We start from the raw sequence: 57,671 nt of genomic DNA, 5'->3' as shown, positions 1-57,671 counted from the left end.
ATCTGTGAGCCAATCGCCGGGCTGTCGGTAAAACCCAGAGGCTAGTCTAAATGCTAAATCTACAGGTGAGTCAAACTGCTCTTTTACAGGATCAAGTAACACTTGCTGTCCGTTAGGCGTGCGGATCATAAACCCAGCATGCCCCAGCCAGCGTAAGCTAAAGCCTGTATTTAAATTCATAGGCTGTTGCTCACCAATAAATTGGCAGTTTTCGCTGTCTTTTTCGCATTGTAATTTAGGGCTAGTTGGGTAGCAGTTGCTTTTACAGGTAGCCGGGTAAGTTTTTTTACCCGGGTAAAGATTATGAAACCGTCCTTCTCGCTCGCCATTTTGATGTAGCGGGGTAATGGTTTGCTCCCCTGCAATAACTTCAACATGGTTAGCTGTTTGGCAGGCGCTTAGCATTGTGCATGCAAGTATTAGGGTAATGGCTTTGAACTTCATTTTACTATTCTAATTATTATCATTTTGTAAAAGTATAACAACAATAGCGGATTATCGAAGAGCTTAAAGGTAACAAAAAGTAACAATAAAAAAGCCTACAATTTAGTAGGCTTAGTAAACGAGCTTATAGTAATTAGCCTGTGGTATTCATTTGCTCAATAAATTTATTTGAGTCTTCAATCGACTTATTCATGTCATTCATGAGTAACTGAATATCACGCTTTAAGTTAGTAAACTCGCCTTTTATAGCGGCTACCGCTTGTGCGTTTAAGTTATGTTTTAAGTAAAGCACGTTATCTTGTAAAGACGATAATACTGGCTCCATTTTGCTCTCAGCGCTGCGCATTGAGCGAAGTAATTGGCTAAACTGGCGCTGAGTTGCAGCTAGTTTTTTACTGCTTTGACGCTTAAGTGAGGCGCTTTTGTATTGCTCTAGCTCATCGCTCCACTCATCAAACAACGCATCGGCAACATCTTCTACTTTATTTATGTTATTTGATACTTCGTTTGCCGCCGCTAAGCTCGACTCGTAATCGTCATTAAGTTGATTGTAAGCATCTTGCAACTCACCGCCATCGAAATTAATTAAGGTAGTTAGGCGCTCGAGTGCTGATTGAAATTCTTCTTGCGACTCTTGTTGTGAGTCTTTCGTTTCTTCAACGCGATCAATAAGAATGTCACGTTTATGAACACCTACTTTTTCCATTGCCGAATAATAAGCCGACTGACAACCTGAAAGCATCAGCATTAACGAGAGTATGGCTGTCCCTAATAATGTTTGTTTTTTCATCTGAATTCCTATTTACGAGTGTTAATGCTGTAAATTATGGCCTTGATTGTTATTATAATCAAAAGCCCACTAACAAAGTTAATTGTATGAATGATAAGCTCTCCCATTATAAACAGCAAGTTAAGGTGTTTCTAAAACAGCAACCAGGCTGGTGGATGCAATATTTCAATCGCTGTATAGACGATCAAATAACCATTAATGCAGGGTATTTAGCATACGTTACCTTGTTGTCGTTGGTTCCGCTGATAGCGGTGGGTGTGGCAATCTTCTCTGCTTTTCCAGGGTTTGAATCGACCCGTTTAGCCATTGAAAGTTTTTTATTTACTAACTTTGTGCCGACTTCTTCCGATGTTATTAAAGAACATATTAGCTCGTTTGCTGGTAATGCTAATCAAATGACGGCGGTAGGTATTGGCTTTTTGGCAGCCATTGCCTTGCTACTTATTCGTAATGTAGATGCCACGCTAAACCGTATTTGGCGAGTAAAGAAAAAACGCCCAATGATGATATCCTTTGCTGTATATTGGATGGTACTGAGTTTGGGACCTGTATTACTGGGGGCGAGTATTGGTGTCACCTCTTATATTGTGTCGTTAGTGTCGTTCGCTGATCAGGGGATCCCTGGGTTTAGTGGTTTTTTATTAAAACTACTCCCTTATGCTATTTCTATGGCAGGTTTTATTATGCTGTATACCTTAGTGCCGAATACGCGGGTTTCATTTAGGGCCGCTATTCCTGGTGCACTGTTTGCTGCAATGTTATTTGAGTTAACCAAAAAAGGCTTTGCTTTGTACATTAGCCATTTTCCATCATACGAAGTGATTTATGGTGCGGTAGCAACCATTCCTATTTTGTTTGTATGGGTATACTTGTCGTGGGTAGTAGTGCTACTAGGTGCTGAATTTACTGTGTGTATTAACATGCAACATTACAATAAAAAAGAGCAACGAGCAGAGGATAGTGAATAAATGCAAGGACTAATTCAACGGGTAACACACGCCAACGTAGCAATAGAAAAACAGATTGTTGGTGAAATAAAACAAGGTATTGTATTACTGCTTGGTGTTGAAAAAGAAGATGATGAGCGTGTTGCTGATAAACTATTACACAAGGTCAGTAATTATCGAATTTTTAGCGATGAAAATGATAAAATGAACCTCAGTCTCAAAGATATACAAGGCGAACTATTAGTCATATCGCAATTTACACTTGCAGCTAATACCAAAAAAGGCATGCGTCCTAGTTTTTCATCGGCAGCCACACCAGACCAAGCGCAAGCATTATATAATTACTTTGTTGAGCAGGCTAAATTACTCGGTATTAAGGTAGCGACCGGTGTATTTGCAGCCGATATGCAGGTTAGTTTATGTAACGACGGTCCGGTTACCTTTAACTTAACCGCTTAAAGTGTTTTTTCAACAACCACAATGTGATTCACAAACTCGGTGATCTTTTTAATACTAACGGCTTCCCCAAACACGCGCTTAAGCACAAGTTGTAGCTGTGTAAGTTGGGAGGCATGTTGCGATAAAAAGTTAATAAATAAGATGCCCCGCTGAGCAAGCGCATCATAAATTGTTTGATAAAAACATTGATCAAATAAGAACCTAGGGGCATCGAGTTCACTAAATAAATCTAAAATAATCCAATCTATATTCACCACTGACTTCAAAACTGTTTGTGCGTCTTCACAATAAATTTGGCCCTTTTCATTAAGGGCAAAAAAATCTTGGTAACAGTCAATTATATGAGGGTTTTTTTCTACTGAAGTTAGCTGCGCTTGAGGGTACTGTTTTAATAAGTAGTTACGTATAGCACCACCACCTAAACCGAGCTCAAGTATTTTTTTAGGCGCTGGTCGTTGCTGCCAAACCGTTGCTAAATAAGCAAGGTGAGGAAACAGTAATACTTGTGGACTCCGGGTTAAAATAACTGATTGCAAGGTGTTGTTAATAAGTAGCCAGCGCAGCTGTTGATGCTCTCGAACTTGTATATTTATGCCATGTTGATTATGCCAATAAAGTAACTGGCCTAGCGATGAACTATGCTCAATAAAGTGCCTGCTTATCAGGCCACTGCTACCATGGATATATTTATTCATGGTATTGAGCATAAACCAGCAGGGGTAAAGCGCAATCGATTTTGTCATTAATTTTTTACAGTCATTTATAGGAAACCAAAGTCGTATTTGCAGTTTTACCCAGATCGAGTATGGTGTTTTTCACAAAATGCACAGCGTAATATTTTTACATTTTTAATTTATGGAGTCTGTATGTTTCAAGTGAGCACCCCTCAAAGTAGTGAAGACTGGCAAGCCTATTACCAATTACGCTGGCAAGTTTTACGTGCACCATGGGGCGAACCTCGTGGTTCTGAGCAAGACGATTTAGAGCAAGAAGCTGAACACCGCTTTATTAAAAATAAAGCAGGTGAAGTACTGGGTGTGGCGCGTTTGCACTTTAATAATCAGCAACAAGCTCAAGTACGTTATATGGCGGTTGCAGAGGGTAACCGTAATCAACATATTGGCAGTCGCTTATTACATGAGCTAGAAAAAATAGCGTGGAATCAAGATGCTGATGAATTAGTGCTGTTTGCTCGCGAACGTGCTCTGGAATTTTATCAGCGCCATGGCTACGAAAATAAAGAAAAAGCGCATTTAGCCTATGGTGATGTTCAACATTATAAAATGGTTAAGCTCAAGCCGAGTGAGCCAGGTTGGTTTCGTCACCCTAATTGGACTCAAGTACTGCAAAATACATGGCGTGAATCAATCCCTATTAGTGATGCAATGGGGATAAAAGTAGAAAGCTACACTGATTGGCAATTTACTACTCGTGCAGATTTAAATGCTAACTTAAACTTACACAACACCATGTTTGCAGGCTCTATTTACAGCCTAGCTACACTAACGGGTTGGGGAGCAACGTACTTAGCATTAAAAGAAGCCGGACTTGAGGGTAATATAGTGTTAGCCGATGCTAATATTAAATATTTAAAACCACTGAATACCGACCCTAAAGGCTGTGTTGATATTCAAACCTGTAAAGGTAACTTAATAGAGTTACAAGAGGCGGGTAAGGCGAGCTATTTAGTGCCAGTAACCATTTTTGATGGTGATCAAGTAGTTGCTCAGTTTGAAGGGCAGTTTGTGGTTAAAAAGTAATAAGAATAAACGAAAAAGCCAAGCGAGTTGCTTGGCTTTTTTATTAGCGGTTATTACAGTAAATCAGTCAGTAATATACCCACACCAAAGCGTTCAATATCGGCGTTATAGTCTATTAAACTCTCACCATAGCCATTAAAATACTGCGCATAGCCGCGTACTCTTCCCCATAGAGGGAATGACCAATCAAGCTGAATTGCCCCGCGGTTATCTGAATTTAAATTATTACGAGTCATAAAACTAAATTCATGATCGTGAAAGCGATACGCGCCACCAAATTCAAAGTAACCCATGTATTTATAGATATCAGGGTTATCGTCACCTCGTGCATCTAACGGCGCAGGCTTTTTGTTTTCAGGAATGCGGTACCAAGGCTTAAAGCTGAATACAAAGCCGTCATTTTCCCAAATGAAATCGGCATAAATACGGTTCCAAGAACGCGAGTTTGGCTGACTTCGGCCATTAGATTGGTGCGAAATACCAATGGCTATTGCCATTTCATCGCCCCATAAAACGTTTTCAGGGTCTAAGTAATTAATCCAGAAAATTTCTGGCTCGTAATTAGTTTCTCGAAAGGGAGAAGAAATATCGTCGTTGTATACTTGCCAGTATGACTGCAGAGTAAAGCCAAAAAATATAGCTTGGTCTGGGTCGGCAAACTCATCATACAAAGGTACTTTAATTGATAACTGATATTTAGCTTCTAGGTTATCGAGAGGGTCGCCATCTTTTTTATCGGTTAATTCTGCAAATCCATCAAACGGGCGAGTGTTTGGGTTCGACATATATGAAACCGGTAAAATATAATTACGTTTATGCGGCGTAATTACATTACGATTCTTTTTGCCAACCGCTTCACGGGCTTGGCGTTTATCGATAGCTGTTAGCTGCTTGCTTTCTTCAACTGCAGAGCATTTTTCGCGCAATTGATCGAGGGTTTGCTTACCGTCTCCACCTATCACTTCATTTAATATACATTGTTTAACCAGCTCAAGTTCATTGTTTTGCTCGTTTTTTGCTGTTTCTTCAGCAATAACAGCAGTACTTAGTAATGTTGAGAGTAGTATCCAGTGGCGCCAACTCATTATAATTCCTTTGTAAGTGAGGGAAGTAACAGATTTGTAGTGATTATAACGCATTTTTAACACGTATGCGGTGAACTTGTCCTGAACTTTAATAAAGCAAAAAGAAAAGCGACCTAAGTCGCTTTTACTGGATAACTAGCTAATAGCTCGCTAGTTAGACTCTCACGCAATGAGAAGGGGTGAGCTAGAGCTCAAAAACGTTTGTAAAAAACTTATAAAGTTCAGTGCCTTGGTTCACACTCGCTGAGGCAAAATGCAATATCGCAATCGCATCGAGATCGAAGCTTAGAGTTTGCAGCGGTTGTTCGCTTAAATAGCGCTCCATTCGCAGTATTTTAGCTATAGGTTCGCCCGCTTTAATGTGCCCACCAAGGGGGGCTAAGTATTCAACCATGCCACCCATAGGTGCATAGTAAGCAATATAATCATTTAGTTGGCAGCCATACCTTGTCATCACTTTTGGCTTGTAGGGCGCATCAACAAATACTTGCTTATGATTTAAATAACTTAAAATACTTTGAGCATCATCAAACGCCGCGCTTAAATCTATTTTTTCTTGGCTTCCCAGCTCTACCGTAAAGGCTTCAACTTGTACGTTAAATTCACGCCTTTGCTGAGCAAGTTGCTCGCTAAGTTGCCACCATGGACAAAAGCTCGCTTCATCCATTGCGCCATCAAAGTCATTAGGGATCACTAGCACATGGGGAATATTAAAGTAACTGGCACTTTCTGAGGCATATTCAGGACAATATAAGTGCTGACTAGAAATAGGGCCAGTGTGTAAATCTAAAACAATATCAGCTTGATGCGCTAGTCTTTGTAAGTTTAGCGCTATGCGTTTACCCGTTGTTAAACGATAGTCTGGGCCATTAAGTTGCTGCTCAACATCATTAATTAACGCGGTTTTAAACGCTGTTTTTAGAGCTGTATCGTCAGCGTCGCAGTATTGCTGTGCAAACTGTGATGCAAGTTGATTATTACAGTGATACATACGATTCCAATTAGTCCCCGTAATAGGATCGAATCGGCCAAGCGTAAATTCGCCCGATTTTTGATTACAGCCAATGGGGTTAGCGTAGGGGACTAAGGTAATATCACCTTTTAAACTAAGGTTTTTTAGCTGTTCAAGTAGCTGATAAATAACCGCGTTACCTTGTACTTCGGCGCCATGCATATTAGCCTGTATATACACACTTGGGCCTGTGCCATCGCCCTTTAAACGATAGACAGGAATGGTCAGTGGTAGGCCATTTGCCACTTCACCAACTACAATATTTTCCTGGCTTATAGCTGTGGTGTTATTCATCTTTATTACCTCAGGTAGTGGCTTGCATCTTCTGCTTGGCGAATACAGTTGATTTCGCCATGGTGTATAACATATTCACCGGCCAGTTCATGGCACAAAAAATATGGCATGCTTTCGGTAAAGCCATAAGCACCGCATTGACTAAACACCAGCCAGTCGTGTTCATCTAAATCGCCCGGTAATTGGTGCTCCCCTAAGCAATCCAGCGCGGTACATAATGGCCCATATAGGCTCATTGCTTGGTTTGCTGCGTTTGAATCACGTAATAAACGCGCAGGAAAGTCTTGATTAGTAACCGCAGGGCGCAATAAGTGATTAATACCGCCGCTCATAATAACCTGCTGTTGGCCGTAGTTTAATTTGCGCTCAACCACCGGTGTGGCGTAGTGGCCGCATTTGCCTACAGCATAGCGACCTAGTTCCATCCACAGCTCTTTAACACCCGCATCGCGTTTAATCTTTGCAAGGGCTGCTATTAATGTATCCCAGCTCAAAGTCGGGTCATTAAGGGTGTAAGGAATACCTAAACCGCCACCTAAATCTAAAATATTCAGGTTTATATTTAAGTTATTAGCAAGGACTGTAAGTGGTGCAATCATTTGCGACCACAGATCTGCAAGTTTGTCGCTGCTGAGCATGTTACCCCACTGAAAAATATGTAGGCCATCAAAGCTCAATGCTGTGTAGTCTTTAGTATTTAGCGATTGCCATTCATCGCAGCCAAGCCCAAATGGGGTAAGGCTGTCGCCACCTAGTGGGTTTTTATCACCCTCGGGCCAGCGTAATTGAACACGCAGCAAAACCTGTAACTGACATTGCTGGGCAGTCGCTTGTTCGTTTAACCAACGCACCTGATTAAGACTTTCTGCCACAAAGGTGCGTACGCCACGTGCAATAAAATGTTTAATTTGTTTTGGGCTTTTAGCAGGGCCCGTGTTGAGCACGCGCTCGCTGTTAATTCCTTGGGCAAGTACTTGCTCAAGCTCGCCTTTACTGGCGACATCAAAGTTAAAACCAGCGCTATCTAAGCGTTGGATCACGCTAGATAACGGGTTCGCTTTAACCGCATACCAAAGTTTTACCTCGGTTTGTGCTACTAAACGCGTTAAATGTGTGTTCAATGAATCAAGATCATAAACAAAAAAGGGCGTATCAAGTTGGCTTGCTAGCTTATCAATAGCGCTTTTAACGGGCGTGCTCAAAAAGGTCATTAACGTAAAACCTCTTCAAGCAATAATGACGCGTCACTTTGCTCGTCCCTGTATTTAACAATTAAGGCACACGACATACTCAAGCCTTGAGCACGGGCCCAGTCGTTTGACGCAGGGCGAGAGCCCGGGATCACAATCGCGTATTCAGGGATTGCTTCGCCTTTATCGAGCTGACGCTCATTAACGCAGTCATAAACAGGGATGGTTGCAGATAAGCGAACACCTGGGGCAAGTACCGCGCCTTTTTTAACTACCACGCCTTCAACAATCACACAGCCTGCACCAATGAATGCATCGTCTTCTATGACCACAGGGCTTGCGCCAATGGGCTCAAGTACCCCGCCTAATTGTACCGCGGCGCTCAAATGAACATTTTTACCCACTTGCGCACATGAGCCAACCAATGCGTGGCTATCTACCATAGTCCCCTCGTCAATAAAGGCGCCAATGTTTACGTACGCAGGTGGCATAATAATAGTGCCTTTGGCAACATGTGCACCACGACGCACACTTGAACCACCTGGCACCATGCGAACGCCTGCTGTGGCTTCAAAGCATTGCGGCGCTAGATTATGTTTATCTACAAAGCCACCAGGAAACTCCATGTTAGTGCCGTTTTTAAATGCCTCTAAAATGCCTTGCTTTACTTCTACGTTAGCGTGCCATTGGCCGTTTTCGTCTTGTGTTGCTGCGCGAACTGCGCCCGTTTCTAAATTATTTAATAGTTCTAACCAGCTCATTATAAAAACCTGTATTTAATGCCAAGATAAAATGGTGTTGTTTGCCGATGAAATGTCATCTGTGTGTGTCAGCTCAAGGTGTGTTAAAGGTGGACGTAAATGCGGACTGCTAATACGCCCTTGTAAATGCATTAACACTTTGACTGGAATAGGGTTTGCTACTGAAAATAAGCTATTGATAGCGCTAGACCACTGAACAAAAAGATTAGGGTGTTGGCCGCTTAAACTGCGCTTTACAAACTCATGGGTTTGCACTGGCCATGCATTGGCTGCAACCGACACTAAACCTTTTGCACCTGCTTGGGCAAAATAAGGCATGAGGGCATCGTCACCACTAAAAATGGCTAGTTCAGGCGCTGCTTGTCGATAGGCTTCAAATTGAGAAATACAGCCACTGGCTTCTTTGAGTGCCCATAAATTTTTATGTTGTTTGAGGTTTTCAATGGTTGCAATGGGAATGCTAACCGCACTACGTCCTGGTACGTTATAAAGCATACAAGGATGAGAACTGGCATTGAGCAGGCTTTCAAACCAATGCGTTTGCCCCACTGCACCGGGTTTGGCGTACAAAGGCGAGCCAAGTAAAAAACCATGAATAGGCAGTTGGTTGCAGTAGTTAACCCATTCAAGCTGCTGCTTTAAGTTACTACCACCGACTGCGACCATAAGCGGGACGCTCGGCTGTAATTGGCAAACATGCTCTACGATGGCTTGCTGCTCTTTTAGGGTCAGGGCTAACCCTTCGCCAGTGCTACCAAGTAATAAAATGCCGTTGTTAGCGGCTTCTTGTTCGGCCACCAAGGTGTCTAAGGTTGCGTAATCAACTAGGCCATTTTGATCAAATGGGGTGATCAGCGCAGTCCATAAATGGAAATTGTTAATATTGAAGTTGTTGATCATCTCTCACGAACTTATAGGGCATTCGTCGAGTTATTGGCGGGTATTTAGGGTGCCTGACTCTTTGAATGTATTTATAATTCGAAGAGCGAATGGGCTTAAATAATAGGGCGCACGGCCTTATTATACTAAGACCAGAAGCTCTCCACCAAATATGTTATTGGTGACAGTCGCTAGGATTCAACCTAGTCGCCCGAAGTAATCTTTCACAAAAAAGTGTTACCTCTCGGCGTTAATTCCCCTCACGTATGCTCAATGGAGTTTGCGCTCCTAACATACGCTACCTGAATAACGCACCTCTTCCAGCCCTTTGCATTTGCTATTGAAAAATCAATTAGCAAATACAATGTAATAGGGTAAGTGTGGCGATTAAACCACTTTAGCCGTCTAGGTGTCAAGTGACTAAATACAGAATAGTTCATCGATAATAGCAACGGTTACGTATTGGCTGCTTTTCTCGTAAACTAGTTTCATGGTCGAAGTAAGGTATTAAGTAGATGGAAAAATTTAGTGATATTTATAAGCGTGCAGTGGAGCGAAAGGGCTCTGAAAAAATGCTTAAATTGTTACTCGCAAAACCTTTATCAACAAAGCAACTCGTCACATTAAGTGATGATGATTGGCTAGAAGAATTTACTCGGAAGGTTTTTCAAAGTGGCTTTTATTGGTCGGTGATCAACAGTAAGTGGGCCGGATTTAGAGAGGTTTTTTGGGACTTTAGTGTTGAAAAGCTATTGATGATGCCACCAGACATGTTAGAACAAAAAGCCAGTGACGAACGAATTGTGCGCAATTATAAAAAAGTAAAAACCATTACTGATAATGCGTATATGATCCATGAAGTTGCAGAGCAGCACGGCAGTTTTAGTCAGTTTATTGCTAACTGGCCAAGTGAAGATATTATTGGTTTGTGGGCGTATTTAAAAAAACATGGTGCAAGGCTGGGTGGTAATACTGGTCCTTATGCACTGCGTGCATTAGGGAAAGACACCTTTTTATTATCCCGAGACGTAGAGAGCTATTTACGTGCGCACAAAATTATAGATGGCGGCTTACAAACCAAAAAATCATTAAATGCCGCGCAAGCTTTTTTTAATGAACTGCAGCAGCAAAGCGGTTTAAGTATGCAAGAGCTAAGCTTAATTGTCGCTTATGGTGTCGGCGACAACCGAGTAGGAATAAGCCAACAACAATAGGATTAATCATGAAATTAGTGCCAAGGTATACCAATATTGGTGACGGCTTTGCTATTAGCGATCATCCGGCTAAAGTGGCAGCGCCACAGTTATTGTTATGGAATGAGCCCCTAGCTAAGCAATTTAATATACAGGTGAGTGCCGATTCACGAGCAAATATATTCAGCGGTAATGAACCCCAAGCGATTTCTGCAGTGGCACTGGGATATTCTGGTCATCAGTTTGGTCACTTTTCACCGCGACTAGGGGATGGTAGGGCGCATTTGCTCGGTGCGATTAGCGATGATAAAAATCAGCTTTGGGATCTTCAATTAAAAGGCGCTGGTGCTACGCCATTCTCGCGTGGTGGAGATGGCCGCTGTGCATTAGGTCCAGCTATTCGTGAGTACGTAATGAGCGAAGCTATGCACGCGCTTGGCATTCCAACAACGCGTTGTTTAGCCGTGGTTGGCAGTGGCGAAACCGTTTATCGCAACCCACCTCAACCAGGTGCTATTGTAACCCGACTCGCCAGCAGTCATATACGGGTGGGCTCGTTTCAATATTTAGCCACTCAAGGTGACGTTACTAGCCTAAAAAACTTAGCCGACTTAGCCATTCAAAGACACTATCCCGAGATTAACAGCACTGGTGCTCAGCGTTATTTAGATTTTTTAGCTGCAGTGATCGCCAACCAAGTCAAATTAGTCGTAAGTTGGATGAGGGTGGGGTTTATTCATGGTGTTATGAACACCGATAACACCTTAATTAGTGGTGAAACCATAGATTACGGCCCATGTGCCATGATGAACCAGTTTGATTTTGATACCGTGTTTAGCTCTATTGATAAACAAGGGCGTTATGCGTTTGGTAATCAGCCAAACATAGCAAGTTGGAACTGTGCCCGCTTAGCAGAGAGTCTAATGGCGCTGATCAGTGATGATGACGAGCAAGCGGTGGCATTGATGACGCCTTTAATTGAGGGCTTTTCAACGCAATTTAACCAACAATTTAGCGCTATGTGGGCGCAAAAGTTAGGGTTAACAGTCGCGGATGATAAAGATAATAAGTTGGTGGGAGAGTTACTAGGGTTATTAAAACAACACCAGCTTGATTATACCAATACTTTTAATGCGTTAACTGAATCGTTAACTGGACAAGCGCAAATACCATCAGCACTCGTATCGTGGGCACAGCAATGGCAAACACGAACTAACGAGCATAGTTATAATATAATGCGACAGGCAAATCCAAGTGTGATTCCCCGTAATCATATTATTGAAGATATTATTACTCAGTACACTACGCATGGGGATAGTGAGCTACTCAGTCGTTTTAGCAAAGTGATGGTGAGCCCTTACACAAGCAATATGCAAGCTACGGAGTTTCAACAGCCGCCTGAAGATGATAAGAATTATCGTACTTTTTGTGGTACTTAAGTATTGTTTGTTGCATCTTAAAATGAATATAAAAGGTCATTTTTTACTCCTGCAATGTTCATTCATAGAGTAAACTATGAACGAGTGATACCATAACTCCATAAAGGCCAGTGATCGTGTGGGGTTTAAAGCGATTGTTTGCTTTTTGAGCTAGCCTGTGTTCATCGACATTTTTTATGAGCTAGTTTTATTATCCTAGATATTGAAAAAATATATTTGCGTTAAGCATTGATTAACAAAGACTCAGTTACTATATAAGTAAGTTAGAAGAGCTAGCAATGCTTAGCTATATTTTTAGTTGTTAAAATGGGAAGAAAACAATGAAATTAAAATCACTTACAATGGCTATTGCGTTAGCTGCAACTAGCGCATCTACTTTCGCAGCCGAGCAAGAAGGCTTTTACATCGGTGCATTCGGCGATTATTACGATGCTTCGTGGAAAAACATGCGTGAGCAAGCTGGCCTTGACGTTAATGAGTCAACAGGCTGGGGTGCTGAATTAGGCTACCGCTTTAATGATTACTGGAGTGCGCGTTTAGAGTACGCAGACCTAGACTTTAATGCTCACGACAAAGTATTGAACAACCGCAACGATATTGACGGCGAACGTTACGGTATCGATGCACTTTACCACTTTGGTGGCGGTCCTTTCTACGGTTTATTTGGTCTGAAAGATATTGATGTTGTTGATGACAACACGTTTGTAAACGCAGGTGTAGGTTACCGACACTTTGTTACAGACAACTTCTTTGTTAATGCTGAAACCAGTGTTTACCAAGGTTTAGACAAAGGCTACACAGATGTTGGCGCTAAATTAGGTATAAACTACTTCTTTGGTCAAAAATCGGCGCCAGTAGCACCAGTTGAGCCTGCTCCTGAGCCTGTAGTTGAAGCTGCAGTAGTTGCTCCTTTAGATAGTGACAACGACGGCGTGATTGATGCTAATGACAAATGCGCCAATACACCAGTAACAGATGCAGTAGGTAGTGACGGGTGTACTTTATACGAAGAGTCTAAAGTAACTACTAAGCTATTAGTCACTTTCCCACATGACTCAGCCATTGTTAAACAAAGATATTTTGATGATATAGCTGCAGTATCAAAATTCATGAAAGAGTATACAGATACAACTGTATTACTTGAGGGTCATGCTTCAGCAGTGGGTGATGCTGGCTACAATAAAAAGCTTTCTCAAAAGCGTGCAGACGATGTTGCCGATGAGTTAGTAAAAGATGGTATTTCAAGAGAGCGTATCAGTACGATAGGTTATGGTGAGGAGCGTCTTGTAAATAAAGCGAATACGGCAGAAGCGCATGCAGAAAACCGCCGCGTTGAAGCGCATATATCAACCGTTGAACGCGTAAAAGTTAAACGTAAATAGTACTACTACTTTACAAACAACCCAGCTTAGGCTGGGTTTTTTTATGGCTGTTAATAAGTATTCATGAAAGTTTACTTTATGAAAATCACTATTCATATTATTAATAGTCGGTATAACTAGCTGCCTAAGTGGATGGATTTTAATCTATGCATAAAAGCTTTATAATCGGCAGATAGAATACTATAAGTATTGGGTTATGGTGTGTTTAGTAAACACCACCGAATACTTTAACGTCACCAAGAGGGCAATACTGTGCTACAAGAATATCGAAAACACGTAGAAGAACGTGCCGCGTTAGGTATCGTACCAGCGCCATTAGATGCTCAGCAGACGGCTGATCTTATTGAGCTAATTAAAACGCCACCGGCAGGTGAAGAAGAGTTCATCCTAGAACTACTGATCAACCGCGTACCACCAGGTGTTGATGATGCAGCCTACATTAAAGCAGGATTTTTAGCGGCTGTTGCTAAAGGTGAAGCTGTTTCTCCGTTGATTTCTAAAGAAAAAGCAGCTGAGTTACTAGGTACTATGCTCGGTGGCTACAATATTGCGCCAATGGTTGAACTACTTGATGACGAAGCGTTAGCGCCAATTGTAGTAAAAGGCCTTTCGAACACATTATTAATGTTTGATGCGTTCTACGATGTAGAAGAAAAAGCAAAAGCAGGTAATGCATACGCCAAGCAAATTATAGAGTCTTGGGCTGCTGCAGAATGGTTTATCAATAAGCCAGCCGTTGCTGAAAAAATCTCTGTTACGGTATTTAAAGTCACTGGCGAGACAAACACCGATGATTTATCACCAGCACCAGATGCATGGTCACGTCCTGATATTCCGCTTCATGCATTAGCCATGCTTAAAAATGAGCGTGATGGTATTAACCCTGACAAAGACGGTGAAGTAGGTCCAATCACTCAGCTTGAAGAATTAAAAACTAAAGGCTTACCACTTGCTTACGTAGGTGACGTTGTTGGTACAGGCTCTTCGCGTAAGTCTGCAACAAACTCTGTGCTTTGGTTTATGGGGGATGATATCCCATTCGTACCAAACAAGCGCGTGGGTGGTGTCTGTTTAGGTAACAAGATTGCGCCTATCTTCTTCAACACAATGGAGGACTCGGGTGCGTTACCAATCGAATTAAATGTTGATGAATTCAATATGGGTGACCAAATCGACATCTATCCTTATGAAGGTGTTGTGAAACGTCATGGTACTGATGATGTGATCTCTACATTTGAACTTAAATCTGAGGTAATTTTAGACGAAGTTCGTGCTGGTGGTCGTATTCCATTGATCATTGGTCGTGGTCTTACAGATAAAGCGCGTACATCATTAGGTTTAGGCGCAACTGACGTATTTAAAGTACCAGCAGTGACTGAAGTATCAGACAAAGGCTTTACGCTTGCGCAAAAAATGGTTGGTAAAGCATGTAACGTTGCCGGTATTCGCCCTGGCCAATACTGTGAACCTAAAATGACCACGGTTGGCTCGCAAGATACAACAGGTCCTATGACGCGTGATGAGCTTAAAGACTTAGCCTGTTTAGGTTTCTCTGCAGATTTAACAATGCAGTCTTTTTGTCATACATCCGCTTACCCTAAGCCAATCGATGTAAACACGCACCATACGCTTCCTGATTTTATTATGAATCGTGGCGGTGTATCGCTTCGCCCTGGTGATGGTGTAATTCACTCATGGTTAAACCGTATGTTATTACCAGATACCGTAGGTACGGGTGGTGATTCACATACACGTTTCCCATTAGGTATTTCATTCCCAGCAGGTTCGGGGGCGGTAGCGTTCGCAGCTGCAACGGGTGTAATGCCACTAGATATGCCTGAATCAATTTTGGTTCGTTTTAAAGGTGAAATGCAACCGGGTATCACTTTACGTGACCTTGTACATGCTATCCCTTATTTCGGTATTAAAGAAGGCCTATTAACGGTTGAGAAGAAAGGTAAAATCAATGAATTCTCTGGTCGCATACTAGAAATTGAAGGGGTTGAGCACTTAACGGTTGAGCAAGCGTTTGAGCTATCCGATGCATCAGCAGAGCGTTCAGCTGCAGGTTGTACTGTTAAGCTTTCTAAAGAGTCTATCAGCGAATACCTTGAGTCTAATATTGTTATGCTTAAGTGGATGATTTCTGAAGGTTACGGCGATGTACGTACGATTGAACGTCGTGTTACTGCAATGCAAGACTGGTTAGCAAACCCAGAACTGATGGAAGCTGATAAAGACGCAGAGTACAAACACGTACTTGAAATCGACCTTGCTGAGATTAAAGAGCCAGTACTGTGTGCGCCAAATGATCCTGATGATGCACGCCTACTTTCTGATGTGACGGGCGAGAAAATCGATGAAGTATTTATCGGTTCTTGTATGACTAATATTGGTCACTTCCGTGCTGCAGGTAAATTACTCGATGGCTTTAAAGGGCGTATTCCAACACAGCTTTGGGTTGCTCCACCAACGAAAATGGATAAAGACCAACTTACAGACGAAGGTTACTACGGTATTTTTGGTCGTGTTGGTGCACGTATTGAAACGCCAGGGTGTTCACTGTGTATGGGTAACCAAGCACGTGTTGCGGACAAAGCAACGGTTGTGTCTACTTCTACACGTAACTTCCCTAACCGTTTAGGTACAGGGGCAAACGTATTCTTAGCATCAGCAGAGCTGGCAGCAGTAGCAGCAATTTTAGGTAAATTACCTACACCCGCTGAGTACCAAGAATACGCAGCGAAGATCAATGCAACGGCAGCAGATACCTACCGTTACTTGAACTTCCACCGTATGCCTCAGTACACTAAAAAGGCAGACAACGTAATTATTCAGCAAGCTGTATAATTTATAGAGTGTGTTTAAAAACCCCGCTTTGGCGGGTTTTTTATTGTTCAAATAAAATATTAGATAGATAATGCTTAATTTGTTGCATGATTGTATTAACTTTCGTTAAATGTCGTCATTGATATGATTAATAAAGCAAAAAATCCTCTCTATATGCATTAAAATCCTCGACAATATTATCATCATTATAAGCAGGATTTTATGACCGCATTAAACAACCAGAATTTACTGCAACTTCGTTTTATTAACCAAGCCAATATTGATTTGGTTAAGCCTTCTTTTGATAACTTACCTGCAAATCCTTATGCAGATGGTGCGTTTCGTAAACGCCGTTATTCAGTGGTTAAATTACAAAATGGTGAGCTTAATCTTCAAGCGACCAAAGCGTTTGTGCAAGACGATTCAATTAATACCTTTCAAGGTAATGTTGAGCGTACTTACGAAAACTTAGAGCAAAGCTTGCTTGAGTCTGAGGGTATGAAAAGTATTGTTAGCGAATTTTGTGCGATTACCGGTATTGATGCAGAGCGTGATATTGAAATTCACCAATTTAGAATGCTTGCCATTGATAGCGATACGCCAGCAGCTCCAGAAGGTGTGCATCAAGATGGGTTTGACAATGTGTGTGTATGTGGTGTTTCTCATGAAAATTTAGAAGGTGGTGAGCTATTGGTTTATGAAAACCAACAAGCAGAACCTTGTTTTAAAATGGAAATAAAAGACGGCATGTTTGCACTAATTAATGACCGTCAGGTATGGCATAACGCCACGCCAATGAACAAAATTGATGTTAACAAACCAGGTTACCTGGATTGCTTTGTACTAACTGCTTAAGAGAAATAAAATGAATTTAATGCAATTGCGCGCGCAATTTCCTGCTTTAATGCAAACGGTTGATGGCAAGTCACCGGTGTTTTTAGATGGGCCAGGTGGCTCACAAGTACCCCAGTCGGTACTCAGTGCCATGACCGCTTATCTAGGGCATTACAATTCAAACTTGGGCGGTGCGTTTTTCTCAAGTGACAAAACGGTTGAGCTGATGGCGAATGCGCGTCAAGCGGCGGCTGATTTGTTAAATGCGCCCAGTGCACAAAATATTGTGTTTGGCCCTAATATGACTAGCCTAACATTTAGCTTTAGCCGAGCAATTTCACGCAATTGGCAAGCAGGCGATGAAATTATAGTGACCAATGCTGATCATTTTTCAAATGTATCGTCTTGGCAGCAAGCCGCTGAAGATAAGGGCGTTGTGGTTAATACTGCACTGGTTAATGAAGCCGACTGCAGTTTAGATATGGCGCATTTTGAAAGCCTATTAAACAGTAATACTAAATTAGTTGCCGTTACGTATGCCTCAAACACCACGGGATCTATTAACGACATTAAACGTATTGTAGAGCTTGCTCATAATGTGGGTGCGTTGGTGTATGTTGATGCGGTGCATTATGCGCCACATGAACTGATTGATGTACAAGCGTTAGATTGCGACTTTTTAGCTTGTTCTGCATATAAGTTTTTTGGCCCGCACTTAGGCATGGTTTATGGTAAAACTGAGCACTTAGAAGGGTTTACACCTTATAAAGTAGAGCCAGCAAAAGATGTTGCACCAGGTCGCTGGGAAACCGGCACACAAAGTTTTGAGGCACTTGCAGGCTTTATTGCGACGGTTGATTACATAGCAGCGATTAGCGAACTTGATGACAGTCACTCACGCCGAGAAAAATTACGTGTTGCGTTTGCTAAAACAAAACAACATGAAATGGCATTGAGTGAATACTTTTTAACGCGTTTAGTTAATTACCCGCGTATCAAGCTATTTGGCATTGATGATCTTGAGCGCTTAAATGAGCGTACGCCAACGTTTGCTTTAACCTTTGAAGGGCTAGAGCCGCGTGAGGTGTCTGAGTTTTTAGGTAAACAGCATATTTGTGTGTGGGATGGTAATTTTTATGCACAAGGCTTATGCAAGCAGTTAGGCGTACTTGATAAAGGCGGCGTAGTGCGTATTGGCTGTATGCATTACAACACAACAGCTGAGCTAGATAAGTTATTTGATTTATTTGATGAGTTACTAGGTTAAAGCCTTACCCATTTAGCACTTTAAAAGCCATAAGTAAAAAACTTGTGGCTTTTTTATTGTCTGATTACTTAGCTTTTTGGCGTTCCATAAATTTGCTCTGCTCGATTAAACAAAACCCATGAGGTTAAAATATACTTATCGTTTGATACTGGCTTATTGCCTCTATGTGTATGCGTAAAGTAGCCTGGGGCAACCACCATACTGCCCTTTTTAGGGGCTATTTTACGATTTTGATAATAAAACTCGGTTTCTCCGCCTTCTTCAACATCATTTAAATAAAACATAAATAACAACACTCGATGCAGTGCTTCATTATGCTGTAGCTGCGGATACACCTCACTGTGCCAATACGGATAACCGCCTTTATTTACTTCGTATTTTTGCGCTTGAATATTACCGAGTCTAAAAATTTGCTGCACCAATAAGGGGAGTTGTGGTTTACCTACCTCGTCATAGTTGGCGTGAGTTAAATCAACCGGTTGTCCTGTTTTTGGGTGGTATACCTTTAAACCAAATGCCCCAATCATCATAAAAATATGTTCTTCAATGTAGTTGAAAACATACTGTGCAGTGGTTTGTTGAATATGTTTTAATTGTTCTGCGTATTCAGGATGATTGTTTAGGTATAAGTCGTGGCTATCTTTTTTATTAAGATCAACACCGCCCGATGTCATCCCTTGTTTAATATGCGGGCTTTGAGAAAAGGTAGTGATAAAGTTATCGCAAAATTCATTACTGAGCGCGTTGTCATACACGCGGATAAAGTCCGTCATGAGTTACCTGTTTAATTATTATTGGATTATTATGTTTACTGAAAAAGTGATGCCGCGTTTTAGCGAAACGGATGCACTCGGACACATTAACAATACCGTACTCCCCGTATGGTTTGAAGCGGCCCGAGTACCTATTTTTAAATTTTTTACGCCAGATCTAAATCCACACAACTGGAAGTTAATCATTGCTAAAGTTGAAGTGTCGTTTGTTGGCGAACTATTTTATGCCCATGAGGTGACAATTAACACCAGCATAGAGCAGATTGGCAATAGTTCATTTGTGATCCGCCAAGAAGCATGGCAGCAAGATAAGTGTTGCGCCATTGGTAAAACGGTGATGGTACGTTATGACTTTGCTAGCAAAACAAAGCAACCACTTTCGACTGATGAAAAAGCCGCATTAACACAGCACCTTGTAGCAGTTAGTTAATCGCAGCTTAACTATGACAAGCTGGATGTTTAGTTAAATATTGCCCCAAGGCAATGACTTGTTTTTCTGAAAAGCGCAGCCCAAGCTTTGTTCGTCGCCAAAGTATATCTGCGCTGGTTCTTGCCCATTCATGGTTTACTAAGTAATCAACTTCTTGCGCATACAGACCATGACCAAAGTGATAACCTAAATCACCGATTGATTGGCTGTTCCCCAGTAATTGATAACTAAGGGTGCCATAGCTGCGAACCATACGTTTTAATGTGTCGATTGCCAGCCAAGGGTAGCTACTTTCTAACTGAGCGGTAAGGTATGTTTGGTTACTAAAGTCGCCGCCTGGTAAAGGGGCATCTTTGGTCCACGAGCCACTCATCTTTGGGTAAAAAGGCGCTAACTTATTAACGGCGTTTTCTGCAAGCTTTCGATAGGTAGTAATTTTACCACCAAACACACTTAATAAAGCGGCATGATCGGTGTCGTTGTTTAATATCAGCTTGTAATCGCGGGTGACGGCTTGAGCATCTGTTGATTTGTCATCTAATAGTGGCCGCACCCCACTAAAGCTGTGCACAATATCGGCCGCGCTTATTGCGTTGTTAAAGTAATGGTTAGTGATACTGATGAGGTACTGTATTTCTTGCTCACTAATTTTTACATCAGTAATATCGCCGGTGTACTCTTCATCTGTGGTGCCAATCAGTGAGTAATCTTGCTCATAAGGAATGACAAATACAATGCGATTATCTTTATTTTGTAAAATATAGGCAGCTGGCTCATTGTGGAGTCGGGGCACTACAATATGACTGCCTTTCACGAGGCGAATAGTGTGCGGTGTGGGCTGGGTAAATACATCTTCAAATAGTGACGCGACCCATGGGCCTGCGGCATTTACAACACTTTTTGCCTTTATATTTAGGTGCTGCTTGCTGGCTTGTTGCTCTAAAATCACATCCCAATAATCTGCGTTACGCGTTGCTTTAATGCAGCGGGTGCGTGTTGCAATGGTGGCGCCTAAATTATGAGCAGCTTGGGCGTTTAAAATCACTAAACGCGCGTCATCAACCCAGCCATCGGCGTATTCAAAGCCATGGGTTATACTGTTGTTAAGTATACTATTGGTGTCAAATTTAATCGTTTTTGAGGCAGGTAAGGTGTCACGTTTCGCTAGGTGATCGTAAATAAATAACCCCACACGAATCATCCAAGAAGGACGTAAGTGTGCTTGGTGCGGTAGCCTAAAAGAAAGCGGCCACATAATATGCGGCGCTTTTTTTAATAGCACTTCACGTTCACGTAATGCCTCTCTTACCAATCTAAATTGATAATTCTCTAAATAGCGCAGCCCGCCATGAATAAGCTTACTGCTATTAGCGGAAGTGGCTGAGGCTAAATCGTTTTGCTCACACAATAATACTTTTAAACCGCGACCACTGGCATCGGCTGCTATTCCGGCACCATTAATACCGCCGCCAATAATGAGTAAGTCATATTCGTTGTCGTGTGCGCTCATAGATTTTACTCACTCTCGCCGTCAGTGCTATTAGAAAGTCTAACTTGTGCAATGCAATGTAGCCACTTTGCGTATAAATCGTTGCGCTCTTCACTGCTCATGGTCGGTTCAAAGCGACGATCGCTTTTCCACATGCTGGCAAGTTGCGCAGTTGATTCATAAAGCCCAGTTTGCAAACCGGCTAAGTAAGCAACCCCTAACGAAGTGGTTTCGGTTAGAGTAGGGCGCTCAACGCTTGCGCCTAAAATATTGGCTAAAAACGCCATTGCCCAATTATTGTTTGCCATGCCACCATCAACTCTTAGAATACTAGGGCGGAGTCCGTCACCTTCCATGGCTTTTTGTAGATCTTTGGTTTGATAACCCACCGACTGCAAGGCAGCTGCAACAATCGTGCTAATGCCTGAGTCTCGGGTTAGGCCCAAAATTGCGCCTCGGGCATTTGCATCCCAATAGGGCGCACCTAAGCCTGTAAACGAGGGAACCAAGAATACCCCATGATCCAAGGGAACATCTTTGACGAGGGCTTCACTTTCTCCCGCGTTTTCTAATAACTTTAAGCCTTCTACTATCCACTGCATGGTGGCACCAGCCATAAAAATACTGCCTTCAATCGCATAGGTGGGTTTGCCGTTGAGCCGATACGCAAGAGTGGTTAATAAACGATTATTTGATTTTAGTGCTTTATCACCCGTGTTAAGCATTAAAAAGCAGCCTGTTCCGTAAGTACTTTTTGCCATACCTTCTTCAAAACAAGCTTGACCAATTAAGGCGGCTTGTTGATCGCCTGCTATACCGCAAATTGGAATTTCACCACCAAATAGCTCGCTTGCAGTCACCCCAAAGTCAGCCGCTGAGTCCATTACCTCAGGTAGCATCGACGCTGGAATATTAAATAAAGCCAGTAACTCTTCATCCCAGCATTGCTGATGAATGTTAAACAGTAATGTACGAGAGGCATTGGTAGCATCGGTTTTGTGAACTTTACCGTTAGTGAGTTGCCATAGCAAGTAGGTATCTATCGTACCAAATGCTAGTTCACCTGCGTGTGCTTGCTCTTTAGCGCCTTTGACGTTATCTAAAATCCAACGAATTTTGGTTGCAGAAAAGTAAGGATCGAGCACTAAACCGGTTTTATCATTCACCATTTGTGTATGCCCAGCATGACGTAAATTATCGCAATAGTCACTGGTACGTCGGTCTTGCCACACAATCGCATTGTAGATAGGTTGCCCGGTTTTTTTATTCCACACTAAGGTGGTTTCTCGTTGGTTAGCAATGCCAATGGCAATAATGTCGGCGGCAGTGACTTGTTGCTGCGATAATACGTTTTTAACGCTGCTTAATACGGTTTGCCAAATATCTACAGGGTCATGTTCAACCCAACCATTTTTCACAAAGTGTTGAGGGAAGGTTTGTTGAGCCGTGTCAAAAACCTCGGCATCTTTAGTGTATAAAATAGCTCGAGAGCTTGTCGTTCCTTGGTCAATCGAGAGTATGTATTTAGACATAAAAAATAGTGTTGTTTAATTTAGATAAAGACAGCTTGTCTTTAAGCTAAACGAATAGCAATGCTTTTGCACCATAATGGTTAAAATTATAGATGAGCGAAAGGTAGGAGAGAGGTGAACACTCAATTCTGGCGCCTACAATTTAATAGGCGCCAAATAACAACAATTAATTAGCATCCGTTAATTGTTGATGTAGCCAATCTTTTAATACCATTCGGTCGTGTTTTAACTGCTGCATGGCTTCGTCATCTATGGGTGAGTCTTGTAGCTCAAGTACTCGAATTTCTTTATCGATTTCATTATATTGCTTTGCTTTGGTTGCAAAGTTTTCATCGTTTGCATTAAGTTTTGCAATAGTTTGCGTGTAATCAGGAAAATCTTTGGTTAATGAATGGTCTTCGCCTAACATAGGTTACTCCTTAAATGGCTGTTGCATAATGCACGTCACGTTATATAAAAATGATCAGTGACTTGGGGTGACCCCATACAACAGAGCTTGGGCTGATCTAAAATAAATCAACCGTTATTGGTTGTTAGTGTGTCTATTTATGTTTGTTGGGCTGCAAAACGCTGACACCTGCAAAGGCTTCAGTTAGAATATGCCTGCGACAGGCCCTAATTACTTTGAGTACTTTATTGCATGCTTTTAATGATCGATAACTACGACTCGTTCACCTATAACTTGGTACAGTATTTTCAGCGCTTAGATCAAGACGTGTTGGTAAAACGTAACGACCAAATAACGCTGAGTGAGATCAAACAGTTAAACCCAGATCATATTGTGATTTCTCCAGGGCCTAAAAACCCGAGTGAGGCTGGGGCTTCGTTATCTGTGGTAGAGCAGTTTAAAGGAGTTTATCCTATATTAGGTATTTGTTTGGGGCACCAAACCATTGCTCAAGTGCTAGGTGGTAAAGTAGTGCGAGCTAAACAGGTTATGCATGGAAAAACATCGCCTATTTATCATCAGCATCAAGGTATGTTTAAAGGTTTACCTAACCCGCTGACAGTGTGCCGCTACCATTCTTTAATTGTTGAAGCACACTCATTGCCTAAAGAACTAGAAGTCACAGCGTGGACTCAAAGCAACACTGGGCAGCGTGATGAAATTATGGGATTATTACATAACGAGCTCGCGCTCGAAGGCGTGCAATTTCATCCTGAAGCAATTTTGACAGAGCAAGGCTTAGCTTTACTTGATAACTTTTTAACACGCTTCTAGGCTTATACCTGCAAGCTATTTACTTTTTCCCTAAGATAGATTATGACTGACACATTGCAGCAACAGCGTATTGTTAACGTGCTACATCAACGAGCGCATGATTTGCTACTGGGTCATAGTTTTGCTAATCAGCAAATAGGCTTTATTCATACCTTAGACCTCAATGATGGTAAACCGGTTAAAAATCGTACCTTATTAGAAGTTGAAGTGGCCGCTCAGCAAAAGCGTCAACAAAAAAGTACTTCACATCAAAAGTTACAGGCAAAAACCAGTCAAAAATTACATACGGTTATTGAAACCGTGATTGCTAAACGTCTTGAAGACATCGATTTTGTGATTAAAGACACCATTGGCATAGAAGGTAACGTGTGCGCCATACTCGATATACTGGCTACTCGCGCCGCCTCGGTTGGCCGTTTAGAGCCGCTAGTTAACGATTTAAACTGGCTTGGACGAGAGCTGGTTACCTTAGTTAACTTACCTTTTTATCGTAAGCAACGCAGTAAAGGCACCTCAGTCAAAGTAGATACCCCAGCGTTGGCATTACGTTATTTGGGCTTAGATAACCTGCAACTTGTAGTGCCTACTTTTGCAGTGCGCCATTGGATGCCACATAGCACAGAACCCTTCACGTTATTAAAGCGCAGGTTAAAAGACAACACCATGTCGTGTGCAATTGCAGCGCAAACGCTTGCCCAGCTTAACGGGGTAAACCCAATGCATGCGTTTACATTGGGCATGTTACTTAATGTAGGGCAAATTGCTTTAGTGCGCTTATACCTAAAAGTGTTTGATCAGGTATGGCAGCGCAAAGTACTGCGTGCTCGTGAAGAAGGTGATAAAAACTTACACACCGCGCTATTAGAGCTAAAACCAGATCCGTTATTTTTAACAACACTGCTACACGAAAAATCATTACTTGTTAGCGCTAAGGTGATTGAGAACATGTCATTTAAATATTTGCCGTTTGACAGTGTTATGCAGCAGTTAGTGAATGGAGTAGCAAAGGGCGATAGTTTATTGCCATTAGCGCAAGTAATTTTAAAAGCGCGTTGTTACTCTCAATACTTAAATTTAAAAGAGCACCAGCTTATTGAAGACGATGAATTACAAAGCTGGTTTAGCTATTATCAGTTCACTAAAAAAGAGTTAGATACCTTACAAACGGGTAATTTTACTAATTTGGCACTGCAAATTGATTAAATCTGTTAATTTTTTTGCGACTATTCATTCACTTTAATTCTACTTCCTCATGTGCTGTTGGTTTATAAGCGCCATGCCTTTTTCGTTGTAGAGGCGCTTACTAAGGTAAGCATGCGTTATTTTTAGCTGCCAAATAGTTATTCACTATCTATGAAATAATATCTTAAGCCCTTTATTTTAAAGGGGTACATGAAAGTTTTTGGAGAGACATCCCCCCAAATTTCTGAAATAATGAGCGCCTGAAAATTGAACCACAACGTAGTTTTAGGCAAATATAATCGTATTAATTTTGCCCACCTATTTGGTTATTAACAATAATCACACCCCTATTCTACTGCTTTGTGATGCACACAATTAAGAGGAAATAAAATGACAGTCAATCGCGAATTATTTGATCACGTAATGGTTCCTAACTACGCACCTTCAAGCGTAATTCCAGTTCGAGGCGAAGGCTCTCGTGTATGGGATCAACAAGGACGAGAGTTTATCGACTTTGCTGGTGGTATTGCCGTTAACTGTCTTGGCCATTGCCATCCTGCATTAGTGGGCGCATTAAAAGAGCAGGGCGAAAAAATTTGGCATTTATCTAATGTAATGACCAATGAGCCAGCGCTTCGCTTAGCTAAGAAAATGGTTGATGCGACTTTTGCAGAAAAAGTTTACTTTGCAAACTCAGGCGCAGAAGCAAACGAAGCGGCACTTAAATTAGCGCGTCGTTTTGCGCTTGATAAATTTGGCGCGGAAAAGTCGCAAATCATCGCCTTTAATAAAGGTTTCCATGGTCGTACCTTCTTCACGGTTACTGTAGGCGGTCAAGCGGCTTACTCTGACGGTTTTGGTCCTAAGCCAGGCGACATTGTTCATTGTGATTACAATGACCTTGCCGCATTTGAAGCGTTGATTAGCGATAACACCTGTGCGGTAATGATGGAGCCAATTCAAGGCGAAGGCGGTATTATTTCGCCAACTGACGAATTTGCTCAAGGCGTTCGTGATTTATGTACTAAGCACAATGCATTGCTAATTTTTGATGAAGTGCAATCAGGTGTTGGCCGTACAGGTGAGCTATATGCATACCAAGGTTTAAACGTAGTGCCTGATATTTTAACTTCAGCAAAAGCTCTCGGTGGCGGTTTCCCAATTGGCGCTATGCTAACAACCACTGAAATTGCACAGCACCTCAAAGTAGGTACTCATGGTTCTACTTACGGCGGTAACCCATTAGCGTGTGCAGTTGCAGAAGCCGCATTTGATACTGTAAATAACCCAGAAGTTTTAGCGGGCGTTAAAGCAAAGTCGGCGTTATTTACTGAGCTATTAAATGCCATTAACGATAAGTACAACGTATTTAGTGAAATTCGTGGCCAAGGTTTATTAATTGGTGCTGTGGTAAACGAGCAATACAAAGGCCGTGCAAAAGAGTTTTTAGTTGCCGGTACTGAGCATGGCTTAATGTCATTGGTTGCTGGTGCTGATGTGGTTCGTTTCACTCCTTCTTTAGTCATACCTGAAGCGGATATTCGCGAAGGTATGGCACGCTTTGAAAAAGCAGTAGCCCACGTTGTAAATGCGTAATTGCTAATTCAACTGCTTTAGGGGCAAACGTAGTTTGCCTTGCAGTTCCTATTTACCGTTATATAAGGGAGTAAGCGGATTCATGATGATCCTTCGCCCAATCCAAAAAAGTGATTATGCAGCTTTAGTAACCATCGCCGACGAGTCGGGACATGGCTTTACTTCTTTGCCTAATAATGAAGAGTTATTACAAAAGAAGATAGCGCATTCAGTTAACTCATTTACAAAAACAACATCACAACCAGGTGATGAGGGTTACTTATTTGTTCTTGAAGATACTGAAACTGGTGAAGTAGTTGGTACTTCAGGTATTGAAGCCGCAGTTGGCTTAGATGACGCATTTTATCATTATCATTTGAGTAAAGTGATTCACTCTTCGCGCACGCTAGATGTGTATAAAGCGGTAGATATTCTCACCCTTTGTAATGACTACACTGGGGCGACAGAGCTGTGCACACTGTTTTTAAAAGACGGCTATCGTAAAAATTGTAACGGTAAGCTGCTTTCAAAAGCGCGTTTTATGTTTATAAAACAGCATCAACAGCGCTTTGCACAAACCGTTATTGCAGAAATGCGCGGTGTATCTGACGAAAACGGTAGTAGCCCATTTTGGCAGTGGCTTGAAGAGCACTTTTTCTCTATGGACTTCCCAACGGCAGATTATCTGACGGGAATAGGGCAAAAAGTATTTATTGCTGAGCTTATGCCTAAATACCCAATTTACGTCAACTTATTGAGTAAAGACGCGCAAGCGGTTATAGGTCAAGTGCATGACAATACGCGCCCTGCAATTCAACTATTAAAAAGTGAAGGTTTTACTTTTAATGGTTACGTTGACATTTTTGATGCGGGTCCAACCGTTGAAGCAAAAGTAGATAACATTGCGACAATTCGCAATGCACAAAACTTTAGCGTTGAAATTGGCGAAATGACAGGCGATACCATGGTGTTGTTAGCCAATGACAAACTTGAAGACTTTAGAGCAACAGTAGCGCCAATGGCATTTGACGAGCGCTCAAACAGCCTGGTATTAACACAGCAACTTGCTGATGCATTACATTTGAAATCGGGCGATTTTGTTACTGCTACCCCAGTTTAATTTAGGAGAAAGTATATGACTCATCCTGCACAATTTATTAATGGTCAATGGTCACCAGGCCAAGGCACAGAATTTAACTCAGTTAACCCTGCAAATAACGATGTTATTTGGCAGGCATCAGCTGCAAGCGCTGAGCAAGTAGATAGCGCGGTAGCCTCTGCGCGTGAAGCATTTTATAGCTGGGCTGATAAAAGCTTTGCGCAGCGCTTAGAAATTGTAAAAACCTTTGCTGCAACGTTAAAAGAGCATAGCGAAGAGTTGGCTGTGGCAATAGCTCAAGAAACAGGTAAGCCACTTTGGGAAACGCGTACTGAAGCGGGTGCCATGGTCGGAAAAATTGCCATTGCTGAAAAAGCATTTTTAGAGCGTACCGGCGACGTTGAAAACGCGATGCCGCAAGGCCGTGCGATGATCCGCCATAAGCCACACGGTGTTGTTGCTGTATTTGGTCCTTATAACTTCCCTGGGCATTTACCAAATGGCCACATTGTACCTGCACTTTTAGCTGGTAATACCGTGGTATTTAAACCGTCTGAACTAACACCTATGGTGGCTGAGCTAACCCTTAAACTATGGGAAAAAGCCGGTTTACCAGCAGGGGTTATTAACCTTGTACAAGGTGAAGTTGAAACAGGTAAAGCATTGGCATCACACAAAGGCATTGATGGTTTATTCTTTACTGGGTCTTCTCGTACGGGTCATATTTTACATGAGCAGTTCGCAGGTCAACCAGGTAAGATTTTAGCGCTTGAAATGGGTGGTAATAATCCGCTGATCATTAAAGATGCAGAAGATACGCTTGCTGTTGTGCACGATATTGTGCAGTCTGCGTTTATCTCAAGCGGCCAACGCTGTACGTGTGCGCGTAAATTGTTTTTACCAACAGGTGCTAAAGGCGATGAAATTTTAGCTCGCCTAATTACAGCGACTAAAGCAATCAAAGTTGGTAACTATGACGATGCTGACCAACCATTTATGGGCTCTATGATTTCAACGGCCGCTGCCGCTGGAATGGTTAAAGCACAAGATGAGTTAAAGGCCATGGGTGGCGAAGTGCTAGTTGAACTTGAGCACACAGCAAACACTGGTTTTGTTACACCGGGTATCATTGAGTGTACAAATATCAATGACTTCCCAGATGAAGAGCATTTTGGTCCGCTTCTAAAAGTATTCCGTTTTGATGACTTTGACCAAGCAATTGATAAAGCAAACGACACGAGCTTTGGTTTATCAGCAGGCCTACTCAGTGATAACCAAGCCGATTACGATCATTTCTTACGTCGTATCCGTGCAGGTATTGTTAACTGGAACCGTCCAATTACCGGTGCATCAAGTGCAGCGCCGTTTGGCGGTATTGGTGCCTCAGGTAACCACAGAGCAAGCGCTTATTATGCCGCTGACTACTGTGCATACCCTGTTGCGTCTGTGGAGCTTGAAAAAGTAACCATGCCAGCAACATTAAGCCCAGGTTTAAAAATCGATTAATCGATTTTTAAACTAGTAATAAATCACTAAAAAAGCAGCTTCGGCTGCTTTTTTAGTACTGCAATCTCACAAAGCTAGCAATTATCAGTGCTTTCTGCTTAAATTAAGCAACCAGTATTTTCAAGGTAAGTAGACAATGGTTTTAAACAGGCAAGGGTACGATGACTTAATAATGTACCTAACTCAGAACTTAGCGTTGTTTGAAAAACCAGGTGAAATAAAGCCAGGTGCACCAACGGTTATTGAGTTAATCGAAGATGTAATTGCCGAAAATGTCATACGCATTTGTCAACAACACCCCGATCTATCTACAGAGCAGCGTAGTCAAATTGTACGCGAAGTTGATGGCATTGTTTACGACTTACAAGAAGTACTCAGCAGTGTGACTTCTCACACCGCCACAGTTGAACAGCATGCTTTTATTGATGAGTTTGCAGGGCTAGTCAAAAACTTATTTGATAACGCTATTAGTTAATATTTCCCCCTTTAAAACCACGCTTTATTCGCTATTTAATTTTAAATGCGTGCGAGTGTCTGCGTGTAATGAATATAAATTATTGAGATAAAACAATGCAAGCAAATGTAAAATGGGTTGAAGGTAATACTTACATCGGTCGCTCTAATAGCAATCATAATGTCGTGTTTGATGCGGGTAGTGACGGAGCAGCACCTAGCCCAATGGAAATGGTATTGATGTCGGTTGGTGGTTGTTCATCGGTTGATGTGGTGAGTATTTTAAAAAAAACTAAGCAAGAGTTCTCATCAGTAGATGTGCAGTTAACCGCTGAACGAGCAGAAACAGCCCCGCGCGTGTTCACCAAAATTAATTTACACTTTGTTGTAACCGGTAATAATGTGTCTGAAAAGCACCTAGAAAGAGCGGTTTCGCTTTCGGCAGAAAAGTATTGTTCAGTTGCATTAATGCTTGATAAAACAGTAGAAATTACCCACAGCCATGAAGTTGTTCAAGAACAGGCAAAATAACGCTTTTTCCGTGAGTAAAATTCGTATAAAATCCGCGAACTTTTCATTCTGCAGGTGCAGATTTCACTAATTTATAGGTTGGTTTATATGAACAAACCCTTCGATAAACTTAAACTTCATGGCTTTAATAATTTAACTAAAAGCCTAAGCTTTAGTATTTACGATATTTGCTATGCAAAAACAGAGCAACAACGTAAAGAATATATAGAATATATCGATGAGCAGTATAGTGCAGATAGACTAACCGACATTTTAGGTGATGTGGTTGATATTATTGGTGCCAATATTTTAAATATTGCACGTCAAGATTACGAGCCACAAGGTGCCAGCGTAACTATCTTGGTTTCAGAAGAGCCAGTAGAAGAGCAGCAAAATTATGATGCTGACGAAGCACCAGGGCCGTTACCTGACTCAGTGGTTGCACACCTTGATAAAAGTCACATTTGTGTTCACACGTATCCTGAAGCACACCCTGATGATGGTATTTGTACTTTCCGTGCTGATATTGAAGTATCAACCTGTGGCATTATTTCGCCGCTTAAAGCGTTAAACTTCTTAATTCATAGCCTTGAGTCTGATGTGGTAACGATTGATTACCGTGTGCGTGGTTTTACCCGTGATGTAAACGGCGTTAAACATTACATTGACCATGCAATTAATTCGATTCAAAACTTCATGACAGAAGATACCAAAGAAGCGTACCAAATGATGGACGTGAACGTGTATCAAGAAAACCTGTTCCATACCAAAATGATGCTAAAAGAGACCGATTTAAATACGTATTTATTTGGTTTATCTACTGATGATTTGTCAGATGACGAAGAAGAAGAGATTCGCTCAAAACTAACGCGTGAAATGCAAGAAATATTCTATGGCCGTAACCTGCCAGATACAGAATAATAGCAACGAATTAAATAAAAATGGCGCTCATTGAGCGCCATTTTTATTTGTCTGAGAAAGCTCAAGTAAATGAGCAGGGCTTTTGTAAAAAATACTTGCTTAGCTAAGCATGCTGTACAGTAACGCACACACAGCTAATGAACCGACAGCCAGTACAAATAAGGTACTTAAACGATTACGGTACTTTTGTAAGCTAGGCACTTTGTAAACTGCAATCATTGGCATAATGAATAAAATCATCGCAATGATTGGCCCCGATAACTGATCCATCATATCTAGTATGCTTGGGTTTTTAACCGCGCAGAACCAAATAGCGAAAAACATCAGTACCGCACCCACTTTGTCAGCCACTTTAGGGCTCATGCTTGAGTGTTTAGTCACTAACCCAGTAAAGCTTTCGCGCGCCCCTAAAAAGTGACCTAAAAACGACGACATAATAGCAATAAAGGCAACCAAAGGTCCCAGCGTTGCAATAAATGAGTTTTCTGTAATATTAGCTAAGTAAGACAAAACAGAGACGTTTGCCGCTTTGGCTTCTGCCATTTGCTCACCTGTAAGCGATAACACACACGAGAATACAAATAACAAAACAAAGGTGATCAGTAATAAGCTGGTACGTTTTAGAATTGCTTCTGACTTAGACGTTGCTAGTTCACCGTAGTGACTGCGTTGTTTATTAACAAAGCTTGAAATAGCCGCTGCATGGCTAAACGAAAATACAATAATAGGAATTGATAACCAAAGTGTTTTACTAAAGCTGCCAAGTTCAGGCAAGCTTGTATCGGGCATTTGCCAGCTTGGGATTAAATACAAAGACAAAAAGAATAAAATACCTACTAACGGGTAAACTAAAATAGCAAAGGCGCGCAGCATTAAGCGCTCACCGCCCATCATTAAGCCAATCATTAGCGCAACTAAAATACCCGATAAAGCAACGCGTGACGGCGACTCCATCCCTAATTGATTGACCATAAAGCTGTCTACCGTATTGGTTAAGCCCACACCGTAAATAAGCAAAATAGGGAAAATCGATAAAAAGTATAACAAGGAGATCAGTCGACCCGCATTTACGCCAAAGTGCTCTTCTACTACATCGGTAAAGTCAGCCTCTTTATTTTTTGACGATAATACAAAACGCGCCAAACCACGGTGCGCCAAAAAGGTCATAGGAAAGGCTAAGCTTGCTAGAATAATCAGCGGCCAAAAACCACCAATACCAATATTAATTGGTAAAAATAAAATACCAGCACCCACTGCGGTGCCAAAAAGGCTCAGTGTCCACTGCGTATCATGCAGGTTCCATTTTGATTTTGACGTGTGTGTGTCTTGTGATGATGCATTTGAAAGCGTTGCACCTTGAGATGTTGTCATGTGTGTGTATCCATTATTTATAATAATAATTGCGCCGAAGAATATAGTTTTTAGGCACTCATTTCATGTGTTTTTATGTCTTGGATATAAATTTGTTGTAGCGTATTAGTTACTGACTGTCACGAATACGAAACAGCGTTTAAAAGCTGCGCAATTAGTGTAGGAATATGCCGCGAAATGCGTGAATAATGTTCACTTTTTTGAGTTAAGAGTGTGGGGAATATATTTATATGTATTTGTTAAAGTGCTAAGTGCTTGTTGGGTTTCGTTCCACTCAACCCAACCTACGGTGTTTAAATTGCCATTGAGCTACTCGCGACTCTAAGCCGGTAGCTCGCAACTCTTAGCTTTTATTCTTCCACCGCACTCACTACAAAATACGGGTTCAAATATTCATCTTTGGTGTTATATAAAAGCGGGCTGCCATCAAGTTGAGTTACTTTTGCACCGGCTATTTCAGCGATGGCGTGGCCTGCTCCGGTATCCCATTCACAAGTTGGGCCTAAGCGTGGGTAAATGTCGGCGCTGCCTTCGGCGACTAAACACAGTTTGAGTGAGCTGCCTTTTGACACCATTTCAACCTCATCAAAGCGTTTTACAAATTCAGCTAAATCAGGGGAAGGGTGCGAGCGGCTACCTACAACACGAATAAGGCCTTTGTTAGGCTTGGTGGTAACTTTAAGCTCGATGCGCTCATCGCCTTTATCTTTAAAAGCACCAATGGCTTCGGCGGCTAAATAAGATACACCCAGTGCAGGGGCATCAACCACGGCTAAAACCGGTTTGCCATTTTCGATTAGGGCAATATTAACGGTAAACTCACCGTTCTTTTTAATAAATTCTTTGGTGCCATCGATTGGGTCAACCAGCCAATAGTTGTTCCATGTTTGGCGTACGTCCCAACCAATGTCGGCACTTTCTTCACTCAATACAGGAATATCGGGAGTGAGCTTTTTGAGCCCTGCACTAATGATTTTATGAGCTGCTAAGTCGGCGTCGGTTACGGGGCTTTCATCAGCTTTGTATTCAACGTTAAAGTCTTTGTTGTAAATACCCATAATCGCGCTGCCCGCTTTGCGGGCGAGAATAAGGGTTTCTTCTAGCAGTTCAGTTTGGTTCATTACATGGGCCTATAGTATATGCTGATGTTTTAGATACGTTATCAGTTGAGCTACTGATTGGTCTAGGGTGTTTTTACTGGTATCTAAAATTATTTCAGGATTAACCGGCGGCTGGTAAGTTGAATCAACCCCAGTAAAGTGTTTAATTTCACCGGCGCGTGCCTTTTTATATAAGCCTTTTGGGTCGCGACTTTCACACACCTCAAGAGGGGTGTCGATAAAAACTTCGATAAATTCACCCTCATCAACTAACTCACGAACCATGTCACGTTCAGCTTTAAAAGGAGATATAAACGCAGTAAGGACTAACAAACCAGCATCAACCATTAGCTTGGCTGTTTCGCCTACACGGCGGATATTTTCAACGCGGTCTGCATCACTAAAGCCTAAATCTTTACATAAACCATGGCGTACATTGTCGCCATCAAGTAAATAGGTGTGTGCGCCTTGCTGATTGAGTGCTGCTTCTAGTGCATTCGCAACGGTGCTTTTACCTGAGCCAGAAAAACCAGTAAACCATATAATAGCGCTCTTATGCTTTTTTTGTTCACTGCGCTGCATTTTAGTAGTGGCGTAATTATGCCAAACAATATTGTTATCCATTTGCTGTGTCTCTTTATGCTATAAGCGCGGGCATTAAAACGGAAATACCAGCGGGATCAAAGTTAGTACGGTGATTGAATAAATAATAGAAAGCGGTAGCCCCATCATTACATAGTCTTTTAGTCGGTAGTTACCTGCGCTATAAACCATTAGGTTAGTTTGATAGCCAAAAGGTGAAATAAAGCTGGCTGAAGCGCCAAATGCAACCGCCATAATAAACGGTAAAGGTTCTACGTTAAAGCCAATGGCTAGTGAGTAGGCAACCGGAAACGATAGCGCTGCTGCGGCATTATTGGTGATTAATTCGGTAAATAACACCGTCATTAAAAATATAGCGATAAACGCGCCATACGGGCCAAAGTCGCCTAGCACTACAAACATGGCGTCTGATATTTGCCCAGCAAGGCCAGTGCCTATCATCAGCTTAGCTAAACCTATGGCACTGCCCACGACAGCAAGTAACTCAATAGGAAAGCGGCGTTTTATCTCGCTTAGTTTGATAGTACCACACAGCATTAGGCCAATAAGTAACACTAACAAGCCTTTAACCAGGGGCACGGCGCCTAAAATACTTAACCCCAGCACACCTGCAAAACTTAACAATACAATGTTTGATTGTTTTGCATCGAGGTGGTTTTGTAAATCAAGCCCTGAAATATACACAAATTCGCGTTTTAAGTTCGTGAGGCTATAAAAGCTTTTTCCTGGTGCGAGGATTAATGAATCACCCGCTTGTAAGCGTACTTGGCCAAGCCCACCTTGTAAACGGTCATGCCCACGGCGAATAGCAATAACGGCCGCATGAAATAGCTCTCTAAAACGGGCTTCTTTTACCGTTTTACCAATTAACTTAGACGACTGGCTAACCACAACTTCAACGAGGTGTTCAATATCTTTCTCGTGTTTGTCGTGCACTACTTTTAATCCATCAAAGCGAGTGAGCAAAGGTACCGACTTTATATCGCCTACAAACAGCAGTATGTCGTCTTGTTGAATAATATGTTGGGGGGTCACGGCGCAAATGCGGTTGCCATCGCGAATAATTTCAGCCAAAAACAAGTCTTTTAAATCGCGTAAGCCGTTTTCTTCTACGGTGCGGTTTATTAGTTTAGAGCCGGTTTGTACTTTCCCTTCTAAATAAAAAGGCACCACTTCTTGGCTATTTTTACCGTTGTCGGGCAGGCATTTTAGCATCACCAAAATAGTGATTAAGCCAACACTGAGTGCGCCTAAACCCACTAATGTAAAATCAAAAAAGCCTAATGGCGCCATCCCCGCATCTACTGCAAAGCCATTTACGATTAAGTTAGTAGAGGTACCGATGAGTGTAATAGTACCGCCTAAAATTGCGGTGTACGACAAGGGTAGCAACAGCTTTGAAGGGGAGTGGTTTGGGTTATCTTTTATAGCGGTAATTAAAGAAGCAACCACCGCAGTATTGTTAGTAAAGGAAGACAAAAATGCCGTAGAAAGCCCAAGCTTGGTCACTGATTTAACTAAACTGCCACTGGATAACGATTTAGCTAAGCGTTGAATAAGCGTGGTTTTTTCTATCGCTATCGACACTAAAATTAATAACACTAAGGTGATTAATGACGGGTTAGTATAATTAACCAGCATGCTTTCTAAGTCAATTAACCCCGCTAGGTAGCTGGTGCCTATGGCACTGACAAATAACCACGCAGGATTAATACGGGTGCCAAACAGGCACCCGACTAAAAGCAACATAATGCCTGTTAAAATGAGCTGTTCTACCATGCTTTAAATGTTCCTAACAGGCGTTCATTAATGTTATAGCTTTGAAATATCAAGCGCTTGCCAATGTGGAAAGTGCTTGCGTACGAGGGCATTAAATTCAACTTCAAAGTCGCTAAATTTACCCGCATTTTCTTCACTTTGCAGTACTTGCTCTATCATTCCTGCTGCAACCGTTAAGTTTGATAAACGGTCAATAAGAATAAACGAACCAGTTTCATGATTGTGATGGTACTGATCCGCTAAAATAGTCTCGGTCAGCTCCAGTGTTACAATCGCAATTTCGTTTAACTGTAATGAATCTGCGCTGCCATGCTCTAGGGTGTTTACATCAATTGTGTGGTCAATTTTTGTGACCGTGGCCGAGGTGTTTTTGCTGCCAAGTTTAAGGTTGTAGCTTTTACCGAGTACTAATGGCGATTCGTGCATCCACACAATTTTAGCCTGTAACTGGTTGGTTACTTGAGCTTGCGAGTTTGCCGGTACAATCACATCCCCTCGGCTAATATCTATTTCAGTATTAAGAGTAACCGTGATTGCTTGGCCAGCTTGTGCAGTATCTAGGTTGCCATCAAAAGTAACAATTTCTTTAATATGTGATGTTTTACCTGAAGGCAGTGCCTTTACTTCATCACCTACACGTAATTTACCCGATGTAAGCGTGCCTTGAAAACCACGGAAGTTTAGATTAGGGCGTACCACGTATTGCACCGGAAGACGCGCTTCAAAACCGGTGTCGATTTCAGCGGCTGGTGAATCTTCTAACAGCTCAAGCAATGGTTTGTCGGTGTAATAAGGAGTGTGTGCAGAGCGAGTTACTACGTTATCGCCTTTAAGCGCCGACATAGGCACAAACTTAATATTTGATACGTTAAGTTGCTCGGCAAATTTTAAATAATCGGCTTTAATTTTTTCATAAACGGTTTCATCAAAATCAACAATGTCCATTTTGTTAACCGCAACCACGAACTGCTTAATACCTAATGAGTCACAAATAAAGCTATGACGCTTAGTTTGTACCTGCACGCCATAACGTGCATCCACTAAAATAATGGCAACATCACTGGTTGATGCACCCGTTACCATGTTACGGGTGTACTGCTCATGCCCAGGGGTGTCGGCAATAATAAACTTACGCTTAGCGGTTGAAAAGTAACGGTACGCTACGTCAATTGTTATGCCTTGCTCACGCTCAGCTTGTAGGCCATCTACTAACAGTGCTAAATCAAGATCTTCACCGGCGTTACCCACTTTTTCGTTATCTTTATGAAGCGCGGCTAGCTGATCTTCATAAATTTGGTGACTGTCGTGTAATAGGCGGCCAATGAGGGTTGATTTACCGTCATCCACACTGCCACAAGTCAGCATACGCAATAAGCTTTTATCTTGTTGACGTGCTAGGTAAGCGTCTATACCAATTTCTTTTACTTCATTAAATGTATCGTTATTTAGGTTAGACATTAGAAATACCCCTCACGTTTTTTCTTCTCCATAGAGCCTGCTGAATCATGATCAATCACTCGACCTTCACGTTCAGATGACGATGAAAGCAGCATTTCTTCAATAATTTCGGTTAGATTGCTGGCCGTTGATTCAACTGCGCCAGTGAGTGGATAACAGCCTAAGGTTCGAAAGCGAACCGACTTCATTTGCGGTACTTCACCTTCATTAAGTGGCATGCGATCGTCATCAACCATAATTAAAGTACCATCGCGCTCTACTACAGGGCGCTCTTTAGCAAGGTAAAGTGGCACCATTTCGATATTTTCTTGATATATGTATTGCCAAATATCTAGTTCAGTCCAGTTAGACAGCGGGAATACACGAATACTTTCACCTGGATTCACTTGGCTGTTATAGGTATTCCAAAGCTCAGGACGTTGGTTTTTAGGATCCCAGCGATGGTGTTTATCACGAAATGAATACACGCGCTCTTTAGCCCGTGATTTCTCTTCATCACGACGTGCGCCACCAAATGCGGCGTCAAAACCGTATTTATTGAGCGCTTGCTTTAGCCCTTGAGTTTTCATGATATCGGTATGTTTACCCGAACCATGGGTAAATGGGCCTACACCCATTTCGATGCCTTCAGGGTTTTTGTGTACGATTAAATCAAAGCCATACTCTTTGGCTAAACGGTCGCGAAACTCAATCATTTCACGAAACTTCCAGTTGGTGTCTACGTGTAATAACGGAAACGGAATTTTTGCAGGGTAAAATGCTTTACGAGCTAAGTGCAAAAGTACCGATGAGTCTTTACCGATTGAGTAAAGCATAACTGGGTTCTCAAACTCAGCGGCGACTTCGCGCATGATTTTGATACTTTCAGCTTCAAGTTGCTGAAGGTGAGTTAAAGCCATTGTTGGTCGTCCTACTAAAATTATTAAATTAAAATCTGTTAAATTACGCCACGTCTGTAAGCGGTTGAGCAAAGCTACTGATCTGCGCTTTTTCACCAAACCAGTGTAATTCTTGATGCAGCGAAGCTACTTCACCAATAATCAGTAACGCGGGTGAAATAATTTGATGCTGCTCAATGAGCTGCGCTAATTGGCCTAACTGTCCTGTGACAACACGTTGATTTTTGCGTGTACCGTTTTCAATTATGGCCACTGGTGTTGTTGCTGCTCGCCCATGTTTTAATAGCTCGGCTTGAATATGCGGCGATTTAATTACCCCCATATAAATAGCCAGTGTTTGGTTTTTTTGTGCAAGCGACTGCCAATTAAGCTCTTGGCCTTCTTTTTTACAGTGTCCGGTAACAAACTGAATAGCCTGAGCATGGTCGCGATGCGTTAAAGGAATACCTGCGTAGGCACTACATCCGGCGGCTGCCGTTATACCTGGCACTATTTGGTAATTTACGTTATTGGCTGCCAGTACTTGTACTTCTTCGCCACCACGGCCATAAATAAATGGGTCACCCCCTTTAATTCGGCACACTTTTTTACCTTGTTGTGCTAAATCAACCAACATCTTATTTGTATCTTCTTGAGCTACGCTGTGATTGCCTAAGCGCTTACCCACACAGATTAAATCGGCATCGCGACGCACTAATTCCATAATTTCATCGGATACCAAGTAATCATATACCACCACATCGGCTTGTTGCATTAGTTGCAGCGCTTTTAGGGTGAGTAGCTCCGGGTCGCCTGGGCCTGCACCGACTACGTATACTTCGCCTTCTGGTTCAACTTTGGCATCTAGCATTTGCTCTAGTTGTTGCTCAGCGCCATGGGTATCACCGGTTTGGACTTTGCTTACTACTGATGAATCAAACACGCCTTCCCAAAATTGGCGACGATCAGCAAAATGTTTAAAGCGTTGCTTTACTTTATGGCGAAAGCCACCGACCAAGTTAGCGAGTGGGCCGATATGCTGCGGGATTAGAGTTTCGAGCTTTTCACGTAAACGTCTTGCTAATACCGGTGCGGTACCTGCACTTGAAATCGCTATGGTAATTGGGTTGCGATCAACAATAGAGGGAAAAATAAAGGTACATTTAGGTTGATCATCCACCACGTTCACAAACACATTACGTGCATTGGCGAGTTCAAAAACCGTATTATTAACTTCATCATTGTCGGTGGCGGCAATAATCAAAATTTTGCCATCAAGATGTGACTCTTCAAAATAGGCATCTATTAAAGTAACTTCATTGTTGTGCGCATGTTCTTTTAATTCTTCGCAAAACCAAGGGGCAACTAGCGTTACATTGGCGCGTGCTTTTAAAAACGCACGGCATTTTCGCAAGGCAACCTCTCCACCGCCAACAACCAATACGGGTTTGTTGTCGAGTTTGGTAAAGATAGGTAAATATTGCACTGAATAACGCCCCTAAAAAATAATAAAGTGTTTAACTGAGAAACAGAATATAGTGGCTATTGATAAGTAAAAAATAATTAAATCTTAGTTGTTATTCTTAAAAGTTATATCAATTATGTTTTTTAGTTCTAAATCGTATTTAGTAAGGGGTAGGGTGACGTTTAGTATAAAAAACGCGCTTATAGTGTTTGGTTATGAACTATAGCAAGTTTAAGCTATGATGCTTATATAGTTTAAGGTCACACAATTTCATAGGCATAAAATGACATACAATACTCAAAACGCCACGCTAGCCGTTAGCTTAATGGACTTAACCAGTTTAAACACTGATGATAGTCAAGCCAGTATTAACGCATTAGTAAACAGTATAAATCCTAAGCTAGGCACGCCTGCTGCGCTTTGTGTGTTTAGTGAATTTGTTGATGACGCTAAAATAGCACTTGCTAATCGCTTATTGAGCCATGTAAAGGTGGCCACTGTAACTAACTTTCCCTCTGGTGATGCGCCACTCAATGAAGTGCTTAATGAAACGCTAATAGCTTTAGAGCGTGGGGCCGATGAAATTGATCTAGTTATTCCTTATAAAGCACTTTTAAAAGGTGAAGTAGATACCGTGCTGGAATACGTGAGTGAGAGTAAAAAGGTATGTGGCAGCCGTGCTAAGCTCAAAGTGATCATTGAAACTGGCGAGCTAAAAACGGTAGCATTTATTACTCAAGCAACCGAACTTGCCATCCAAGGCGGGGCTGATTTTGTAAAAACCAGTACAGGAAAAGTCGCGGTGAATGCCACGCTTGAAGCAACTGAAATAATGCTTAAAACCATCAAAAAATCATCAAAGCGAGTAGGTTTTAAGGCTGCAGGTGGAATCAAAACAACAGTAGATGCAAATGCTTATTTGCACCTAGCAACCGAGATTATGGGGCATGATTATTTAGCACCAGATACATTTAGGTTTGGCGCCTCATCGCTGTTAAATGACGTTTATAAGGTGTTGAATGAAGCGCAGCAGTGATGCCGAAAAACAACAATCAGAGCACGATGCGGCCAAGTTGTTTTTGCGATGTTATGAACAACAAACGGGAATTCACATGCGCCATATTTGGCACAATGAACCGAATAGACCCGATGTAAGCTGTTATCAAGAAAATCAGCAACTCGATATAGAGGTGGCGCATTTATATGCCAGTGAAACGGAAGCCATGGCCGTGTTAGGCCGGCCACTGTCGATACAAATGCAGCGTGATTTAGCCGACATGGCGCAACAACCAAGCGAACACCGGTTGCAATCAGCGTTGGAGCGCTTATTAAAACAAAAAGCGACTAAGCGTTATTATTCAAAGCGTACGTGGTTGTTAATTCGTAACGCTAGTACTATTTGGCATAAGAGCGACTTTGAAGCGGCAGTCAAAAAAGTATGTTTTCCAAATACCCATCAATTTGAACAAATATGGTTATTGTGTGATTTTTATCGCGGTGAGTTATTACGAGTGGATCATTAAAAAGTGATTTGACTAATACGTATTAAATGTTTCTAACGGATGAAAGCCACAGGATTAATTTGATTATCAGGCCTATAAACTTATTAACAGTGAAGATTTTATCAGATGACTATCTTTACTCTTGTGTTAATGAATTGCGTAAGTATAATAGGCATCCACTTTGCAGGGGCGTAGTTCCAATTGGTAGAACAGCGGTCTCCAAAACCGACGGTTGGGAGTTCGAATCTCTCCGCCCCTGCCAATTTTTACAAGTGAATAAAGTCTAGAACTAAAAATTGGTTTGAATAAGCTTGTTTTTAAGTTTAGATTTTAATGGATTAACCCTGTCGACGTGCAGGGTTGTTGTGTCTGTAGTTAAGGTAATAATATTATGAGCACGAATATAGAAACACCATCAAGTGGGATGGAGTCAGTAAAGTGGTTAGTAGCAATTGCGCTACTTGCAGGCGCAGTCGTTGGTAATCATATGTTTGCAGATCAGTCTGTATTACTACGTGCTATTGGCGTTGTGGTTGCAATAGCGGCGGGTTTAGCTATTGCTTCGCAAACTTTTAAGGGACGTACCTTCCTTGCTTTTGCTAAAGAAGCGCGTATTGAAGTACGCAAAGTAATTTGGCCAACGCGTCAAGAAACAATGCACACGACATTAATCGTAATGGTTGCAACAGTGATTATGGCACTTATCCTTTGGGGATTAGATGGCATTTTATTCCGCGCTGTAGGCTTTTTAACTGGATTGGAGATCTGATCCCATGTCGGATGAGAATAACGAAAAGAAACTACGTTGGTACGTAGTACAAGCTTTCTCAGGTTATGAGAAGCGTGTTGCTCAAACATTATTAGAGCACATTAAAATCAAAGGCCTAGAAGATAGCTTTGGTGAAGTATTAGTTCCTACTGAAGAAGTAGTTGAGATGCGTGCTGGTCAAAAGCGTAAGTCTGAGCGTAAATTCTTCCCAGGTTACGTACTAGTACAAATGGATATGAACGATGCAAGCTGGCACTTAGTAAATAGCACTGAACGTGTTATGGGCTTTATTGGTGGCACATCAGACCGTCCTGCACCAATTAGTTCTAAAGAAGCTGATCGCATTCTTAATCGCTTACAAGAAAACGCTGAAGCGCCTAAACCAGCAACATTATTTGAACCAGGTGAAGTGGTTCGTGTTACTGATGGTCCATTTGCAGACTTTAGTGGTGTGGTTGAAGAAGTTGACTACGAAAAGAGCCGTGTAAAAGTATCGGTACTTATTTTTGGTCGTTCTACGCCAGTTGAACTTGAGTTTGGTCAAGTTGAACAAGATAAGTAATTGATTTAAAGCGTTGTGTTAAAAGTTTCTTAATTTTTGGCACGAAGCTTGAAAAAGGCCGCTGATTAACTTATAATCAGCGGCCTTTTTGTATTCAGGGAAAACGTTTGTTTAACTGTTTACTAAAAAGTGAGAAACCAATTTTTAAACTGGGAAGCCGCTAGAGTACGCGTCCTCGCGCGCACAAGGCTAAGACCCACCTAATGAGGTATTTATAATGGCTAAGAAAGTTGAAGCTCTAATCAAGCTACAAGTTGCTGCTGGTATGGCTAACCCTAGTCCTCCAGTAGGTCCAGCACTAGGTCAACACGGTGTAAACATCATGGAATTCTGTAAAGCGTTCAACGCACGTACAGAATCTATCGAAAAAGGCGCTCCAGTTCCTGTAGTGATCTCTGTTTACGGCGACCGTTCATTTACGTTCGACATGAAAACGCCACCGGCTGCTTACTTACTTAAGAAAGCTGCAGGTATCAAATCTGGTTCAGGCCGTCCTAACACTGAAAAAGTAGGCACAGTAACTCGTGCTCAACTTGAAGAAATCGTTGAGACAAAGAAACCAGACCTTACAGCTTCTGATTTAGAAGCTGCGGTTCGCACTATCGCAGGTTCTGCGCGTGCGATGGGCTTGAACGTAGAGGACTAAGATAATGGCTAAATTAACTAAACGTATGCGTACTATCCGCGAAAAAGTGGAAGTAACTAAAGATTACGAAATTAACGAAGCAGTTGCTCTTTTAAAAGAATTAGCGACAGCTAAATTCGTAGAAAGTGTTGACGTTGCTGTTAACCTTGGTATCGATGCTCGTAAATCTGATCAAAACGTTCGTGGTGCGACTGTACTACCTAACGGTACTGGTCGTGACGTTCGTGTTGCTGTATTCACTCAAGGCGCTAATGCAGAAGCTGCAAAAGAAGCCGGTGCTGAATTTGTAGGCATGGAAGATCTTGCTGATCTAGTTAAGAAAGGCGAGATGAATTTTGACGTTGTTGTTGCATCACCAGACGCTATGCGTGTTGTTGGTCAACTAGGTCAAATCTTAGGCCCACGTGGTCTAATGCCAAACCCTAAAACTGGTACTGTAACACCTAACGTTGCAGAAGCAGTTAAAAATGCGAAAGCAGGTCAAGTGCGTTACCGCAATGACAAAAATGGTATCATCCATACTACGATTGGTAAGGTTGATTTCACTGCTGAGCAGTTACAACAAAACCTTGAAGCTCTAATTGTTGCACTTAAGAAGGCTAAACCTTCTCAAGCTAAAGGTGTTTACTTGAAGAAAGTAACTATCTCTACAACAATGGGCGCAGGTGTTTCTGTTGACCAAAGCACTTTAAGCACAGTTGTTGCTTAATTGAGTGTTTACATGGCGTGAAATTTGTACTATAATTTTGCGCCATTTTGCTGATTAATTTAGTTAATCACAAAGTAAAGAATTCGGGTTGAAGTCCATAATTTCGAAGCGCTTTAGAGCAACGCGATAAATTGGGCTTCCGTCCAAGACCGTAGGCGGCTTCGGCCTTAATATTACCTACGTAGACGGTGTGAATCCCCAGATAGATTTTTCCTAATCTTCTGGCTCTCGCCGTAAAAAGCATCTCCACTTTTATTGGTGGGGAAGAGTAAAACAGGGAAGCCGATGTACGGTAACCCATTAAACCAGGAGTAACACCCATGGCTTTAAATCTTCAAGGCAAAAAAGCAATTGTTGCTGAAGTCAACGAAGCAGCCACTGGTGCTCTATCTGCAGTAGTTGCAGATTCTCGTGGTGTAACAGTTGGTGCAATCACTGCCCTTCGTAAAGAAGCTCGTGCAAATGGTGTTTGGATGAAAGTTGTCCGTAACACTCTAGCTAAACGTGCTCTTGAAGGAACGGACTTTGAATGCCTATCTGATTCATTTGTTGGTCCAAGCTTAATTGCTTTCTCATCAGAGCACCCAGGTGCTGCTGCGCGTATCTTCTCAGATTTCGCGAAAAAGAATGAGAAATTTGAGCTTAAAACGGCCGCTTTTGAAGGTAATGTAGTAGACGCAGCTATGCTTGCAACTCTACCTACATACGACGAAGCTGTTGCACGCTTAATGAGCGCTATGAAAGAAGCGTCTGCTGGTAAATTGTGTAAAACAATTGAAGCAGTACGTGTACAGAAAGAAGAGCAAGCTGCTTAATTTTAAGCTGCTTAATCCCTTTCGGTGTAAATTTATTTGGACCTTAGAGTCCGTTAATTATTAGGAAATTTGTAATGTCTGTAACTAAAGACCAAATCCTTGACGCAATTGCTGAAATGTCAGTAATGGACGTTGTTGCTCTAGTTGAAGCAATGGAAGAAAAATTCGGCGTAACTGCTGCAGCTGCTATGGTAGCAGGTCCTGCTGCTGAAGCTGCTGAAGAGAAAACAGAATTTGACGTAATCCTTACTGGCGCTGGCGCTAATAAAGTTGCGGCAATCAAAGCTGTTCGTGGCGCAACTGGTCTTGGCTTAAAAGAAGCTAAAGCACTTGTTGAAGCTGCTCCAACTCCAGTTAAAGAAGGTGTTTCTAAGGAAGAAGCTGAAGCTCTTGCTAAAGAACTTACTGAAGCTGGTGCTGAAGTTGAGGTTAAGTAATCTAGCTTTTGCTAGGTTCGCTGCCTGAGAAATCAGGCAAGGGCTGGTGATTATTTAATCACCGGCCTTTTTGCGCTATAGAGCGACTATTCTTATAGCGCAAATAAAATCTGATTTATTCTTTAATTTCAACGCTTTATAGTTTGCTAGTGTTGAGATGGGATTAAGTTGGAACAACAGTTAAATGTTGTACATCTTGGCATAGATGCCAGTTAAGTCTGTTCTTACAAGAACAGGTCGGGTCAAAGATCAGCAAGCTGAGGAACCCCATGGCTTACTCTTATTCTGAAAAGAAACGTATCCGTAAGGATTTTGGTAAACGTCCACAAGTTTTGGATATACCTTTCTTACTGTCGACGCAGTTAGAATCGTTTAAAAAATTCTTAGTCCCGGACGCTGATGGCGATCATGGTTTGGAAGCTGCCTTCCGTTCTGTGTTCCCAATTAAAAGCTACTCGGGAAATTCTGAGCTTCAATACGTAAGTTATCGTATTGGTGAGCCAGTATTCGATGTAAAAGAATGTCAAATTCGCGGTGTGACTTATTCTGCTCCACTTCGCGTGAAACTGCGTCTTGTAGTAATGGACAAAGAAGCTCCAGGCACAGTTAAAGACATTAAAGAGCAAGAAGTTTACATGGGCGAAATTCCGCTCATGACCGATACCGGTACTTTTGTAATCAATGGTACAGAGCGTGTTATCGTTTCTCAGCTACACCGTAGCCCTGGTGTATTCTTTGATAACGACCGCGGTAAAACTCACTCGTCAGGTAAAGTGCTTTATAACGCACGCGTAATTCCTTACCGTGGTTCATGGTTAGACTTCGAATTTGATGCAAAAGATAACTTATATGTACGTATTGACCGTCGTCGTAAATTACCGGCGTCTATCATCTTACGTGCACTTGAGTATACGAGTGAAGAAATCCTAGATATCTTCTTCGATACTACTGCGTTTGAAATTGCTGACGGTAAAGTTCTTATGGAACTTGTGCCTTCACGTTTACGTGGTGAAACTGCCGCTTTTGATATCAAGAGCGAAGACGGTGAAGTCCTTGTTGAAAGCGGTCGTCGTGTTACGGCTCGCCACATCAAGAGCATCGAGAAAAAAGGCATTAATCAATTAGAAGTACCACATGAGTACATCATTGGCCGTGTATTAGCGAAGAACTATGTTGATGAGTCAACAGGTGAAATCATCGCGACTGCAAATGACGAGCTAACGCTTGAAATGATGGCTGAATTGGTTAAAGCAGGTCACACTACTATTGATACATTATATATCAATGAAGTAGACAGCGGCGCTTACATGTCAAATACATTAAACATTGACTCGTCAAGCAACCGTTTAGAAGCACTAGTAGAAATTTATCGCATGATGCGCCCAGGCGAGCCACCGACGAAAGACGCGGCTGAAGCCTTATTTGAGAACTTATTCTTCTCAGAAGAACGCTATGACTTATCAACAGTAGGTCGTATGAAGTTCAATAGCCGTGTTGGTTACGATTCAGACACAGGCCCTGGCACATTAAGCAAAGAAGACATCGTAGCGGTTATGAAAGTATTGATTGCTATTCGTAACGGTGTTGGCGATGTTGATGATATCGACCACTTAGGCAACCGTCGTATACGTAGTGTTGGCGAAATGGCTGAGAACCAATTCCGTGTAGGTTTAGTACGTGTAGAACGTGCTGTACGTGAGCGCTTAAGCTTAGGTGACCTAGACGCTGTAATGCCACAAGATCTTATTAACGCTAAGCCTATTTCGGCAGCAGTTAAAGAGTTCTTCGGCTCGTCTCAGTTATCACAGTTTATGGACCAAAATAACCCGCTATCAGAAGTAACGCACAAGCGTCGTATTTCTGCATTAGGTCCGGGCGGTCTAACTCGTGAGCGCGCTGGCTTTGAAGTACGTGACGTTCACGTAACTCACTACGGTCGTGTATGTCCAATCGAGACTCCTGAGGGTCCAAACATCGGTCTAATTAACTCATTGTCTACGTATGCACGTACCAATGACTACGGTTTCTTAGAAACACCTTACCGCAAAGTGGTAGACGGTGTAGTAACTGATGAAGTTGATTACCTATCAGCCATTGAAGAAGGTCAGTTTGTTATCGCACAGGCGAACTCAAACTTAACTGAAACCAATGAGTTTGTAGATGAACTTATTCCATGTCGTCACAAAGGTGAATCAACCTTTATGGGTCGTATGGACCAGCAATATATGGATGTATCACCACAACAGGTGATCTCTGTAGCGGCAGCACTTATCCCGTTCCTAGAACACGATGATGCTAACCGTGCATTGATGGGTTCAAACATGCAACGTCAAGCAGTACCAACATTGAAAGCGGACAAACCGTTAGTAGGTACAGGTATTGAGTTAACACTAGCAAAAGATTCTGGTGTAACGATTGTTGCTAAACGTGGTGGTGAAGTAATGTATGCCGACGCAAGTCGCATCGTTGTTAATGTACATGAAGAAGAGCGCATCCCTGGTGAAGCGGGCATCGACATCTACAACTTAACCAAGTACACACGTTCTAACCAAAATACATGTATTAACCAAAAGCCGACTTGTATGGTTGGTGAACCGGTTACTCGTGGCGATGTGTTAGCAGATGGTCCTTCGACTGACTTAGGTGACTTAGCCCTTGGTCAAAACCTTCGCGTGGCATTCATGCCATGGAACGGTTACAACTTCGAGGATTCAATCTTACTATCAGAGCGCGTAGTTGAAGAAGATCGTCTAACGACTATCCACATTCAAGAACTACAGTGTATCGCCCGTGATACTAAATTAGGCTCAGAAGAGATCACAGCAGATATCCCGAACGTGGGTGAATCTGCACTAGGCAAGCTTGATGAATCAGGCGTTGTATATATTGGTGCTGAAGTTAAAGGCGGCGATATCCTAGTAGGTAAAGTGACTCCGAAAGGCGAAACGCAATTAACACCAGAAGAGAAGCTACTACGTGCTATCTTCGGTGAAAAAGCGTCTGACGTTAAAGACAGCTCTTTACGTGTACCTAACTCTGTAACTGGTACTGTAATCGACGTACAAGTTTTCACCCGTGATGGTGTTGAAAAAGATAAGCGTGCGTTAGAAGTTGAAGACATGCAGCTTCGCGAAGCGAAGAAAGACTTCAACGAAGAGTTCCGTATTCTAGAAGCTGGTGTTTTAGAGCGTGCTCGCAAGTTACTTGTGGCAGCTGGCTTCGATGAAGACAACTTAACGTCACTGAATGCTGAAAAGTTACTAACTCAAAGCCTTGCTGAAGAAGACAAGCAAGCTGAACTTGAGCAACTAGCTGCACAGTACGATGAGCTTAAAGCTGAATACGATAAGAAGTTTGAAAACAAACGTCGTAAAATTACCCAAGGTGATGACTTAGCACCAGGTGTACTTAAAATTGTTAAAGTATACTTAGCTGTTAAACGTCGTATCCAACCGGGTGATAAAATGGCGGGTCGTCACGGTAACAAAGGTGTTATCTCGACTATCGTACCAGTAGAAGATATGCCATACGATGACAAAGGTCGTACGGTAGATATCGTACTAAATCCACTAGGTGTACCATCGCGAATGAACATCGGTCAGATCCTTGAAACACATATGGGTCTAGCTGCACGCGGTATTGGTGAGCGCTTAGAAGAAATGATGAAAGAGCAACGCGAGCTTCATGAGCTACGTGAATTCATCAAACAAGCTTATGAGATCGGTGAATCTCGTCAGGTTGTGGATATCGCTAGTTTCTCTGATGACGAAATTCGTCGTTTAGCTGAAAACTTGAAAGGTGGTTTACCGATTGCTACTCCTGCATTTGATGGCGCGAAAGAAGACGAAATCAAAGACATGCTAGAGCTAGGCGGCTACCCTAGAAGTGGTCAGGTTACACTTTATGATGGCCGTACTGGCGATCAGTTTGAACGTCAAGTAACTGTAGGTTACATGTACATGCTTAAACTTAACCACTTGGTTGATGATAAGATGCACGCGCGTTCTACTGGTTCTTACAGCCTTGTTACTCAGCAGCCGCTGGGTGGTAAAGCACAGTTCGGTGGCCAGCGTTTTGGTGAGATGGAAGTATGGGCACTTGAAGCTTACGGTGCTGCTTACACGCTACAAGAAATGCTAACAGTGAAATCGGATGACGTGAACGGTCGTACTAAGATGTATAAAAACATCGTTGATGGTAACCATAAAATGGAACCAGGTATGCCAGAATCGTTCAACGTATTGTTGAAAGAAATCCGCTCACTGGGTATCAACATCGAGTTGGAAGAAAATTAAGCCAATTAGTTGCTGCAGTGAACGCTGCAGCATCTGTTATGGCTGAATAGAATGTAGGGACGAGAACATCCGTCCTCAAGATTAACTCCGACAGGAGAGCTAAGGTGAAAGACTTACTTAAGTTTCTGAAGCAACAAAATAAGACCGAAGAATTCGATGCAATTCGCATTGGTCTTGCTTCACCAGACATGGTTCGTTCATGGTCATACGGTGAAGTAAAGAAACCTGAGACTATTAACTACCGTACTTTCAAGCCTGAGCGCGATGGCTTATTCTGTGCCCGTATTTTCGGCCCAGTGAAAGATTATGAGTGTTTATGTGGTAAATATAAACGCCTTAAACACCGTGGTGTGATCTGTGAAAAGTGTGGCGTTGAAGTAACACTCACTAAAGTGCGTCGTGACCGTATGGGTCATATAGAACTGGCAAGTCCAGTTGCGCATATATGGTTTTTAAAATCATTACCGTCACGTATCGGCTTAATGCTTGATATGACGCTTCGTGATATTGAACGTGTTCTTTACTTCGAATCATTCGTAGTAACTGAGCCTGGTATGACAACGCTTGAGCGTGGTCAGCTATTAGGTGAAGAAGAATACCTAGATGCACTTGAAGAGCATGGTGATGAGTTTGAAGCGAAGATGGGTGCTGAAGCAGTATTAGACTTGCTTCGTGAACTCGATCTTGCTCAATTAATTGCAGAGATGCGTGAAGAGTTACCAACAATTAACTCTGAAACTAAGCGTAAAAAGATCACTAAACGTCTTAAATTAATGGAATCGTTCCACCAATCAGGTAATAACCCTGAGTGGATGATCATGACAGTACTTCCAGTATTGCCACCTGACTTACGTCCATTAGTACCACTAGACGGTGGCCGCTTTGCGACATCTGATCTAAATGACCTTTACCGTCGTGTTATTAACCGTAATAACCGTCTTAAGCGTCTACTAGATTTAGCTGCACCAGATATTATCGTACGCAACGAAAAACGTATGTTACAAGAAGCGGTTGATGCGCTACTTGATAACGGTCGTCGTGGTCGTGCAATTACAGGTTCTAACAAACGTCCACTTAAATCGCTTGCTGATATGATCAAAGGTAAGCAAGGTCGTTTCCGTCAGAACTTACTTGGTAAGCGTGTAGATTACTCTGGCCGTTCTGTAATCACGGTTGGTCCTACACTTAAGCTTCATCAGTGTGGTCTTCCTAAGAAGATGGCATTAGAGCTTTTCAAACCATTCATCTATGGCAAATTAGAACGTCGCGGCATGGCTACGACAATCAAAGCAGCTAAAAAGATGGTTGAGCGTGAAGTAGCGGAAGTATGGGATGTACTAGATGAAGTAATTCGTGAACATCCAGTATTACTTAACCGTGCACCAACACTTCACCGTTTGGGTATCCAAGCGTTTGAACCTGTGCTTATCGAAGGTAAAGCAATTCATTTGCATCCATTAGTATGTGCGGCTTACAACGCCGACTTCGATGGTGACCAAATGGCGGTACACGTACCGCTAACAATTGAAGCGCAGCTAGAAGCTCGTGCGTTAATGATGTCTACAAACAACATCTTATCGCCTGCTAATGGTGAGCCAATCATCGTTCCTTCACAGGACGTTGTATTAGGTCTTTATTACATGACGCGTGACCGCATTAACGCCAAAGGCGAAGGCACCGTATTTAAAGATCCTAAAGAAGCAGAAAAAGCATACCGTAGTGGTAATGCCGACCTTCACGCAAAAGTGAAAGTACGTATTAGCCAATCAGTGGCGAATGAAGATGGTGTTGTAGAAGATACAATTACTATCATTGATACTACAGTGGGTCGTGCAATTCTGTCTCTTATTTTACCTAAAGGTATGCCGTTTGAGTCAATCAACCAAGCCCTAGGTAAAAAGCAGATTTCTAGCTTATTAAATGAGTGTTACCGTCGTCTTGGTTTAAAAGACACAGTAGTTTTTGCTGACCAAGTTATGTACACCGGTTTCCATTACGCAATGAAGTCAGGTGTTTCAATTGGTATAGATGACTTAGTTATCCCACCAGTGAAAGCATCAATCATTGAAGCAGCAGAAGCTGAAGTAACTGAAATCAACCAACAGTTCCAATCAGGTCTTGTTACGGCTGGTGAAAAGTACAACAAAGTTATCGATATCTGGTCACGTGTAAATGAAAACCTATCACGTGAAATGATGGCTAACTTGTCAAAAGACACCGTAGTGAATGCGCAAGGTGAAGAAGAAGAGCAACCGTCATTTAACTCAGTGTTTATGATGGCCGACTCAGGTGCTCGTGGTAGTGCCGCTCAGATCCGTCAGCTAGCAGGTATGCGTGGTCTAATGGCACGTCCAGATGGTTCAATCATCGAGACGCCAATCACGGCTAACTTCCGTGAAGGTCTAAACGTACTTCAGTACTTCATCTCAACGCACGGTGCGCGTAAAGGTCTTGCCGATACTGCACTGAAAACAGCAAACTCGGGTTACCTAACGCGTCGTCTAGTAGACGTTGCACAAGATTTGGTAATCAACGAAGACGATTGTGGCACAGAAGATGGCTTAACAATGAAACCGCTAATTGAAGGTGGTGACGTTGTAGAAGCACTTCGCGAACGTGTACTAGGTCGTGTTGTTGCTGAAGATGTTGTAATACCAGGTACTAATACAGTACTTGTTGAACGTAATATCATGCTTGACGAAAAACTGTGTGACCTTTTAGAAGAGCACTCAGTAGATGAAGTGCGTGTACGTTCAGTTATCACCTGTGATAACGACTTTGGTGTATGTGCTAAGTGTTATGGTCGTGACCTTGCACGTGGTCATATCATCAACGCGGGTGAATCAGTAGGTGTTATCGCAGCTCAATCAATCGGTGAGCCGGGTACACAGCTTACGATGCGTACTTTCCACATCGGTGGTGCGGCATCAAGAGCGTCTGCTGAGAATAATGTACAAGTTAAAACAAACGGTACATTAAAACTTCACAACGCTAAATATGTATTAAATACAGACGGTAAGATTGTTATTACCTCTCGTTCTACCGAGATCACTATCATTGATAGCTATGGTCGTGAGAAAGAGCGTTATAAAGTACCTTACGGTGCGGTATTAACAGTGCATGACAATGCAGAAGTTCAAGGTAACGACATCGTTGCTACTTGGGACCCGCATAGTCACCCAATCGTTCTTGAGCATAAATCAAAAGTATCGTTCAGCGATATCGATGATTCAAACACTGAAGCGCAGACTGACGAACTAACGGGTTTAACTCGTGTAGTTGTTAAAGATCTTGCTAAAGCGAATGCGAAAGAGCCAAAGCTTATCATTGAAAGTGATGAGCGTGGATTGCAAGAAACGCGTCTTCCTTCATTCACTACGATTGAAGTAACAGACGGCGCGACTGCAAACCCAGGTGACGTATTAGCACGTATTCCGCAAGAAGGTTCGAAAACTCGTGATATCACGGGTGGTCTACCACGCGTAGCCGACTTATTTGAAGCACGTAAACCAAAAGATCCTGCAATCCTTGCAGAAATCACCGGTACTATTAGCTTCGGTAAAGAGACTAAAGGTAAGAAACGTTTAGTTATTACACCAGCTGAAGGCGATCATTACGAAGAAATGATTCCTAAGTGGCGTCAGCTTAACGTGTTTGAAGGTGAACAAGTGTCTAAAGGTGAAGTTATCGCCGATGGTCCAGAATCACCGCATGACATCTTACGCCTTCGTGGTGTGACTCATGTTGCTAATTACATTGTTAACGAAGTGCAAGAGGTTTATCGTTTGCAGGGCGTTAAGATCAATGATAAGCACATTGAAACTATTATTCGTCAAATGCTACGTAAATGTATCATTCTAGACGGTGGTGATACTGAGTTCTTAGCCGGTGAGCAAATTGAAGTGGCACGCGTTAATATCGCAAACCGCGACCTTGAAGCTCAAGGTAAGATCCCAGCTAAGTTTGAAATCCAGTTAATGGGTATCACAAAAGCATCACTAGCGACAGAATCTTTCATCTCAGCAGCCTCGTTCCAGGAGACAACTCGTGTCCTAACAGAAGCCGCTGTAAATGGTAAGAGCGATGAACTACGCGGTCTGAAAGAAAACGTAATTGTGGGTCGATTGATCCCAGCCGGTACCGGTTTTGCGTATCATCAAGAGCGTATGGCTCGTCGTAAGCAAAAAGACGTTGTTGAAGAGCAAACGGTAAGTGCGGAAGAGGCAACTCAAGCACTCACTGATGCTTTAAACGCGGATTTATCTGGAAATCAATAAACCGAATCTAATCAATAGATTAGAGTTTCATAAGGCAGTTATCTACTGCCTTGTGAGCGGTTTAGGTTGACAGGTCAATCTTTGCTCATTAAAATTCCGCCACCCATTTACTTGCACGTTTAAAACATGCTGGTAAAACAAGGGCGGATTTTTTATTTTTTTCAGTAGTAATTTTAATTTCAGGAGCTATTTAAATGGCAACTATTAACCAGCTAGTGCGTAAGCCACGTCGTAGCAAGGTTACTAAAAGTAACTCAGCTGCGCTTAAAGCGTGTCCGCAAAAGCGTGGTGTATGTACTCGCGTATATACAACTACACCTAAGAAACCAAACTCGGCGTTACGTAAAGTAGCTCGTGTACGTTTAACTAACGGTTTCGAAGTAACTTCATACATCGGTGGTGAAGGTCATAACCTTCAAGAGCACAGTGTAATCCTAATCCGTGGTGGTCGTGTTAAAGATTTACCAGGTGTGCGTTTTCACACTGTACGTGGTGCACTTGACTGTGCAGGCGTTAGCGACCGTCGTCAAGCTCGTTCTAAATACGGTGCAAAACGCCCTAAAGGCTAATTGTTTTCCGTTAGTAAGGCCAAGCACTAAATATTATTAATTATTGTTTTGGGTGATTGACTCGAAAGAGCAAACCTGAATAAACCGGAGATACAAAATGCCTAGAAGACGCGTAATAGGTCAACGTAAAATTCTTCCAGATCCTAAGTTCGGATCGGAGCTTCTTGCTAAGTTCGTTAACATCGTAATGTTAGACGGCAAGAAATCTACTGCTGAAAAAATCGTTTATGGTGCGCTAGACGTGGCTGCTGAGAAATCAGGCAAGTCGCACCTAGAAATCTTTGAAACTGCACTTGATAATATCCGTCCACAGGTAGAGGTTAAATCTCGCCGTGTTGGTGGTTCAACTTATCAAGTACCAGTTGAAGTACGTCCAGTACGTCGCAACGCATTAGGTATGCGTTGGTTAGTAGACGCTGCACGTAAGCGTGGCGAAAAATCTATGGGCTTACGTTTAGCTCAAGAAATCGTTGACGCTGCTGACAACAAAGGCACTGCGGTTAAGAAACGTGAAGACGTTCACCGTATGGCTGAAGCGAATAAAGCATTCGCTCATTACCGTTGGTAATCTGTCCTTAACCTTTAAGAGGATTTTATGGCACGTACAACTCCACTTGAGCGTTACCGCAATATCGGTATTTGTGCTCACGTAGATGCAGGCAAAACCACCACAACAGAACGTGTTCTGTTCTACACAGGTCTTTCTCATAAGATCGGTGAAGTACATGATGGCGCCGCAACTATGGATTGGATGGAGCAGGAACAAGAGCGTGGTATCACAATCACTTCTGCTGCAACAACGTGTTTCTGGAAAGGGATGGACGCGCAATTTGACAACCATCGCATCAATATCATTGATACCCCAGGACACGTAGATTTCACTATCGAAGTAGAGCGTTCTTTACGTGTACTAGATGGTGCGGTAGTTGTTCTTTGTGCTTCATCGGGTGTACAGCCGCAAACTGAGACAGTTTGGCGTCAAGCGAACAAATACGAAGTTCCGAGAATGATCTTCGTAAATAAAATGGATCGCACAGGCGCTGACTTCTTAACGGTTGTCGGCCAGGTGAAATCTCGTCTTGGAGCAACGCCTGTTCCAGTCCAGTTGCCAATTGGCGCTGAAGACGACTTTAAAGGTGTTATTGACCTTATTAAAATGAAAGCTATTAACTGGAATGATGAAGACCAGGGTATGACTTTCTCTTATGAGGCAATACCGGCAGAACTTCAGGATTTAGCTGAAGAATGGCGCTCTCATTTAGTTGAAAGCGCTGCTGAAGCCTCTGAAGAATTAATGGATAAATACTTAGAAGGTGAAGAGTTAAGCGAAGCAGAAATTAAAAATGCTTTGCGTCAACGCACATTAGCGAACGAAATTGTTCCCATGACCTGTGGTAGTGCATTTAAAAACAAAGGCGTTCAAGCTGTGCTTGATTGCGTTGTTGAATATATGCCATCACCAACACAAGTGAAACAAATCCAAGGTATCCTCGAAGATGGTACCGAGGAAGAGCGTCCTGCTGATGATAAAGCGCCGTTTGCTGCACTTGCTTTTAAGATTGCAACAGACCCGTTTGTTGGCACCTTGACCTTTTTCCGTGTTTACTCTGGTACTGTTAAGCAGGGTGACGCGGTATATAACCCAGTAAAAAGTAAGCGTGAGCGTCTTGGTCGTATCGTTCAGATGCATTCAAACTCACGTGAAGAGATCAAAGAAGTCTACGCAGGCGACATCGCGGCGGCTATTGGTCTCAAAGACGTAACAACAGGCGAGACACTGTGTGATCCGAATTCTATTATTACGCTAGAGCGTATGGAGTTCCCAGAACCAGTTATCTCTGTTGCGGTTGAGCCTCGCACAATCGCTGACCAGGATAAAATGGGTATCGCGCTAGGTAAACTAGCGGCAGAAGATCCATCTTTCCGCGTACAAACTGACGAAGAATCAGGCCAGACGATTATCTCTGGCATGGGTGAACTTCACCTTGATATCATTGTCGACCGTATGAAACGTGAATTCAGTGTTGAATGTAACGTTGGTAAGCCGCAGGTTGCATACCGAGAAGCTATTCGTTCAACTGTTGAAGTTGAAGGGAAGTTTATACGTCAATCAGGTGGTCGTGGTCAATATGGTCACGTCTGGCTTAAACTTGAACCGATGGATATTTCGGATGATGAAGCCCCGATTTACGAGTTCGTTAACGAAACCGTAGGTGGGTCAGTTCCGAAAGAATACATCCCTGCGGTAGACAAAGGTATCCAAGAGCAAATGGCTCAAGGTGTACTGGCAGGCTACCCATTACTTGGCGTGAAAGCGACTTTATATGATGGTTCATTCCATGATGTAGATTCGAATGAAATGGCATTTAAAATAGCAGGTTCACTCGCTATGAAGCAAGGTGCGCTAGATGCAAACCCTGCTTTATTAGAGCCAGTAATGAAGGTTGAAGTACTCACTCCTGAAGCAAACATGGGTGATGTAGTTGGCGACCTAAACCGTCGTCGCGGCATGATCGAAGGCATGGAAGATGCACTTGGTGGACTTAAGCAAATTAATGCTCATGTTCCGTTATCTGAAATGTTTGGTTATGCGACTGCTTTACGATCTGCAACACAGGGCCGTGCCTCATACTCTATGGAGTTTTTGAAGTACGCTGAAGCCTCTAAGCAGGTTGCAGATACAATAATTTCAGCTCGCGCTGTTATATGATTTTAGCTTGTCTGGCTCAATACTGAGTCAGGCTTTAATTTCTTTATTAGGAATTTTTTAAGATGGCAAAAGAAAAGTTTGAACGCGTAAAACCGCACGTAAACGTTGGTACAATTGGCCACGTTGACCACGGTAAAACTACACTAACTGCAGCAATCACTAACGTACTTGCAAAAGTATACGGCGGTGTTGCTAAAGATTTCGCATCAATCGATAACGCTCCAGAAGAGCGCGAGCGTGGTATCACAATCTCAACTTCTCACGTTGAGTACGATACACCAACTCGTCACTACGCACACGTAGACTGTCCTGGTCACGCTGATTACGTTAAAAACATGATCACTGGTGCTGCTCAAATGGATGGCGCTATCTTAGTAGTTGCTGCGACTGATGGTCCTATGCCACAAACTCGTGAGCACATCCTACTTTCTCGCCAAGTTGGCGTTCCTTACATCGTTGTGTTCATGAA

At 42.3% G+C, this 57,671-nt stretch carries 51 protein-coding genes, 1 tRNA gene and 1 riboswitch (1 of these 53 running past the window's edge); of the genes, 33 read left to right on the top strand and 19 right to left on the bottom strand.

Annotated elements, in window-relative coordinates; translation table 11 throughout:
• Positions 1 to 444: the beginning of an MBL fold metallo-hydrolase gene (locus MTN97_RS09620; RefSeq protein WP_248474277.1), read on the bottom strand. Its footprint begins 648 nt before the window's first position; only the first 444 of its 1,092 coding nucleotides appear in the window; the start codon lies at positions 442 to 444; the stop codon falls past the left edge of the window.
• 133 nt (positions 445 to 577) lie between these two features.
• Complete coding sequence (locus MTN97_RS09615) at positions 578 to 1,234, bottom strand: DUF2959 domain-containing protein (protein WP_109875678.1); 657 nt, start codon at positions 1,232 to 1,234, stop codon at positions 578 to 580.
• An 86-nt stretch (positions 1,235 to 1,320) separates the two neighbouring features.
• Here MTN97_RS09615 and MTN97_RS09610 point away from each other — a divergent pair, with 86 nt between their 5' ends.
• Both MTN97_RS09610 and dtd read left to right on the top strand, forming a co-directional pair.
• On the top strand, positions 1,321 to 2,202 hold the full coding sequence (locus tag MTN97_RS09610; RefSeq protein WP_055012490.1) for a virulence factor BrkB family protein: 882 nt from the start codon (positions 1,321 to 1,323) through the stop codon (positions 2,200 to 2,202).
• Positions 2,203 to 2,640, top strand: coding sequence for a D-aminoacyl-tRNA deacylase (gene dtd, locus MTN97_RS09605; RefSeq protein WP_010392023.1), 438 nt, complete (start codon positions 2,203 to 2,205; stop codon positions 2,638 to 2,640). It begins immediately after the preceding gene.
• Here the strand turns inward: dtd and MTN97_RS09600 are convergent.
• Positions 2,637 to 3,383 (bottom strand): spermidine synthase, encoded by a 747-nt coding sequence (locus tag MTN97_RS09600; RefSeq protein WP_248474276.1) that lies wholly within the window; start codon positions 3,381 to 3,383, stop codon positions 2,637 to 2,639. The two genes, dtd and MTN97_RS09600, sit on opposite strands and share 4 nt — an antisense overlap.
• A gap of 123 nt (positions 3,384 to 3,506) precedes the next feature.
• On the opposite strand from MTN97_RS09600, the gene MTN97_RS09595 reads away from it, so the two are divergent.
• Entirely contained in the window at positions 3,507 to 4,400 is an 894-nt protein-coding gene (locus MTN97_RS09595) for a bifunctional GNAT family N-acetyltransferase/hotdog fold thioesterase (protein ID WP_010392028.1), read from the top strand.
• Positions 4,401 to 4,453: 53 nt separating this feature from the next.
• Here the strand turns inward: MTN97_RS09595 and MTN97_RS09590 are convergent, their stop codons facing one another.
• The 5 genes from MTN97_RS09590 to dapA form a co-directional block, all read right to left on the bottom strand.
• The gene (locus tag MTN97_RS09590) at positions 4,454 to 5,485 is read right to left on the bottom strand and encodes a phospholipase A (protein WP_076922681.1); all 1,032 of its coding nucleotides are present in this window, start codon (positions 5,483 to 5,485) and stop codon (positions 4,454 to 4,456) included.
• A gap of 184 nt (positions 5,486 to 5,669) precedes the next feature.
• A complete protein-coding gene (locus MTN97_RS09585; protein ID WP_248474275.1) occupies positions 5,670 to 6,791 on the bottom strand; it encodes a succinylglutamate desuccinylase/aspartoacylase family protein in 1,122 nt (373 codons plus the stop codon).
• 5 nt (positions 6,792 to 6,796) lie between these two features.
• A complete protein-coding gene (locus tag MTN97_RS09580) occupies positions 6,797 to 8,002 on the bottom strand; it encodes a PLP-dependent decarboxylase (protein WP_248474274.1) in 1,206 nt (401 codons plus the stop codon).
• A complete protein-coding gene (locus MTN97_RS09575; RefSeq protein WP_109875684.1) occupies positions 8,002 to 8,742 on the bottom strand; it encodes a 2,3,4,5-tetrahydropyridine-2,6-dicarboxylate N-succinyltransferase in 741 nt (246 codons plus the stop codon). The genes MTN97_RS09580 and MTN97_RS09575 overlap by 1 nt, the downstream gene beginning before the upstream one ends.
• A 15-nt stretch (positions 8,743 to 8,757) precedes the next feature.
• Positions 8,758 to 9,642 carry a 4-hydroxy-tetrahydrodipicolinate synthase gene (dapA, locus tag MTN97_RS09570; RefSeq protein WP_010392038.1) on the bottom strand — a complete coding sequence of 295 codons (885 nt, stop codon included), beginning with the start codon at positions 9,640 to 9,642 and terminating at the stop codon, positions 8,758 to 8,760.
• A gap of 127 nt (positions 9,643 to 9,769) precedes the next feature.
• Positions 9,770 to 9,949, bottom strand: a riboswitch (Lysine riboswitch).
• Positions 9,950 to 10,136: 187 nt separating this feature from the next.
• On the opposite strand from dapA, the gene MTN97_RS09565 reads away from it, so the two are divergent.
• The 6 genes from MTN97_RS09565 to MTN97_RS09540 all read left to right on the top strand — a co-directional run bounded on the left by MTN97_RS09565 (position 10,137) and on the right by MTN97_RS09540 (position 18,565).
• On the top strand, positions 10,137 to 10,835 hold the full coding sequence (locus MTN97_RS09565) for a DNA-3-methyladenine glycosylase I (RefSeq protein ID WP_248474273.1): 699 nt from the start codon (positions 10,137 to 10,139) through the stop codon (positions 10,833 to 10,835).
• 8 nt (positions 10,836 to 10,843) lie between these two features.
• Complete coding sequence (locus MTN97_RS09560) at positions 10,844 to 12,253, top strand: YdiU family protein (protein ID WP_248474272.1); 1,410 nt, start codon at positions 10,844 to 10,846, stop codon at positions 12,251 to 12,253.
• Positions 12,254 to 12,573: 320 nt separating this feature from the next.
• Positions 12,574 to 13,635 carry an OmpA family protein gene (locus MTN97_RS09555; RefSeq protein ID WP_248474271.1) on the top strand — a complete coding sequence of 354 codons (1,062 nt, stop codon included), beginning with the start codon at positions 12,574 to 12,576 and terminating at the stop codon, positions 13,633 to 13,635.
• A 252-nt stretch (positions 13,636 to 13,887) separates the two neighbouring features.
• Positions 13,888 to 16,485 (top strand): bifunctional aconitate hydratase 2/2-methylisocitrate dehydratase, encoded by a 2,598-nt coding sequence (acnB, locus tag MTN97_RS09550; RefSeq protein WP_028835937.1) that lies wholly within the window; start codon positions 13,888 to 13,890, stop codon positions 16,483 to 16,485.
• Positions 16,486 to 16,686: 201 nt separating this feature from the next.
• Positions 16,687 to 17,319, top strand: a complete 633-nt coding sequence (locus MTN97_RS09545) for a 2OG-Fe dioxygenase family protein (RefSeq protein WP_248474270.1) — start codon at positions 16,687 to 16,689, stop codon at positions 17,317 to 17,319.
• Positions 17,320 to 17,329: 10 nt separating this feature from the next.
• Complete coding sequence (locus tag MTN97_RS09540) at positions 17,330 to 18,565, top strand: cysteine desulfurase-like protein (RefSeq protein WP_248474269.1); 1,236 nt, start codon at positions 17,330 to 17,332, stop codon at positions 18,563 to 18,565.
• A gap of 68 nt (positions 18,566 to 18,633) precedes the next feature.
• On the opposite strand, the gene MTN97_RS09535 is transcribed toward MTN97_RS09540, so the two are convergent.
• Positions 18,634 to 19,338 (bottom strand): 2OG-Fe(II) oxygenase, encoded by a 705-nt coding sequence (locus tag MTN97_RS09535; protein WP_036980972.1) that lies wholly within the window; start codon positions 19,336 to 19,338, stop codon positions 18,634 to 18,636.
• A 31-nt stretch (positions 19,339 to 19,369) separates the two neighbouring features.
• Between MTN97_RS09535 and MTN97_RS09530 the strand changes: the two genes are divergently transcribed.
• Positions 19,370 to 19,768: a thioesterase family protein gene (locus MTN97_RS09530; protein WP_076922688.1), complete on the top strand. Its 399-nt coding sequence runs from the start codon at positions 19,370 to 19,372 to the stop codon at positions 19,766 to 19,768.
• A gap of 7 nt (positions 19,769 to 19,775) precedes the next feature.
• Here MTN97_RS09530 and glpD read toward each other — a convergent pair whose 3' ends face one another.
• The 3 genes from glpD to MTN97_RS09515 form a co-directional block, all read right to left on the bottom strand.
• Positions 19,776 to 21,278 (bottom strand): glycerol-3-phosphate dehydrogenase, encoded by a 1,503-nt coding sequence (glpD, locus tag MTN97_RS09525; RefSeq protein WP_248474268.1) that lies wholly within the window; start codon positions 21,276 to 21,278, stop codon positions 19,776 to 19,778.
• Between the two features lie 5 nt (positions 21,279 to 21,283).
• Complete coding sequence (gene glpK / locus MTN97_RS09520) at positions 21,284 to 22,789, bottom strand: glycerol kinase GlpK (protein ID WP_248474267.1); 1,506 nt, start codon at positions 22,787 to 22,789, stop codon at positions 21,284 to 21,286.
• A gap of 166 nt (positions 22,790 to 22,955) precedes the next feature.
• Positions 22,956 to 23,198: a YdcH family protein gene (locus tag MTN97_RS09515; protein ID WP_013463823.1), complete on the bottom strand. Its 243-nt coding sequence runs from the start codon at positions 23,196 to 23,198 to the stop codon at positions 22,956 to 22,958.
• Positions 23,199 to 23,429: 231 nt separating this feature from the next.
• Here MTN97_RS09515 and MTN97_RS09510 point away from each other — a divergent pair, with 231 nt between their 5' ends.
• The 8 genes from MTN97_RS09510 to speD all read left to right on the top strand — a co-directional run bounded on the left by MTN97_RS09510 (position 23,430) and on the right by speD (position 31,257).
• A complete protein-coding gene (locus tag MTN97_RS09510) occupies positions 23,430 to 24,011 on the top strand; it encodes an anthranilate synthase component II (protein ID WP_248474266.1) in 582 nt (193 codons plus the stop codon).
• Positions 24,012 to 24,053: 42 nt separating this feature from the next.
• Positions 24,054 to 25,214 carry an HDOD domain-containing protein gene (locus MTN97_RS09505; protein WP_248474265.1) on the top strand — a complete coding sequence of 387 codons (1,161 nt, stop codon included), beginning with the start codon at positions 24,054 to 24,056 and terminating at the stop codon, positions 25,212 to 25,214.
• A 369-nt stretch (positions 25,215 to 25,583) separates the two neighbouring features.
• Positions 25,584 to 26,789 carry an aspartate aminotransferase family protein gene (locus MTN97_RS09500; RefSeq protein ID WP_013463826.1) on the top strand — a complete coding sequence of 402 codons (1,206 nt, stop codon included), beginning with the start codon at positions 25,584 to 25,586 and terminating at the stop codon, positions 26,787 to 26,789.
• 82 nt (positions 26,790 to 26,871) lie between these two features.
• Entirely contained in the window at positions 26,872 to 27,888 is a 1,017-nt protein-coding gene (gene astA, locus MTN97_RS09495; RefSeq protein WP_036980981.1) for an arginine N-succinyltransferase, read from the top strand.
• A gap of 15 nt (positions 27,889 to 27,903) precedes the next feature.
• Positions 27,904 to 29,373, top strand: a complete 1,470-nt coding sequence (gene astD, locus MTN97_RS09490; protein WP_248474264.1) for a succinylglutamate-semialdehyde dehydrogenase — start codon at positions 27,904 to 27,906, stop codon at positions 29,371 to 29,373.
• Positions 29,374 to 29,509: 136 nt separating this feature from the next.
• Positions 29,510 to 29,848: a DUF3802 family protein gene (locus MTN97_RS09485; protein WP_036980984.1), complete on the top strand. Its 339-nt coding sequence runs from the start codon at positions 29,510 to 29,512 to the stop codon at positions 29,846 to 29,848.
• Between the two features lie 95 nt (positions 29,849 to 29,943).
• Complete coding sequence (locus MTN97_RS09480) at positions 29,944 to 30,357, top strand: OsmC family protein (protein WP_036980986.1); 414 nt, start codon at positions 29,944 to 29,946, stop codon at positions 30,355 to 30,357.
• A gap of 87 nt (positions 30,358 to 30,444) precedes the next feature.
• The gene (gene speD, locus MTN97_RS09475) at positions 30,445 to 31,257 is read left to right on the top strand and encodes an adenosylmethionine decarboxylase (protein ID WP_036980988.1); all 813 of its coding nucleotides are present in this window, start codon (positions 30,445 to 30,447) and stop codon (positions 31,255 to 31,257) included.
• Positions 31,258 to 31,356: 99 nt separating this feature from the next.
• On the opposite strand, the gene MTN97_RS09470 is transcribed toward speD, so the two are convergent.
• The 7 genes from MTN97_RS09470 to cysG all read right to left on the bottom strand — a co-directional run bounded on the left by MTN97_RS09470 (position 31,357) and on the right by cysG (position 39,932).
• The gene (locus MTN97_RS09470) at positions 31,357 to 32,628 is read right to left on the bottom strand and encodes an aromatic amino acid transport family protein (protein ID WP_214552138.1); all 1,272 of its coding nucleotides are present in this window, start codon (positions 32,626 to 32,628) and stop codon (positions 31,357 to 31,359) included.
• A 350-nt stretch (positions 32,629 to 32,978) separates the two neighbouring features.
• Positions 32,979 to 33,749, bottom strand: a complete 771-nt coding sequence (cysQ, locus tag MTN97_RS09465) for a 3'(2'),5'-bisphosphate nucleotidase CysQ (RefSeq protein WP_248474263.1) — start codon at positions 33,747 to 33,749, stop codon at positions 32,979 to 32,981.
• 9 nt (positions 33,750 to 33,758) lie between these two features.
• Positions 33,759 to 34,352: an adenylyl-sulfate kinase gene (cysC, locus tag MTN97_RS09460; protein WP_248474262.1), complete on the bottom strand. Its 594-nt coding sequence runs from the start codon at positions 34,350 to 34,352 to the stop codon at positions 33,759 to 33,761.
• Between the two features lie 33 nt (positions 34,353 to 34,385).
• The gene (locus MTN97_RS09455) at positions 34,386 to 36,110 is read right to left on the bottom strand and encodes an SLC13 family permease (RefSeq protein WP_248474261.1); all 1,725 of its coding nucleotides are present in this window, start codon (positions 36,108 to 36,110) and stop codon (positions 34,386 to 34,388) included.
• Between the two features lie 33 nt (positions 36,111 to 36,143).
• A complete protein-coding gene (gene cysN / locus MTN97_RS09450; RefSeq protein WP_069440243.1) occupies positions 36,144 to 37,568 on the bottom strand; it encodes a sulfate adenylyltransferase subunit CysN in 1,425 nt (474 codons plus the stop codon).
• On the bottom strand, positions 37,568 to 38,467 hold the full coding sequence (cysD, locus tag MTN97_RS09445; RefSeq protein WP_008108450.1) for a sulfate adenylyltransferase subunit CysD: 900 nt from the start codon (positions 38,465 to 38,467) through the stop codon (positions 37,568 to 37,570). The genes cysN and cysD overlap by 1 nt, the downstream gene beginning before the upstream one ends.
• Positions 38,468 to 38,510: 43 nt before the next feature.
• Positions 38,511 to 39,932, bottom strand: coding sequence for a siroheme synthase CysG (gene cysG, locus MTN97_RS09440; RefSeq protein ID WP_248474260.1), 1,422 nt, complete (start codon positions 39,930 to 39,932; stop codon positions 38,511 to 38,513).
• Between the two features lie 262 nt (positions 39,933 to 40,194).
• Between cysG and deoC the strand changes: the two genes are divergently transcribed.
• The 15 genes from deoC to MTN97_RS09365 form a co-directional block, all read left to right on the top strand.
• A complete protein-coding gene (gene deoC / locus MTN97_RS09435) occupies positions 40,195 to 40,947 on the top strand; it encodes a deoxyribose-phosphate aldolase (RefSeq protein WP_214552134.1) in 753 nt (250 codons plus the stop codon).
• Positions 40,931 to 41,434, top strand: coding sequence for a hypothetical protein (locus MTN97_RS09430; protein ID WP_248474259.1), 504 nt, complete (start codon positions 40,931 to 40,933; stop codon positions 41,432 to 41,434). Before deoC ends, MTN97_RS09430 begins: the two co-directional genes overlap by 17 nt.
• A 164-nt stretch (positions 41,435 to 41,598) precedes the next feature.
• Positions 41,599 to 41,675 (top strand) — tRNA-Trp (locus MTN97_RS09425).
• Positions 41,676 to 41,804: 129 nt separating this feature from the next.
• Positions 41,805 to 42,182, top strand: a complete 378-nt coding sequence (gene secE / locus MTN97_RS09420) for a preprotein translocase subunit SecE (protein ID WP_036981008.1) — start codon at positions 41,805 to 41,807, stop codon at positions 42,180 to 42,182.
• 4 nt (positions 42,183 to 42,186) lie between these two features.
• The gene (gene nusG / locus MTN97_RS09415; protein ID WP_013463844.1) at positions 42,187 to 42,744 is read left to right on the top strand and encodes a transcription termination/antitermination protein NusG; all 558 of its coding nucleotides are present in this window, start codon (positions 42,187 to 42,189) and stop codon (positions 42,742 to 42,744) included.
• 217 nt (positions 42,745 to 42,961) lie between these two features.
• Positions 42,962 to 43,390 (top strand): 50S ribosomal protein L11, encoded by a 429-nt coding sequence (gene rplK / locus MTN97_RS09410; protein WP_008108462.1) that lies wholly within the window; start codon positions 42,962 to 42,964, stop codon positions 43,388 to 43,390.
• 4 nt (positions 43,391 to 43,394) lie between these two features.
• Entirely contained in the window at positions 43,395 to 44,099 is a 705-nt protein-coding gene (gene rplA / locus MTN97_RS09405) for a 50S ribosomal protein L1 (protein ID WP_036981010.1), read from the top strand.
• A 320-nt stretch (positions 44,100 to 44,419) separates the two neighbouring features.
• Complete coding sequence (gene rplJ / locus MTN97_RS09400; RefSeq protein WP_036981014.1) at positions 44,420 to 44,914, top strand: 50S ribosomal protein L10; 495 nt, start codon at positions 44,420 to 44,422, stop codon at positions 44,912 to 44,914.
• 74 nt (positions 44,915 to 44,988) lie between these two features.
• The gene (rplL, locus tag MTN97_RS09395; protein WP_016710549.1) at positions 44,989 to 45,351 is read left to right on the top strand and encodes a 50S ribosomal protein L7/L12; all 363 of its coding nucleotides are present in this window, start codon (positions 44,989 to 44,991) and stop codon (positions 45,349 to 45,351) included.
• A gap of 269 nt (positions 45,352 to 45,620) precedes the next feature.
• The gene (gene rpoB / locus MTN97_RS09390; protein WP_138626639.1) at positions 45,621 to 49,646 is read left to right on the top strand and encodes a DNA-directed RNA polymerase subunit beta; all 4,026 of its coding nucleotides are present in this window, start codon (positions 45,621 to 45,623) and stop codon (positions 49,644 to 49,646) included.
• Between the two features lie 104 nt (positions 49,647 to 49,750).
• Positions 49,751 to 53,923: a DNA-directed RNA polymerase subunit beta' gene (gene rpoC / locus MTN97_RS09385; protein ID WP_036981021.1), complete on the top strand. Its 4,173-nt coding sequence runs from the start codon at positions 49,751 to 49,753 to the stop codon at positions 53,921 to 53,923.
• A 194-nt stretch (positions 53,924 to 54,117) separates the two neighbouring features.
• Positions 54,118 to 54,492, top strand: coding sequence for a 30S ribosomal protein S12 (gene rpsL / locus MTN97_RS09380; protein ID WP_002958885.1), 375 nt, complete (start codon positions 54,118 to 54,120; stop codon positions 54,490 to 54,492).
• Positions 54,493 to 54,589: 97 nt separating this feature from the next.
• Entirely contained in the window at positions 54,590 to 55,060 is a 471-nt protein-coding gene (gene rpsG, locus MTN97_RS09375) for a 30S ribosomal protein S7 (RefSeq protein ID WP_010392135.1), read from the top strand.
• 27 nt (positions 55,061 to 55,087) lie between these two features.
• The gene (gene fusA, locus MTN97_RS09370; RefSeq protein WP_248474258.1) at positions 55,088 to 57,202 is read left to right on the top strand and encodes an elongation factor G; all 2,115 of its coding nucleotides are present in this window, start codon (positions 55,088 to 55,090) and stop codon (positions 57,200 to 57,202) included.
• A 62-nt stretch (positions 57,203 to 57,264) separates the two neighbouring features.
• On the top strand, positions 57,265 to 57,671 hold a 407-nt coding region (locus MTN97_RS09365), incomplete at its 3' end, for a GTP-binding protein (protein WP_248474257.1).

The sequence above is a fragment of the Pseudoalteromonas sp. 2CM36K genome (assembly GCF_023161865.1).
GTDB classification, from domain to species: Bacteria; Pseudomonadota; Gammaproteobacteria; order Enterobacterales; family Alteromonadaceae; genus Pseudoalteromonas; species Pseudoalteromonas tetraodonis.
Note: the sequence above shows the minus strand (reverse complement) of the source record. Positions and strands in the feature narration are given on the sequence as shown.

Bases quoted from the DNA above. Each gene is read 5' to 3' on its own strand.
- fusA (WP_248474258.1), top strand. From the start codon at position 55,088: ATGGCACGTACAACTCCACTTGAGCGTTACCGCAATATCGGTATTTGT.
- rpsG (WP_010392135.1), top strand. From the start codon at position 54,590: ATGCCTAGAAGACGCGTAATAGGTCAACGTAAAATTCTTCCAGATCCT.
- MTN97_RS09480 (WP_036980986.1), top strand. From the start codon at position 29,944: ATGCAAGCAAATGTAAAATGGGTTGAAGGTAATACTTACATCGGTCGC.
- rplK (WP_008108462.1), top strand. From the start codon at position 42,962: ATGGCTAAGAAAGTTGAAGCTCTAATCAAGCTACAAGTTGCTGCTGGT.
- rplJ (WP_036981014.1), top strand. From the start codon at position 44,420: ATGGCTTTAAATCTTCAAGGCAAAAAAGCAATTGTTGCTGAAGTCAAC.
- cysD (WP_008108450.1), bottom strand. From the start codon at position 38,467: ATGGCTTTAACTCACCTTCAGCAACTTGAAGCTGAAAGTATCAAAATC.
- MTN97_RS09560 (WP_248474272.1), top strand. From the start codon at position 10,844: ATGAAATTAGTGCCAAGGTATACCAATATTGGTGACGGCTTTGCTATT.
- MTN97_RS09595 (WP_010392028.1), top strand. From the start codon at position 3,507: ATGTTTCAAGTGAGCACCCCTCAAAGTAGTGAAGACTGGCAAGCCTAT.
- cysQ (WP_248474263.1), bottom strand. From the start codon at position 33,749: ATGAACCAAACTGAACTGCTAGAAGAAACCCTTATTCTCGCCCGCAAA.
- dtd (WP_010392023.1), top strand. From the start codon at position 2,203: ATGCAAGGACTAATTCAACGGGTAACACACGCCAACGTAGCAATAGAA.
- MTN97_RS09455 (WP_248474261.1), bottom strand. From the start codon at position 36,110: ATGGTAGAACAGCTCATTTTAACAGGCATTATGTTGCTTTTAGTCGGG.
- MTN97_RS09505 (WP_248474265.1), top strand. From the start codon at position 24,054: ATGACTGACACATTGCAGCAACAGCGTATTGTTAACGTGCTACATCAA.
- MTN97_RS09545 (WP_248474270.1), top strand. From the start codon at position 16,687: ATGACCGCATTAAACAACCAGAATTTACTGCAACTTCGTTTTATTAAC.
- MTN97_RS09485 (WP_036980984.1), top strand. From the start codon at position 29,510: ATGGTTTTAAACAGGCAAGGGTACGATGACTTAATAATGTACCTAACT.
- glpD (WP_248474268.1), bottom strand. From the start codon at position 21,278: ATGAGCGCACACGACAACGAATATGACTTACTCATTATTGGCGGCGGT.
- MTN97_RS09540 (WP_248474269.1), top strand. From the start codon at position 17,330: ATGAATTTAATGCAATTGCGCGCGCAATTTCCTGCTTTAATGCAAACG.
- rpoB (WP_138626639.1), top strand. From the start codon at position 45,621: ATGGCTTACTCTTATTCTGAAAAGAAACGTATCCGTAAGGATTTTGGT.
- MTN97_RS09535 (WP_036980972.1), bottom strand. From the start codon at position 19,338: ATGACGGACTTTATCCGCGTGTATGACAACGCGCTCAGTAATGAATTT.
- MTN97_RS09500 (WP_013463826.1), top strand. From the start codon at position 25,584: ATGACAGTCAATCGCGAATTATTTGATCACGTAATGGTTCCTAACTAC.
- MTN97_RS09575 (WP_109875684.1), bottom strand. From the start codon at position 8,742: ATGAGCTGGTTAGAACTATTAAATAATTTAGAAACGGGCGCAGTTCGC.
- secE (WP_036981008.1), top strand. From the start codon at position 41,805: ATGAGCACGAATATAGAAACACCATCAAGTGGGATGGAGTCAGTAAAG.
- rplL (WP_016710549.1), top strand. From the start codon at position 44,989: ATGTCTGTAACTAAAGACCAAATCCTTGACGCAATTGCTGAAATGTCA.
- cysN (WP_069440243.1), bottom strand. From the start codon at position 37,568: ATGTCTAACCTAAATAACGATACATTTAATGAAGTAAAAGAAATTGGT.
- MTN97_RS09555 (WP_248474271.1), top strand. From the start codon at position 12,574: ATGAAATTAAAATCACTTACAATGGCTATTGCGTTAGCTGCAACTAGC.
- MTN97_RS09515 (WP_013463823.1), bottom strand. From the start codon at position 23,198: ATGTTAGGCGAAGACCATTCATTAACCAAAGATTTTCCTGATTACACG.
- deoC (WP_214552134.1), top strand. From the start codon at position 40,195: ATGACATACAATACTCAAAACGCCACGCTAGCCGTTAGCTTAATGGAC.
- MTN97_RS09530 (WP_076922688.1), top strand. From the start codon at position 19,370: ATGTTTACTGAAAAAGTGATGCCGCGTTTTAGCGAAACGGATGCACTC.
- glpK (WP_248474267.1), bottom strand. From the start codon at position 22,789: ATGTCTAAATACATACTCTCGATTGACCAAGGAACGACAAGCTCTCGA.
- MTN97_RS09615 (WP_109875678.1), bottom strand. From the start codon at position 1,234: ATGAAAAAACAAACATTATTAGGGACAGCCATACTCTCGTTAATGCTG.
- speD (WP_036980988.1), top strand. From the start codon at position 30,445: ATGAACAAACCCTTCGATAAACTTAAACTTCATGGCTTTAATAATTTA.
- astD (WP_248474264.1), top strand. From the start codon at position 27,904: ATGACTCATCCTGCACAATTTATTAATGGTCAATGGTCACCAGGCCAA.
- MTN97_RS09610 (WP_055012490.1), top strand. From the start codon at position 1,321: ATGAATGATAAGCTCTCCCATTATAAACAGCAAGTTAAGGTGTTTCTA.
- dapA (WP_010392038.1), bottom strand. From the start codon at position 9,642: ATGATCAACAACTTCAATATTAACAATTTCCATTTATGGACTGCGCTG.
- cysC (WP_248474262.1), bottom strand. From the start codon at position 34,352: ATGGATAACAATATTGTTTGGCATAATTACGCCACTACTAAAATGCAG.
- MTN97_RS09590 (WP_076922681.1), bottom strand. From the start codon at position 5,485: ATGAGTTGGCGCCACTGGATACTACTCTCAACATTACTAAGTACTGCT.
- nusG (WP_013463844.1), top strand. From the start codon at position 42,187: ATGTCGGATGAGAATAACGAAAAGAAACTACGTTGGTACGTAGTACAA.
- MTN97_RS09585 (WP_248474275.1), bottom strand. From the start codon at position 6,791: ATGAATAACACCACAGCTATAAGCCAGGAAAATATTGTAGTTGGTGAA.
- rplA (WP_036981010.1), top strand. From the start codon at position 43,395: ATGGCTAAATTAACTAAACGTATGCGTACTATCCGCGAAAAAGTGGAA.
- MTN97_RS09510 (WP_248474266.1), top strand. From the start codon at position 23,430: ATGCTTTTAATGATCGATAACTACGACTCGTTCACCTATAACTTGGTA.
- MTN97_RS09580 (WP_248474274.1), bottom strand. From the start codon at position 8,002: ATGACCTTTTTGAGCACGCCCGTTAAAAGCGCTATTGATAAGCTAGCA.
- MTN97_RS09470 (WP_214552138.1), bottom strand. From the start codon at position 32,628: ATGACAACATCTCAAGGTGCAACGCTTTCAAATGCATCATCACAAGAC.
- rpsL (WP_002958885.1), top strand. From the start codon at position 54,118: ATGGCAACTATTAACCAGCTAGTGCGTAAGCCACGTCGTAGCAAGGTT.
- MTN97_RS09430 (WP_248474259.1), top strand. From the start codon at position 40,931: ATGAAGCGCAGCAGTGATGCCGAAAAACAACAATCAGAGCACGATGCG.
- MTN97_RS09600 (WP_248474276.1), bottom strand. From the start codon at position 3,383: ATGACAAAATCGATTGCGCTTTACCCCTGCTGGTTTATGCTCAATACC.
- MTN97_RS09565 (WP_248474273.1), top strand. From the start codon at position 10,137: ATGGAAAAATTTAGTGATATTTATAAGCGTGCAGTGGAGCGAAAGGGC.
- astA (WP_036980981.1), top strand. From the start codon at position 26,872: ATGATGATCCTTCGCCCAATCCAAAAAAGTGATTATGCAGCTTTAGTA.